This is a genomic window from Virgibacillus proomii, assembly GCF_018916875.1.
GTDB classification, from domain to species: Bacteria; Bacillota; Bacilli; order Bacillales; family Amphibacillaceae; genus Virgibacillus; species Virgibacillus proomii_B.
The window spans coordinates 1-57,671 of record NZ_JAHLNO010000013.1 but is presented as its reverse complement, the minus strand read 5'-3'; the positions used below and the strand labels follow the sequence as shown (position 1 = coordinate 57,671).

39 protein-coding genes, 1 tRNA gene and 1 other annotated feature (1 of these 41 running past the window's edge) are annotated in these 57,671 nt (G+C 35.8%); of the genes, 30 read left to right on the top strand and 10 right to left on the bottom strand.

The window, feature by feature from the left end; all coding sequences use genetic code 11:
• The 14 genes from KQI21_RS05710 to KQI21_RS05650 all read left to right on the top strand — a co-directional run.
• On the top strand, positions 1–250 hold the final stretch of the coding sequence (locus tag KQI21_RS05710) for a xanthine phosphoribosyltransferase (protein WP_216483135.1). The gene continues 329 nt to the left of window position 1, outside the view; the window shows 250 of its 579 coding nt (coding positions 330–579); its start codon lies off the left edge, out of view; its stop codon occupies positions 248–250.
• Position 251: 1 nt separating this feature from the next.
• Positions 252–1,544, top strand: a complete 1,293-nt coding sequence (locus tag KQI21_RS05705) for a nucleobase:cation symporter-2 family protein (RefSeq protein ID WP_216483134.1) — start codon at positions 252–254, stop codon at positions 1,542–1,544.
• 333 nt (positions 1,545–1,877) lie between these two features.
• A complete protein-coding gene (locus KQI21_RS16380) occupies positions 1,878–2,012 on the top strand; it encodes a hypothetical protein (protein WP_301281731.1) in 135 nt (44 codons plus the stop codon).
• Positions 2,013–2,225 (top strand): hypothetical protein, encoded by a 213-nt coding sequence (locus tag KQI21_RS05700; protein WP_216483133.1) that lies wholly within the window; start codon positions 2,013–2,015, stop codon positions 2,223–2,225.
• Positions 2,226–2,508: 283 nt separating this feature from the next.
• Positions 2,509–2,913: a hypothetical protein gene (locus KQI21_RS05695; protein ID WP_216483132.1), complete on the top strand. Its 405-nt coding sequence runs from the start codon at positions 2,509–2,511 to the stop codon at positions 2,911–2,913.
• Between the two features lie 402 nt (positions 2,914–3,315).
• Positions 3,316–3,825 carry a DNA-deoxyinosine glycosylase gene (locus tag KQI21_RS05690; RefSeq protein ID WP_216483130.1) on the top strand — a complete coding sequence of 170 codons (510 nt, stop codon included), beginning with the start codon at positions 3,316–3,318 and terminating at the stop codon, positions 3,823–3,825.
• A 1,009-nt stretch (positions 3,826–4,834) separates the two neighbouring features.
• Positions 4,835–5,132, top strand: a binding site (T-box leader).
• 678 nt (positions 5,133–5,810) lie between these two features.
• Complete coding sequence (locus KQI21_RS05685; RefSeq protein WP_216483128.1) at positions 5,811–6,653, top strand: SAM hydrolase/SAM-dependent halogenase family protein; 843 nt, start codon at positions 5,811–5,813, stop codon at positions 6,651–6,653.
• A gap of 1,300 nt (positions 6,654–7,953) precedes the next feature.
• Complete coding sequence (locus tag KQI21_RS16495) at positions 7,954–9,069, top strand: sensor histidine kinase (protein ID WP_309245508.1); 1,116 nt, start codon at positions 7,954–7,956, stop codon at positions 9,067–9,069.
• Complete coding sequence (locus KQI21_RS05675) at positions 9,047–9,688, top strand: response regulator transcription factor (RefSeq protein ID WP_216483127.1); 642 nt, start codon at positions 9,047–9,049, stop codon at positions 9,686–9,688. Before KQI21_RS16495 ends, KQI21_RS05675 begins: the two co-directional genes overlap by 23 nt.
• Before the next feature lie 1,335 nt (positions 9,689–11,023).
• Entirely contained in the window at positions 11,024–11,956 is a 933-nt protein-coding gene (locus KQI21_RS05670; protein WP_216483126.1) for an ABC transporter ATP-binding protein, read from the top strand.
• An 11-nt stretch (positions 11,957–11,967) separates the two neighbouring features.
• Positions 11,968–13,224 (top strand): ABC transporter permease, encoded by a 1,257-nt coding sequence (locus KQI21_RS05665; RefSeq protein ID WP_216483124.1) that lies wholly within the window; start codon positions 11,968–11,970, stop codon positions 13,222–13,224.
• Positions 13,221–14,333, top strand: coding sequence for an ABC transporter permease (locus KQI21_RS05660; protein WP_216483122.1), 1,113 nt, complete (start codon positions 13,221–13,223; stop codon positions 14,331–14,333). The genes KQI21_RS05665 and KQI21_RS05660 overlap by 4 nt, the downstream gene beginning before the upstream one ends.
• Before the next feature lie 725 nt (positions 14,334–15,058).
• On the top strand, positions 15,059–17,263 hold the full coding sequence (locus tag KQI21_RS05655; RefSeq protein WP_216483121.1) for a YhgE/Pip domain-containing protein: 2,205 nt from the start codon (positions 15,059–15,061) through the stop codon (positions 17,261–17,263).
• Positions 17,264–17,698: 435 nt separating this feature from the next.
• Complete coding sequence (locus KQI21_RS05650; RefSeq protein ID WP_216483120.1) at positions 17,699–18,655, top strand: alpha/beta hydrolase; 957 nt, start codon at positions 17,699–17,701, stop codon at positions 18,653–18,655.
• A 637-nt stretch (positions 18,656–19,292) separates the two neighbouring features.
• Here the strand turns inward: KQI21_RS05650 and KQI21_RS05645 are convergent.
• Positions 19,293–20,141: a class I SAM-dependent methyltransferase gene (locus KQI21_RS05645; RefSeq protein ID WP_216483119.1), complete on the bottom strand. Its 849-nt coding sequence runs from the start codon at positions 20,139–20,141 to the stop codon at positions 19,293–19,295.
• Between the two features lie 549 nt (positions 20,142–20,690).
• On the opposite strand from KQI21_RS05645, the gene KQI21_RS05640 reads away from it, so the two are divergent.
• A complete protein-coding gene (locus tag KQI21_RS05640) occupies positions 20,691–21,785 on the top strand; it encodes a carbamoyl phosphate synthase small subunit (protein WP_216483117.1) in 1,095 nt (364 codons plus the stop codon).
• Complete coding sequence (gene carB, locus KQI21_RS05635) at positions 21,766–24,999, top strand: carbamoyl-phosphate synthase (glutamine-hydrolyzing) large subunit (protein ID WP_216483115.1); 3,234 nt, start codon at positions 21,766–21,768, stop codon at positions 24,997–24,999. Before KQI21_RS05640 ends, carB begins: the two co-directional genes overlap by 20 nt.
• A gap of 253 nt (positions 25,000–25,252) precedes the next feature.
• Here carB and KQI21_RS05630 read toward each other — a convergent pair whose 3' ends face one another.
• Positions 25,253–27,259 (bottom strand): S9 family peptidase, encoded by a 2,007-nt coding sequence (locus KQI21_RS05630; RefSeq protein WP_216483114.1) that lies wholly within the window; start codon positions 27,257–27,259, stop codon positions 25,253–25,255.
• 189 nt (positions 27,260–27,448) lie between these two features.
• Positions 27,449–27,952 carry a DNA topology modulation protein gene (locus tag KQI21_RS05625; RefSeq protein WP_216483112.1) on the bottom strand — a complete coding sequence of 168 codons (504 nt, stop codon included), beginning with the start codon at positions 27,950–27,952 and terminating at the stop codon, positions 27,449–27,451.
• A 536-nt stretch (positions 27,953–28,488) separates the two neighbouring features.
• Here KQI21_RS05625 and KQI21_RS05620 point away from each other — a divergent pair.
• Positions 28,489–28,920, top strand: coding sequence for a universal stress protein (locus tag KQI21_RS05620; RefSeq protein ID WP_216483110.1), 432 nt, complete (start codon positions 28,489–28,491; stop codon positions 28,918–28,920).
• A gap of 688 nt (positions 28,921–29,608) precedes the next feature.
• On the opposite strand, the gene dat is transcribed toward KQI21_RS05620, so the two are convergent.
• The gene (gene dat / locus KQI21_RS05615) at positions 29,609–30,484 is read right to left on the bottom strand and encodes a D-amino-acid transaminase (protein ID WP_216483108.1); all 876 of its coding nucleotides are present in this window, start codon (positions 30,482–30,484) and stop codon (positions 29,609–29,611) included.
• 714 nt (positions 30,485–31,198) lie between these two features.
• Here dat and KQI21_RS05610 point away from each other — a divergent pair.
• The 12 genes from KQI21_RS05610 to KQI21_RS05560 all read left to right on the top strand — a co-directional run bounded on the left by KQI21_RS05610 (position 31,199) and on the right by KQI21_RS05560 (position 45,991).
• Positions 31,199–31,272, top strand: a tRNA-Gly gene (locus tag KQI21_RS05610).
• A 369-nt stretch (positions 31,273–31,641) separates the two neighbouring features.
• Complete coding sequence (locus KQI21_RS05605) at positions 31,642–33,357, top strand: ABC-ATPase domain-containing protein (protein WP_216483107.1); 1,716 nt, start codon at positions 31,642–31,644, stop codon at positions 33,355–33,357.
• Positions 33,358–33,360: 3 nt separating this feature from the next.
• The gene (gene queG / locus KQI21_RS05600; RefSeq protein WP_216483105.1) at positions 33,361–34,506 is read left to right on the top strand and encodes a tRNA epoxyqueuosine(34) reductase QueG; all 1,146 of its coding nucleotides are present in this window, start codon (positions 33,361–33,363) and stop codon (positions 34,504–34,506) included.
• Between the two features lie 560 nt (positions 34,507–35,066).
• Positions 35,067–36,755 (top strand): T7SS effector LXG polymorphic toxin, encoded by a 1,689-nt coding sequence (locus tag KQI21_RS05595; protein ID WP_216483103.1) that lies wholly within the window; start codon positions 35,067–35,069, stop codon positions 36,753–36,755.
• A gap of 5 nt (positions 36,756–36,760) precedes the next feature.
• A complete protein-coding gene (locus tag KQI21_RS05590; protein WP_216483101.1) occupies positions 36,761–37,258 on the top strand; it encodes an SMI1/KNR4 family protein in 498 nt (165 codons plus the stop codon).
• 260 nt (positions 37,259–37,518) lie between these two features.
• The gene (locus tag KQI21_RS05585; protein WP_216483099.1) at positions 37,519–38,364 is read left to right on the top strand and encodes an amidase domain-containing protein; all 846 of its coding nucleotides are present in this window, start codon (positions 37,519–37,521) and stop codon (positions 38,362–38,364) included.
• 70 nt (positions 38,365–38,434) lie between these two features.
• Positions 38,435–38,908 (top strand): tRNA (uridine(34)/cytosine(34)/5-carboxymethylaminomethyluridine(34)-2'-O)-methyltransferase TrmL, encoded by a 474-nt coding sequence (trmL, locus tag KQI21_RS05580; RefSeq protein ID WP_216483097.1) that lies wholly within the window; start codon positions 38,435–38,437, stop codon positions 38,906–38,908.
• A gap of 486 nt (positions 38,909–39,394) precedes the next feature.
• Positions 39,395–39,532 carry a hypothetical protein gene (locus KQI21_RS05575; protein ID WP_216483088.1) on the top strand — a complete coding sequence of 46 codons (138 nt, stop codon included), beginning with the start codon at positions 39,395–39,397 and terminating at the stop codon, positions 39,530–39,532.
• 232 nt (positions 39,533–39,764) lie between these two features.
• Complete coding sequence (locus KQI21_RS05570) at positions 39,765–42,620, top strand: 2-oxoglutarate dehydrogenase E1 component (RefSeq protein ID WP_216483086.1); 2,856 nt, start codon at positions 39,765–39,767, stop codon at positions 42,618–42,620.
• Positions 42,613–43,881 (top strand): 2-oxoglutarate dehydrogenase complex dihydrolipoyllysine-residue succinyltransferase, encoded by a 1,269-nt coding sequence (gene odhB / locus KQI21_RS05565; RefSeq protein ID WP_216483084.1) that lies wholly within the window; start codon positions 42,613–42,615, stop codon positions 43,879–43,881. The genes KQI21_RS05570 and odhB overlap by 8 nt, the downstream gene beginning before the upstream one ends.
• 507 nt (positions 43,882–44,388) lie before the next feature.
• Positions 44,389–44,523, top strand: a complete 135-nt coding sequence (locus tag KQI21_RS16375; protein ID WP_301281730.1) for a hypothetical protein — start codon at positions 44,389–44,391, stop codon at positions 44,521–44,523.
• Between the two features lie 280 nt (positions 44,524–44,803).
• Positions 44,804–45,991, top strand: coding sequence for a NupC/NupG family nucleoside CNT transporter (locus tag KQI21_RS05560; RefSeq protein WP_216483082.1), 1,188 nt, complete (start codon positions 44,804–44,806; stop codon positions 45,989–45,991).
• A gap of 835 nt (positions 45,992–46,826) precedes the next feature.
• Here KQI21_RS05560 and KQI21_RS05555 read toward each other — a convergent pair.
• Complete coding sequence (locus KQI21_RS05555) at positions 46,827–48,194, bottom strand: MATE family efflux transporter (RefSeq protein WP_216483080.1); 1,368 nt, start codon at positions 48,192–48,194, stop codon at positions 46,827–46,829.
• A 107-nt stretch (positions 48,195–48,301) separates the two neighbouring features.
• Here KQI21_RS05555 and murG point away from each other — a divergent pair, with 107 nt between their 5' ends.
• A complete protein-coding gene (murG, locus tag KQI21_RS05550; protein WP_216483078.1) occupies positions 48,302–49,375 on the top strand; it encodes an undecaprenyldiphospho-muramoylpentapeptide beta-N-acetylglucosaminyltransferase in 1,074 nt (357 codons plus the stop codon).
• A 55-nt stretch (positions 49,376–49,430) separates the two neighbouring features.
• Here the strand turns inward: murG and KQI21_RS05545 are convergent, their stop codons facing one another.
• From KQI21_RS05545 to KQI21_RS05525, 5 genes are all read right to left on the bottom strand, one after another.
• Complete coding sequence (locus KQI21_RS05545; protein ID WP_216483076.1) at positions 49,431–52,598, bottom strand: MMPL family transporter; 3,168 nt, start codon at positions 52,596–52,598, stop codon at positions 49,431–49,433.
• A 46-nt stretch (positions 52,599–52,644) separates the two neighbouring features.
• The gene (locus KQI21_RS05540) at positions 52,645–53,076 is read right to left on the bottom strand and encodes a MarR family winged helix-turn-helix transcriptional regulator (protein ID WP_216483074.1); all 432 of its coding nucleotides are present in this window, start codon (positions 53,074–53,076) and stop codon (positions 52,645–52,647) included.
• Between the two features lie 271 nt (positions 53,077–53,347).
• The gene (locus tag KQI21_RS05535; RefSeq protein WP_309245509.1) at positions 53,348–54,454 is read right to left on the bottom strand and encodes a Ger(x)C family spore germination protein; all 1,107 of its coding nucleotides are present in this window, start codon (positions 54,452–54,454) and stop codon (positions 53,348–53,350) included.
• 212 nt (positions 54,455–54,666) lie between these two features.
• A complete protein-coding gene (locus KQI21_RS05530; RefSeq protein WP_253291317.1) occupies positions 54,667–55,605 on the bottom strand; it encodes a GerAB/ArcD/ProY family transporter in 939 nt (312 codons plus the stop codon).
• A gap of 8 nt (positions 55,606–55,613) precedes the next feature.
• Positions 55,614–56,498, bottom strand: coding sequence for a spore germination protein (locus KQI21_RS05525; protein WP_373687630.1), 885 nt, complete (start codon positions 56,496–56,498; stop codon positions 55,614–55,616).
• Between the last annotated feature and the right edge of the window lie 1,173 nt (positions 56,499–57,671).

Genomic DNA, 57,671 nt, shown 5'->3' with positions numbered 1-57,671 from the left:
CCAATCATTTATTTCAAGTGAGGATACCGTATTAATTGTGGATGATTTTTTAGCAAATGGACAAGCTGTATTCGGTTTAATTGATATCCTTGAACAGGCAAAAGCAACGATTGCTGGAATTGGAATTGTTATTGAAAAAGGATTTCAAAATGGCGGAGAAGCAATTCGCAAGGCTGGATACCGAGTGGAGTCTCTGGCAACGATTGCTGAATTATCAGAAGGAAACGTAGCTTTTAAGGAGGAGAACTAACATGAAAAATGCAGCCCTAGGTTTACAGCATCTTTTAGCTATGTATGCAGGAGCAATCTTAGTTCCCTTAATAGTTGGTGACGCACTCGGATTAACCACTGAACAGCTAACCTACCTTGTTGCTATTGATATTTTAATGTGTGGAGTCGCTACGATTTTACAGGTACTGCAAAATCGTTTTTTTGGTATCGGTCTTCCTGTTGTTCTCGGTTGTACTTTCACTGCTGTTGGTCCAATGATTGCAATTGGTGCGGAGTATGGGATAACAGCTATATACGGTGCAATTCTTGTATCTGGATTATTTGTTTTTCTTGTTGGACGATTTTTTGGTAAGTTAGTTCGCTTCTTTCCACCTGTAGTTACTGGATCTGTTGTTACCATCATTGGTATTACCTTAATACCTGTAGCTATAAATAATATGGGCGGTGGAGAGGGAGCAAGTGATTTTGGTTCTGTAGTTAATATCGCCTTATCATTTGGAACGCTTTTATTTATTATTTTTATGTATCGATTTACAAAAGGCTTTATAAAATCTATTTCGATTTTACTTGGTCTAATTGCAGGGACAATAGTAGCTGCTGTTATGGGAATGGTTAAATTTCAAGCTGTTACAGATGCTTCCTATTTACATTTACCTCATCCGTTTTATTTTGGGACACCAACATTTGAATGGTCTGCTATTGTTACAATGATTTTAGTAGCAATTGTTTCTTTAGTAGAATCAACAGGTGTGTATTTTGCATTAGGGGATATTACCGAGCGGAAATTAACTGAAAAAGACTTGGGAAACGGTTATCGTGCAGAGGGTTTAGCGATTATACTAGGTGGAATTTTTAATGCTTTCCCATATACTGCATTTTCACAAAATGTTGGACTAATTCAAATGACAGGTGTAAAAAAGAAACGAATTATTATGATAACAGGAGCAATGCTCATTACCTTAGGCTTTATTCCTAAAATTGCAGCTGTAACAACCATTATTCCAACACCTGTATTAGGCGGGGCTATGATTGCTATGTTCGGAATGGTTATTTCACAAGGGATAAAGATGCTAGGACCGGTAATTAAGGAATCATCAGAAAATGCGATGATTATTGCTTGTTCAGTAGGAATGGGCTTAGGTGTTACAGTTGTTCCAGAAATATTTGCTAAGTTGCCCAATAGTATACAAATTTTAACAAGTAATGGGATTGTTGCTGGTAGTGTAACAGCTATTCTCCTAAATATGCTGTTCCATATGCTTCCTCATAAAAAATCGAGTAGCTCTGTAGTTTTAAAAGAACAGGAAATATAATTGATTGTTTCGGTTAAGTGATTATTCATTTTATCACTTAGTACAACTAAAAAAGGATTATTAAAAACAGAAGTAAGCTAACTGATGTGATCCCCTTATAGTAGACAGAAAAAAGAAAGCATATTAATCTGTTTACTATGGAGGGGATTTTATATGGATTTAGTAGTGCTGGAAATACTGGGTGGATCAATAAAATAGTTGTTGGTTCACTTATTATTGGTATGATCTCCTTATATATATTTATTGTTCGGCAATTTAAATGAAAAGAACCGATTTTAGAGTTTCGAATATTTAAGAATACATGTTCACGATAACGATGAATTATCGGTATGATTGGGATTTATTAGTTTAATCGCAGCAGAAACCATTTTACTGATTTATATGCAAAATATGGCAGGTTTTTCTTCATTTGAGTCAGGATTAATGATTCTTCCGGGAGCATTATTAATGGGATTATGTCACCGTTAAATGGACGAATTTTTAACAGGTATGGTGCTAGATATTTTGTCATCATTGGATTATTTTTTATTAACGATTACGTCATTGTTATATACCAATTTAACGAAAGATTCGTCATTTGCATATTCAACGGTTATTTTTGCTATTCGTATGTTTGGGATTTCTATGATAATGATGCCTTTAATAACAGCCGGATTAAATTTCCCCATGGATCTGCTATGACCAATACAATGCGCCAGGTAGCAGCTTTTTTTGGCTTTCTCTGTTAAAGATAATACGCCACAAGATATAAGAGAACAAATAGTAAAGCGTAAACAGGCTTAAGACCTTGTACAATACCAATTGATAATATAAACCAGTCAACAATGAATAGTAAGCGGTAGTTTTTAACTATGATGATGCCGAATAAGCATTGAAATTAACTAAAGCATATCATTTAAACAATTTTTCATTTGTTCAATGAGGGAATCGAAAAAAGAAAAGAGAGGGATAAGGGGGGAGACATTTGGTATCCTTACCAACGAGCGTTTGGATAATGTATGTCGTTTTTATAGCGGGGACATTGTTATTAGCAATTGTAAGTAATGTACGAGACCGCTTGATCCCATTTGCTTATTTATCGATTATATTATCCATCACTACTCCGCTTATAGGTTTTTTATATTCTATTGATAGACCAGAAGATGTTAATGAACTGACTTATCTTTTTAGCCAAATGTGGAATGGTAGTTTAACTGCAATATTCATTTTTATGAGTCATCTTTATTTACTAGTTTCCTTGGGGTTGTTTATTAAAGGCAATACTAAAGCTAAACTTATTAGCAAATTGTATCCAATGATGAAAAAAATAAAAGCAATGCTACTTGTTGATAAAAGAGTTCGTCATAGAACAAAAAAGCGGGCAGAATAAATACACTTTAGATTGGAGTGGAGCTTGTATTTTATCCCACATTTAAGTTGCTTTATGATTTCCATTCAAGAGTTATAGAGAGAATATCGTACTAAGTGGGAGATAACAGCACTTTAAAATCGATTTATTTGTGTCGACAGATTAAGGAAGACTTTCTTAAATAGGCATCGCACACAGTAAAAGCGATTTTAGCATTGGTTCCATTTCAAGAAGAAAAGCGCTTACTTTATTAAATTTGAATATGCACTTAGTGATAATAGAGAAAAAATGTAAGATGTTTAGCGTAATACAGTTAGTTAAAAGTACGAAGGTTACTATTTGCTAAAATGAAAGACGATAGCTATAGGAATAGCTTCCCGTTTACCGTTTTATGTTGATATGATGAAGTAGGAGGTAGTTATTATGCAGAAGTTGACATCTTTTCCTCCTGTTCTGCCAAAGGAGCCAGCTGTTCTTATCTTAGGCTCAATGCCAGGCGTGAAATCGTTGGAAAAACAACAATATTATGGTAATCCAAGAAACCACTTTTGGAATATCTTATTTACGTTATTCAATGAGCCTTCAGTAGAAAACTACGAAAATAAGCTTGCGTTTTGCCAAAAGCATCGCATTGCTTTATGGGATACTATTGCTAGCTGTTATCGACAAGGGAGTCTTGATGCTAATATACGTGATGCAGTACCAAATGATATTCCTAGTTTATTAAAAAAATATCCTTCTATAAAATTGATAGTTTGTAATGGTAGCAAATCGTATCAGTTGTTTGTTAAATATTTTAAAATAGCTAAAATTTCACCTGTAAACGTAGTAAAACTTCCTTCTACCAGTCCTATTCCAGGCCGATATACAAAAACGTTTCATGAAAAAGTGGAAGAATGGAGGATTATTTTACGTTATATCGATAAAAAATAGGGATTTTTTATTAAAAGATAATGAAAATTGCATAATTTGTCGATTTTTTTAATGAAAATAAGGTATAATGAATATGCAAGATAATGAGCATTTTTTTAGAGAAGCATAGAAATATTCGTTTGATGCAGTGAGAAGTTTTTTTGCGCATGTAACAATCTGTAATTATCTCCCTTTAGATATCTCTTATTATTCTGACTCAATATGAGATAAATTGCTCCTAAATATCCGATTTGTTCGGGTCTAAGAACAAGAAAAGTTTCACCAGCGGTATATTATCGAGGATGCTGCGATTTTAGCTTTTGTTCAAAAATAGACGAATAATTGTTCAAATGGATTAATAGGATAAGATTGGTTGCTTTTAACTTTTTAACGAAGAAAATCTCTGGTAGATTCAGCGAAAGAGCAGGCATTCCATTTCCATTAAAAGCTCACTTGGATAAAGAAGATTTCCATTGCTTAAAGGAGGTTTGCCGTTGGAAGGGTAGGGAGAGTAAAAGAGTCGCAAGCGGCAACTTGCGACTCAGACAGTTATCCGCAAAGGGGCGGCGACTTTGTTACAGGACACAACAAGCTACAGTTCGTTATCCATGGTCAACACAGTCGGCAGGGTGGTTACTTGCTTTCGCGGCTATTGACAATCAACAGTACAAGCGTCGCAAACGAAAACATCAGCTCAAGCGTTTTGTCAATGGAAATCAAAAGTTTTCAGCCCCTTTCATTAGGGATTACCAGTCGCCAAGCACTTAGAAGCATCGCTACTTCCATATACACCCTGCATAAACCTGTCCCTACTATTATACTATATAGAGCTTGTCCATTGTGGAAATAATTAGGAAATGGTATAAAATTCTCATATTTCAATAAATTTAATATATATTCTTACCTAGATCATTTTTTTCAAATAGGCTGGTCGGCTTGTATGAAAGTTATTCACATTTATCATAAAAGTTGCTTTATTAAATAAAATAAGCTATATATAGATATAATACGTTTTAATGGAATAATACATAAAAAGGCAATGACAGAGGAAAAGTATGGTTGATTATTTTATACAGAGAGCTTCGGAAGCTGAAAAGAAGCAAAAATATCAATCCAGAAAAATGGCCTCAAGAGCCTCATGCTGAACATACTATTAGTAGGTTATGACGGAGATTGGTACCCGTTATCGTTACCAGAGTATAAAACGTTTTGAAATGATTTTTTAAAATTTTGATAACAATTTCAAAAACGGGAGTACTTTTCGAGGCTGCATATTAGATATACAGTAAAATAAGGTGGTACCACGTATATTGCATCACGTCCTTATCATTAAGATAAGGGCGTGATTTTTTTTACTGTTAGGAAATTATAAAATTTTTTTCATTGTGGATAATTTTTGTATGATAATTTATCCCGTATGTAAGGTGCCGTAAAATTACAACTTACGAGAATTCGGAGAAGTTAAAATTGTAGAAAACGGCCCTTAAATGCCCGATTCGTTCAAGGGCCTTTAGGTCATACCCTTCTAGGTACTAACATTCAGTAGGAGATGGAGGAAAACTCCTACTGAATGAAGTTTCACTTTATCCATATCCAGCGCCTAGTCCCTCAAGGTCGCTTCACTCTCTTATGAAGTGGGCAGCCTCTGCATCGAAGTTTCAGCGCTTGCAGGGCTGACCAAGGCACTTCTAGCTTTTGTTTTTTGGAAGTTAGTTGGCGTTAAAAAAGTTTCAAGTATTGAATAATAAGGCAACACTTGACTTTAAAAGCTAATTTTCTAATGAAAAGAGGAGCCAAACTGCATACGCTGCTCCATTCAAAACTATTCGGTATGAACTTGATTCATAGGATGTACTAATGGGGTTGCAGCAGGATATAAAACAACGTTGACAGTGATACGTCGTGATTTTAGCTTTTGTTCCGTTTTAAGGGAAAAGCCCCGTTGAGTAAAGATTCACTTTATAACGATTCAAGATTTAAAATAGAAATATAATTTGGAGGTAGAAATGATGAAACATTTAGTGTTGCAAACAGATTTTGGATTAAGTGATGGGGCGGTTAGTGCTATGTATGGTGTTGCCAACTCGGTGAATCCAAACATTCGAATCTTTGACTTAACCCATGATATTTCCCCATATAATATTTGGGAAGCCTCCTATCGGCTGTATCAAACAGTTCCATATTGGCCTGAGAAAACGGTATTCGTATCGGTTGTCGATCCAGGTGTTGGAACAGACAGATTGAGTGTCGTCGTAAAAACGAATGAAAATCAATATATTGTAACACCAAATAATGGAACACTTACTCATGTGAAAGTGCATATTGGAATAAAAGAAGCACGGATAATTGATGAAAAAATAAATCGTTTGCCTCGTTCAGGAGAGTCCCATACATTTCATGGGCGTGATGTTTATGCATATACCGCTGCAAGACTTGCATCTGATGTGATCTCTTATGAAGGAGTAGGACCGAAAGTGAATATGGATCATATCGTTTGTTTAACAAAAAAAACTGCTAGAAATAATCATGGAATAATTAAAGGATGTATTGATATATTAGATGTGCGATTTGGGAATTTGTGGACGAATATTGATCGCAGGTTATTTAGAGAAGCAGGATTCCGCTATGGAGATACATTACAAGTAACTATCGCTCACCATGATAAAGATGTGTACAAAAATAAAATGCTATTTGTACGTTCTTTCGCCCAAACTCATTTAGGAGAACCATTGATGTATGTAAACTCTTTAGATAAATTGGCTGTTGCATTAAATCAAGGGTCATTTTCTAAAGCCTACCATATAGGTACAGGGACAAGCTGGAAAATAACGATTCAAAAAGTTGGTTAAGTTTTTATTTAAAGGTATCTAAGGTACCAGAAGACTCCCGCTTCAAGAGTATAGACAAAGAAGTCTAAATGGGAGAAAACGCACCCCAAATACCCAATTCGTTTGGGTCGATGGGACAAGGAAAGCTACTTGAATTGGCATCACACACAGAAAAAGCGCTCTTCTTTTTCAAGGACAAGAAAAGCTACTTGAATTGACATCGCACGCAGAAAAAGTGCTCTTCTTTTTCCAGGACAAGGAAAGCTACTTGAATTGATATCGCACATAGAAAAAGTGCTCTTCTTTTTCCAGGACAAGGAAAGCTACTTGAATTGACATCGCACGCAGAAAAAGTGCTCTTCTTTTTCCAGGACAAGGAAAGCTACTTGAATTGACATCGCGCGCAGAAAAGCGCTTATCTTTTTCCAGGACAAGGAAAGCTACTTGAATTGACATCGCACGCAGAAAAGCGCTTATCTTTTTCAAGGACAAGAAAAGCTACTTGAATTGACATCGCACGCAGAAAAAGTGCTCTTCTTTTTCAAGGACAAGGAAAGCTACTTGAATTGACATCGCACGCAGAAAAAGTGCTCTTCTTTTTCCAGGACAAGGAAAGCTACTTGAATTGACATCGCACGCAGAAAAGCGCTTATCTTTTTCCAGGACAAGGAAAGCTACTTGAATTGACATCGCACGCAGAAAAGCGCTTATCTTTTTCAAGGACAAGAAAAGCTACTTGAATTGACATCGCACGCAGAAAAAGTGCTCTTCTTTTTCAAGGATAGAGAATCTTCTCCGCGAAGGAAAAGTGATTTCCTTTATAAAGGACAAGAAAGAGTTTCTGTATTAATACACCACTGTTTTTAAGGGCAAGGAAAGCTTCGTCAGTGATACGTCGCAGTTTTTTAAAGACATTCGCGATTTTTAGTCTTTGCTCTATTTTAAGAAGAAAAGCACTACTGAATGAAGTTTCACTTTACCGTAAAAAACACCTTACGTGAATAATACAAATTTCTATTCTCCAATCCATTAATTTTTGATAAGGTATTAATAAGTGTTTCACTTTTTCATGTAGCTTAGAGTAAGACTCACCCTAAGACTAATCGTAAAGCAGGTCCGCTAGATGATTAGTTCTGATCCACAGGACAAGAACAGCTTTTTGAATAGTCGCTTTTTTAAGGTATGTTCAAGGAGAGATTCAGTTATGAATAGTGGAAGTTAAAAAGTAATTTTTTTCTAGGTTGCTTGTAATCTTAGTCGGGATAATTGTCGAGTAAAAGAGGTTAAAGTTATAGCCTTATGCAGGAAGGTAGGAAATGTGGTGGCATTATTTTTTGGAAGAATTAGTCTATTCAGTTGTATATGGAGCTTCGTTATTTTATTTGCCAGCAAATCCACTCCATTTAGTATAAGTTTATTTGCAATTTCTTTTGCTTTGTTTTGTTTACTGTCGCTCGACAAACGGGTCATTTATATTTATATTTCTTTATCTGTCATAGCTGTTTTGCATATGTGGACGGTTGGTACAGATGCTTTCTTCATTAACTTATATTTTTACTTTTTATTAGTTGACGCAACTTTCCGGTTAAATGAACGACAGATAAACGGGTATTTGTATTTTAATCTGTTTATAACAATTTTTTATGCAATCATCAACGAGAAATTTCTAATAGAAGTTATTCTATTAAATATTTTCTTTTATATTTTTGTAATAGCGAGTAATCGTATAACTTCAGAACGAGAAGAACTGCGTGATATGTATGAACAACTTCTGAGGGAGTATAGAAAAAGTAAGCGAATGAACGTTTCAGCTGAACGAGAAGCGAGATTAGAAGAACGAACCAAAATTGCTCGAGATATTCATGATTCAGTTGGACACCGTTTAACAGCTCTTATTATGAAAATGGAGATATTATCCATTCAAAATAAGTATGATGATTATAAGGGATTAAAACAGATGGCGACAGAAGCGTTAGAGGAGACAAGGCAGGCTGTTACGGTATTACAAGAAGAGGAGACAGAAGGAATAGCTTCTGTAGTGCAACTGATTCGAAAATTAGAAGCTGAAAGTCAATTGATGGTGCAATTTACGATCAAGCAAGGTGTACTTTCGATTTCGCTTACAAATCAAAAGAATATTGTATTATATCGGGTTGTTCAGGAAGCTTTAACAAACGCTATGCGACATTCACCATATCGTGAGGTTAACGTAGTTTTAGGTAAGTCAGCAATCGGAGATGTTACGTTCGAAATAAGGAATGCCATCCATCGTGCTGATCAGTTTTATTACGGTTTCGGTTTGACAAACATGAAGAAACGTATCGAAGAAATAAATGGCAATGTAGAGATATATCAAACAAACCAGCAATTCGTTATTGCTGGAACAATTCCTTGTGGAGAAGGAGAAATGAACAATGTACCGAGTACTGGTGGTTGAGGATCAAATCATTGTACGACAAGGTTTAAAAATTATATTGGAGCAAGATGAGCACATTCAAGTTCCGTACGAAGCAGATAATGGTAGAGAAGCGATTGACATTGTACAAAAGCATATCGTTGATTTGGTAATGATGGATGTACGGATGCCGGTAATGAATGGGATTGAGGCAACACGAATAATTAAACGAACCTGGCCATCGATTAAAATTTTAATTTTAACAACGTTTAATGATGATGAATATGCTTTAGCTGCTTTAAAGGAGGGGGCAGATGGTTTTCTGTTAAAAACAACAGAATCATCCAAGCTAATTGAGGCTGTGCATAGCTGTATGCATGGTGGTATGACTATTCACGAAGAAGTAGCTGCTAAAGTGGTGCCAAGATTGTTACAAAGCTCTGAGCGTTCAACACCTGATCTAATCGTTGATTTATCAGAAAGAGAAGTAGCAATTACTAGATTAATAGGGGAAGGTAAAACAAATAAGGAAATAGCACAATCCTTACATTTATCGGTTGGAACAGTAAAGAACCATTTGACACAAATTTTACAAAAGACGAATTTACGAGATCGAACACAGCTTGCAATCTTTGCAGTAAAGCACAATATGACAGTGTAAAGCAAAAGAAATATTCCTTATTGAATTAGCATGGTTAAAGATAGTTAAAGGTTCAGAGAAGAAAGAGTTTATCCCACATCTAACTGGCAGTAAGCCCCCCCACCTCGGGGAGTAAGAGGGATCGAAGAAGTCTAGGTGGGGGATAACGGAAAGTCAAATGTCCGATTGGTTTAACTAACCATGAGTGGGGATGAAAGAAAACCCCCACTCATGGAAGTTTCACTTTATAAGAAAATAAATAGCGACATAATAAATCCAATTTTTTAAGGGAATTACGCTGTCGCTATTTTTTAAGTTTTTTAAAAAATAAACAACTTAAAGTCCCTAAAACACTTAATATAATAAGAATAAAAAGGGGAATACAATAATTGATATATAATATCTCCTACAAACATATCATGACCTTCACTGGTTTCTATACGATATCTTTCAACTATCTATTAAGCAATAATTTACCAGAAATCAACGAAATATAGAAGAAAACTCCTAATAACTAAAAAATCAACATAAATTATGTTCACATCAAACCAAATTTAACGTATTGATTTGAAAATGAATTATACGTAGTTGTAATTTTATTTTTAATATAAACCTCGTCCCAATTAACACTGGTGGGGTAGAGAATAGTCGATTCAACATCTGTGTGTTTGATGGGCCATTTCTAAAGATTAAACCTTAATAGACTTGCTGAGAAGTATAATGATATAGAAACACAATACATATTTAAGATTTTCAGTATTGTGCATGTTTCAAATAAGAAATTTAAAATAAGGTATATAATTTTTATGGTATGGGGGCGACTTAAAAGAACCTCCTAGAATTACCCAAAAAATAGCTCCGTATCAATATAAAAGTGGTACGGAGCTATTTAGTTTGTTTAAAAGTACTAGTAATGTAATGTGGAGCTTTGAATTTTATCCTGTATATAAGGTGCCGTAAGACTCCCACTTTAAGAGCCTGAGTTGGTACAAAAGGGTCTAAGTGGGAGAAAACGGCACCTAAATGCCCGATTTGTTCAGGGAGGTCATACCCTTCTAGGTACCAACATTCAGTAGGAGAAGGAAGAAAACTTCTACTGAATGAAGTTCACTTTATAAAATTACTTTTACATCAGCCTATTTTTATTTTAAAAAGTTTTATTCTGTAGAGAAATAGACATATTTTCAGTTTTACACAGTGCCAGATAAAATTTTTGTAGATATATTTAGTCTTCAATAAATTTCTTTAACTACCATATAAAATGACCTGCGTCATTTTGTTTTTTCATTTTAATGACTTTAGATAGTGTAAAGTTAATCGATTTCCATATAAACTAATCATACAGGAGGAGAAGCTATGCTTGAATTAGTAAACATTTCAAAGAAGTTTAAACAAAATTATGCGGTAAGGAATTTAAATATGTTTATTGAACGGGGAGAGATTGTTGGATTACTTGGACCAAATGGTGCAGGAAAGTCAACAGCAATTTCAATAATGTCATCATTGGTTGAACCAACACAAGGTGACATCTATTTTAACAATCATCGTATTCTTAAGAAACCAAAACCGCTGCGAAAAATAACAGGTATCGTACCACAAGAAATAGCCCTATACATCGATTTAACCGCTGAAGAAAATCTGCAATTTTTTGGGAGGATCTATCAATTAAAGGGGGCAAAATTAAAGGAGCGCGTCAATGATGTCTTACAGATTATTGGTTTAACTGATAGAAGAAAGGAAGTAGTGAAAAAATTTTCAGGTGGAATGAAACGACGTTTAAATATTGGAGTTGCTTTATTACATGAACCGGAATTAATTATTATGGATGAACCAACTGTTGGGATTGATGCTCAATCACGGAATTATATTCTTGAAACAGTTAAACGGTTAAATAAGGAAAAGAATGTCACCGTATTATATACCAGCCACTATATGGAGGAAGTGGAGTATTTATGTGATCGAATTTATATCATGGATAAAGGAAATCTCATTGCTTCCGGGACAAAGGAAGAAATTAGGAGGATTTTATCTGGTGAAAAAACGATTGTTATTAAAGCTAACCGATTAACCGAATTATTTATTAATGAACTAAAAACACATCCGCTCATAAACAGTATTAACGTAGAAGAAAAGCAAATTACAATTATGGTAGCAAAAGAGGTTAATATGTTCGCTGATTTAATTAAATTGGCTGAAAAAGCTTCCTTGGAACTAAGCTCTGTCAATATAAAAACGCCAACACTGGAAGATGTATTCTTACATCTTACTGGTAGAGCTTTACGAGATTAGGGGTGTTTTCCATGATTATGCAGATTATTAAAAAGCAATTTCTTTTGTTATGGAGAAATCCTATGCAACTTTTACTACTCATTGGCTTACCAATTATTCTTATTTTAATTTTAGGCTTTGCGCTAAGCAATTTTATGGATGGAGAGTCTCCTGAAATCCAGGCAAAAATCGCCATTATTGAACATAATTCGGAAATGGAACAATTTGACCAATTTATTCACGAGATGAATAAGGAAACAGGTTTTAATAAAAGAAATATTGCGAGTATGGAGAAGTCATTACCAATTCAAACACTGAAATCCCTCTTTCATTCGAAAAAGTTAGCAAAAATGATCGAGGTTAAAGAGACTTCGGTGAGTAAAAAAGATGAGATATTAAATGATAACACGTATACTGCGGTAATTGAAGTACCAGAGGATTTTACGTACAAGTATCTTTTTCATATTATGTTAAATGATGGAGAAATACCGCAATTACGTGTAATAGGGAATGAACAGCAGCAAATAGGTGTAGACGTTATTCAGAGTATCATAGAAAATTTTCAACAGCAGCTTACTTTAGGAGCTTTTATTAAGAAAAATGGAATTAATGAGCAGGCGTTGGTTATACCGGATTCATTGTTTACTAATACTCGCACAACCATTGATCAGAATAAAGCAGTTACTTCAAAAGATTATTATACAGTAGGAATGGCGGTTATGAATGCTCTATTTATTGCCTCAACAATAGGTACAATAGCGTTTAAGGAAAAGCAAACATTTGTATTTAATCGAATTATTCTAGCCAATATGTCAAGGTGGATATATTTTAGTGGTGTCTTGTTTTCTACGGTAATCTTTGCTTCAATTCAATTGCTAGTCATTTATGGATTTGCTTGGTTCGTCTTTGATGTAACCTGGTCAAATTTATTTGCATTTTTTATTATAACAGTTTCTCTTTCCATTGCTATTAGTGGAATTGCTGTATTATTAACAGCAATTAGTTATCAAATCCGCTCAGAGACGATTACTAATTTTTTCTCTAGTGCTATTGTATCTATTATGGCCTTAATTGGCGGAAGCTTTTTTCCGATCGGGGATAGTTCGGAGTTTGTTCGAGTTATTGGCAATTTTACACCGAATGGAGCAGGTATGTCTGCATATTTAAGTATATTAAGAGGAAATGCTTTAACTGATGTCATTACGCCTATTTTATATCTCTGCTTTTTTGGGGTGACAATGATTATAATCGCCGCTTTAACATTTCCAAAAAGGAGGGAGATGGTATGATTGGCATGTTAATCGCTAGATTTAAACATTTTTTACGTAATCCTTGGACATTTCTCAGTTTTACTGGAATTTCTATCGGTTTTGCTTTAATTACAGGTATAGCTGGGGATGGAAATATGATCCGTGTCCCTATAGTAATCATGGATGAGGAAGTAAATGAAACATCCATAAAATCAACGCTAGAACAAGAAACGGCAATTCAATTTCAAGAAATGAAAAAAGAAGATATGCTCCGTTTTATTAAAGACGGAAAAGCAGAAGTTGGTGTATTACTAACTAATGATTCCTACGAGTTAGTTGTAGGTGTGGAAACTGCTACGGTTACTATGGTGGAAAATACGATGCGTCAAGCATATATTCAACACTTTCAGAAACTGAATATTGCAGATCATGCAGATGTCTCAGGCAAAGCAAAAAAGTCACTCCTTAAGGAAATGGAGAAAGCCCTAAATGAACCCGTATTTTCAATTCGTGCAAGTAATTTTACCAGTGATGACGCTGTAATCTATAATCCGACCTATCAATTTTTATTTGGCTTTAGTTTATTCTTTGTTATTTATACGATTGGCTATAATGTGTTACCAATCCTTATGGAAAAAAGGGAGGGGATTTGGGATCGAATCATCTTATCACCGGTTAAAAAATGGGAAATGTATGCTAGTAATATGATTTACAGTTTTTTTGAAGGCTATTTGCAAGTACTGATCATTTTCTTATTCTTCTATTTGATTTTTGATATTGATTTTAATGGAATGTTTATCGAAGCATTATTACTACTAATTCCTTATGTTTTTACGATTGTTGCATTAGCTATTTTATTAATCTCAATCGTGAAAAATGTACAGCAATTTAATGCACTGATTACAATTGTAGCTGTTAGTATGGCAATGATTGGCGGTGCTTATTGGCCGCTTGAAATTGTTGAAGCGAAAATTTTAATCACCTTATCAAAAATAAATCCGATAACATATGGAATGGAATCATTAAAAGGACTAGTTAATTATGGATATTCATTGGAGCAGCTTTTTTATCCAATTAGTATACTGTTATTAATGGGGGTCGTAATGATTAGTGTCGGAATACACTTAATGGAAAGACGACATATTTAAGGATGTCTAAAGAATAAATGATTGAGACATTGGAAGAAAAGGGCATATTTAAAGCTCTTTTTTTCATACTATAGAAAAGTATAAAGTTTTAGGGTTTAGTATAAGAAAAACTACAGCTTTCGCTAAAGACTTGGCGACAAGCCAAGTTTTTCTAATGTTAAGGTGTAATAGAGAAGGGTTGAGCCGGTGGAATTTTCTCTTTAATAAATGAATATTTTTCCATATAAAAGGGGGAAAAAATCCCGGTAAGAATGACACATCCAATTTCACCGTACTTTAGAGAATGCTAAAGGAGTGCCTGAGTTACATCATCATATCAGTATTTTAAGAATCATATTTATCCCGCATGTAAGGTGCCGTAGACCTCGCTTCAAGAATTATGGAGAATACGAAGAAAGTCAAAGTGGGATAAACGGCACCTAAATGCCCGATTCGCTCAAGGGCCTTTAGGTCATACCCTTCTAGGTACTAACAGTAGGAGATGGAAGAAAACCCCTGCTGAATGAAGTTTCACTTTATTAAACGATTGATGTTTCATTAGGATAATTTTTGGCTATATAACATTTGTTTGGTTGGTGCTCATTATTTGTTTGAAAATTGTGAATTGCCTTACTTTTGTTCTTGACTGGCTTTAATTGCTTAACGTTGTTATAATCCATTATATTAGTTTTTTAAGCAAAAAAATGAACGAGTATTCATTTTTGGCAGAAGGTTGAGTGACATACATGAAAAACATATGGCGAATTTTTTCTACAGATATTAAAAATCTAAGTAAAAACTGGGTTGCTATAATTATCATCGGAGGGTTGATTGTTCTCCCATCTTTTTACGCTTGGTTTAACATTAAGGCAGCCTGGGATCCGTATGGTAAAACCGATCAACTTCCTATTGGCGTAGTTAATGAAGATAAAGGAGCGACCGTTCGTGATCAGGAGATTCATGTTGGAGATGAATTAGTAAAAACATTGAAAGAAAATAAGTCAATGGATTGGAAGTTTACCGATCGGAAAACAGCCTTAGAAGAAGTAGAATATGGTAATTACTTTGCCGTTATCATCATTCCAGAAAATTTTTCAAAAAATTTGGGTACAGTGATCGAGGATAATCCAAAAAAAGCGAACGTTGAGTATTACGTGAATGAAAAAATAAATGCAATTTCACCAAAAATTACGCAAAAAGGTGCTTCCGTCATTGTCGAAAAAATCAGCAGTAATTTTATCTCTACCGTTAACGGGGTTATTTTTGATATATTTAATGATTTAGGTATTGAATTAGAAAAAGACTTACCTGATATACAGCGATTTGAAAACTATGTGTTTCAAATGGAGGAGAACTTACCAGAAATAAATGATCTTTTAAACCAAGCGTTATCAGATGCAAATCGCGCTCAGGATATTATTGACGAAGCACAAGGTCTTATTCCTGATGCAAAAGATGTCACAAATAATGGGTTAACTACAATTGACAATACTACAGCATTTTTAAATAAAGCAGAGAATCGCTTAGAGAAGATGGCACCGAAGATTGATCAGGATTTGCAACAGGTGCAGGAAATTGCTAAGAAGGCTAATTCGTTTATTAAAGATATTCAAAACTTGGATCTTGATTTTGGTAATGGTAAAGAGCTAACGGATCAAATAAATCAAACTATTGATGAGGGAATTAACAAAATAGAGACGGTTCAACAAGCTCTGGAACAATTAAAGAAACAAACAGGGAATGCCCAAGATAAAAATCAGGAAAATAATCATTCCATTGACAGTCAAAAGATAGACCAACAGCAAATCGACCAAGCACTGGAGCAGTTAACGAACATTAAAGAAGAATTATTAAGTGTAAAACAGAAAAATAGTGATGTTGTGGAATTTATCAATAATAAAGAATCAGAAGTGTCAAGGGCAATTGATGACTTACAACAACTATCAGAAAGTACGTCAACAAATATTGATGCATTTTTAAAAGAATATAAAGAAACAATTGAGCCAACGGTGATGAATGAAATTAATCGTGCACAAGCAACACTGTCAAAAGCACGGAATATTTTAGTTGATATCCAAAAAATGATACCAGAAGTTGAAAATATTTTAGGGAATACGGAAAAGAACTTAGGAAAAGGAAAAGATGTCATTAAGCATGCATTAGGTGAATATCCTTATGTTAATAGTAAAATAAATCAATTAGCGGATAAAATTCGCAGCATTAAAGGGGAAGCAGATATTAATGAGATTATAAAACTGCTACAAAATGATCCGGATGCAGAAAGAAGTTTCTTTGAAGAGCCTGTTAAGCTAAATGAAAACAAAATTTTTCCAATTGAAAACTATGGAACCGGAATGACGCCGTTCTATACCGTTTTAGCTATTTGGGTAGGGGGGCTTCTACTAATTTCCCTCTTAGCAACAGATGTGCATGATAAAGTAGATTATACCGGAAGACAAATGTACTTTGGCCGAATGTTTACGTTTATGACAATTGGTATATTACAGACTATAATTGTGACAATCGGCGATCTTGCTATATTGAAGGTAAATGCGGCTCATCCATATTGGTTCCTCGTATTTGGATTATTCATTAGCATCATATTTATGTTAATTATTTATACGATTGTATCTGTTTTTGGTGATGTTGGAAAGGCAGTCGTTATTGTATTTTTAGTACTGCAAATAGCTGCATCTGGTGGAACGTATCCAGTTGTATTATTACCGGAGTTTTTCCAATTTATCAATCCATTTCTTCCGTTTACGTATGCTATTGATTTAATGAGGGAATCCATTGGTGGAATTGTTTGGGAACGAGCGATGAAGGATATTTTCTACCTTTGTTTATTTGGTGGAGCAGCGATTGTGCTTGGTGTGTTTTTAAAACCAATTATTTTCAATCAAATAATCAAGTTAAAGAAAAAATCGGAAGAATCCGGGTTATTTCATTAAGCCAAGTTCTATTTTCTGTAAAACCCTTATTTAAACGGTTTACATTATCGTTTAAATAGGGGTTTTTTATATAAGGAGGGGGATATCAAGCTATTTATTGTTACTTGTCTAAAATGTCATCGTTATAAGTAAACAATCTACAGTTTGCAGAAACAAATTGACCTAAATTATAAAGATAAGCTTTTTCTATAGTATAAAGTAAAGGTTTGACTTTTTTAATTTAAAGATGTTAAAAGCTGTATGTCAATAGTATATAATTGTCAACAAGTACCAGTGGAATGCTAGTTTCATACAAGCCTTTTTACCTATATAATAAAGAGACAAGGTTAGAAAAACTTGGCTTGTCGCCAAATCTTTAGCGAAAGCTGTAGTTTTTCTTATACTATAAACCATAAAGTTTTACTTTTCTATAGTGTAAAAAAGGTGGGAAATCGGTTGAAGAAAAAATGGTTTCGAATAGGAATAGGTTTCATTGTGACCCTATTACTAATTGATATAATTGTTAGTTTTTATTTTTATCATTTAGCTATTGCCCGTAATGAAAAAGATTTCCTTCAAGGGAATGATGATCTTGAAGTTTCTGCCGAAGCACTGGATGAAATGCTTAAAGGCAATTGGCGTGATTGGGTGCGAAAGCAGAATTTTACTCGATGGGAAATAATGTCTTTTGATGGTCTGCAATTACAAGGTTATTATTTAAAGGCAAAAGAGGAAACCAACAAAACGGTTATTTTTGCGCATGGATACTTGGGAAGAGCTACGGATATGGGCATGTTTGGGCAATATTATTATGAAAATTTAGGCTATAATGTGTTTACGGCTGACTTAAGAGGACATGGCGAAAGTGAAGGAGATTATATTGGATTTGGCTGGCATGATCGTAAGGATTATGTCGATTGGATTAATAAAGTTATTAAAGAGCAGGGCGAGAATACTGAAATTGTTTTACACGGTGTTTCAATGGGAGCAGCAACGGTTTTAATGACAAGTGGTGAGAAGCTTCCTGATAATGTAAAAGCGATTGTAGCAGATAGTCCCTACACTAGTGTATACGATATGTTCGGCTATCAGATGGAGCGAATGTTTCACTTGCCTGCGTTTCCTCTTTTACCAAGTACCAGCATTGTTTCTAAAATTCGTGCGGGGTATGGTTTGCAGGAAGCATCGGCCGTTAAACAAGTGGAAAAAGCAAAGGTGCCTATATTGTATATTCATGGTAATGCCGATACATTTGTGCCAACACGAATGAGTAAGGAATTATATGAACATACGAACAGTCCGAAAGAAATCGTTACTTTTGACGGAGCAGGTCATGGCGAAGCTTTTGTAACGCATAAAGACGAGTATATCAAACGGTTAAATCACTTTTTAAATCAATATATATCACAATAAAGTGAAACCTCGGCTTTTACCTCATCTTTACTTAAAAAAACAAAGCGCAACTGCTTAGGTTTGTGACGTACAAATTGGAGAACTTCTAACAAGATAGAGAAAATAGCTTTTTTGTATTTAGAGGCTATTCAAGAATTTTTACTTGTCCTTGAAAAGAAGAGCGCTTTTTCTGCGAGCGATGTATCGTGGTTTATTCTATGAATTGGATAACTTAGATACGGACTAAAGGAGAGTTCTTACTTTACGTTATGAAAGGCAAGAGGAAAATTAACAATTATCTTTCATAACGCATATAGATATTGTTGAACGAGGCTGGGACATAAGTAAATACTAAATATCAAAAACCGAACAATTCATTTATAATTGTTCGGTTTGTTTGTGTTAAAAAAATTCCTATCATCGCTACGTCAAACTATTTCACTTTCCGCGGGCACGGCCTCAGCTTCCTCGGAAAGCAAAGATCGCTTTCCTGCGGGATCTTCAGCTCGAGCTATTCCCGAGAGAAGTCTACATATGTTGACTACGCTAAAAACTTGCGTATATACAAGGACGATTTATTGTTCGTTTTTTAATCAGCTGTTTTAGTTATGTCCCAGCCTCTTTTCCTAATTTAGCTTAGAAACGTATATACCGAAAATTATTTTTTTACAGCATGAATGTAATGGATCGTTTCAAATGCGGATAAATAGTCTGTACGATGACGAAAAAATTGCTTTTGAATAGCAAGAGGCGATAAATGCTCATAGATGAGTAAATCCGCTTTTTCTAACATTTTCTCCATTTCATCGTAAGTATAACATGATTTCATAGGCTCACCACCAGCAGAGGCCATTCGGACCATATTTTGAACACGATTATACATTCCTTTTTCTTCAAAAAGACGATCATCTGCATAATCAAAAACAAGAGAACTTCCTGATGGGACCCTGGCAAATAGTTTATTCAATAAAGTGACATTTTCTTGTTTCGTTAAATAATAGGAAACACCTAAAAAGCTAAAAAAAGTTTTTTTGCTAGGTATAAAACCTCCTTCAACCATACGTTGAACAGAAAATTCTTTGATGAAATCCATAGAAACAAAACGAAGATTGCTTGGAATTGGATAATTAACATTAGCTAATCTTTTCTGTTTAAAGTTGTGTGTATCTGGATGATCTATCTCAAATATCTCTAAGCTGTCTTTTAATTCTGGATGTCGAAAACAAAACGTATCTAATCCAGCTCCTAAAATAACATACTGTCTCACACCTAACAAAATTTCATGAGCCAATTTATCTTCGCAATAAGCAGCTCGTGCTAAAGGAGTTGGAGAAAGCTGAACTTGTGTAATCCATTTTAAAATTTTATCAGGTTGATCATGAAATCTGTTTGCAACTTCCGGGTTAAAGAAGGAAATTCCTCGAATCATATGATTAGATATTTCGGTAAACTCTCTTGGAGTTATTAAATCCTTTGCAATAAAATCATCAAAGATTTTATCCCGCATGTAAGGTGCCGTAAGACTCCCACTTCAAGACCTGAGTTGATACCAAAGGGTCTAAGTGGGAGAAAACGGCACCTAAATGCCCGATTCGTTCAACTAACATTCAGTAGGAGATAGAAGAAAACTCCTACTGAATGAAGTTTCACTTTATTGGAGTCATATTTACTATGGTATGCTCGGCTAAAGGCGGATACTAAGGAAGTTATGCTTGCTTTGTTATTTTCCATCCATAATTTCCTCCTATATAAAAAATAAGATTCCCCTGGCCAGGAGAATCTTATTATATACCCAGTTAATATAAATGTAAATTATAGCACAAAAAAATATTTTTGTCAAGAAAATAGAATTTCACTTGTAAATAAGCTACTCAAATACAAATGATAACAGAAAATAAATGTTAAACAATATCTCAACCCACCTGACTAATAATTACAAAAAGTAATTATAAGAATGCATAAATATTAATTAAAATTTATAAATATACTTGAATATACAATGAAGTATTACTATAATAATGAATAATTACAATTCGAATCGAAGAGGTGGAGGAGAATGACGAAGGGGCAACTGGTGTTAGAAACAGGAGAAGTATTCACAGGAGATTGGCTGGGCTATGAAAGTGAAGAAACTGGTGAAGTTGTTTTTAATACAAGCATGACGGGTTACCAAGAAATATTAACAGATCCTTCTTATGCTGGACAAATCGTTACCTTGACATATCCAATTGTAGGGAACTACGGAATGAATTCCATTGATATAGAAAGTGATCACCTTCAAATTGCAGGTGTTATTATCAATGATCTATGTGATGATCCCAGTCATTTTCAGGCGAAAACAACGTTATCTGAAGAGTTGAAGCGGAATCGTATTTCAGGGTTAAAAAATGTAGATACACGAGCGCTTGTTACTGTGATAAGAAAGCAGCGCACGGTAAAAGGGAGAATTGTATTGGAAAAAGCCTTTCCAGATTATAAATATTCATTTTCGGTACCTAATACGAAACATCTAGTACAAAAAGTAAGTGTTAAGCAGCCAATTCAGCTCGGAAAGGGAGATTGTCATATTGTTGTCCTAGATTTTGGTTATAAAAAATCTATTGTAGAGGCATTATTAAACCATCATTGTAAAGTAACGATTATGCCTTTTAGTGAAAAATTTGCAACGATTCAAGCACTAAATCCAGATGGAATTATTATTAGTAACGGTCCTGGCAACCCGAAAGAATTACAGCTATACTTTCCAGTTGTAAAAAAGTTAACGGAAAACTATCCAACACTAGGAATTTGTTTAGGTCATCAATTAATTGCTTTAGCGTATGGAGCGGATACAGAAAAACTGCCATTTGGACATCGTGGTTCCAATTATCCGGTAAAAGATTTACTAACGGGAAAGGTGAAAATAACATCACAGAATCATGGCTATGTAGTAAGAAAAGACAGTGTCGATCCTACGATATTTCTACCGCTTTTTCAAAATGTTAATGATGGAACGATCGAAGGAATGAGGCACCGATTGTTGCCGGTTACCACAGTCCAATTTCATCCAGAGGCTCACCCTGGTCCGGGTGATACTGCATATATGATGACAGAATTTGTGGAACAGGTAAGATATCTGGGGGGAATCGCTGATGCGCAAAACATTAAATAAAGTACTTGTTATTGGCTCGGGACCAATTGTTATCGGTCAAGCAGCGGAATTTGATTATGCCGGCACGCAGGCCTGTTTAGCTCTTAAAGAGGAAGGGATTGAAGTTATTTTAATTAACAATAACCCGGCAACGATGATGACCGATAAGCGTATTGCCGATAGAGTATATATGGAGCCATTGACTGTGGAAAATGTCGAGGCAATTATTGCTGGTGAACAGCCGGATGGTTTAATTGGTACTTTGGGGGGACAAACAGGATTAAATTTAACCATTGCTCTTCACAAGAGGGGAATACTTAAAAAACATCAAGTAAAGGTGTTGGGGACTTCCGTAGACTCAATTCAAAAAGGAGAAAATAGAGAGCAATTTCGGCAGTTAATGCATGATATTAATGAACCTGTTTGCCAATCAAAGGTTGTCAAAACATTGGATGCAGGACTCTCATTTGCAAAGCAAACCGGATTTCCTGTTATATTACGCCCAGCATATACATTAGGCGGAGAGGGTGGAGGGTTTGCCGATAATGAAGCAGAGCTTTTAGAGCAGTTACCATCAGCTTTAGAGTTAAGCCCCATTCATCAAGTGCTTGTAGAAAAAAGTATTAAGGGCTGGAAAGAGATAGAATATGAAGTGATGCGAGATGAAAATGATACGTGCATCATTATTTGTAATATGGAGAATATGGATCCGGTTGGTGTGCACACAGGGGATTCCACCGTGACTGCTCCTTCACAAACTTTATCTGATACACAATATCAAATGCTTCGTTCTGCATCATTAAAGGTCATTCGAGCATTAAAAGTTGTTGGCGGATGTAATATTCAATTTGCTTTGGATCCAAATTCGAATCATTATTATATCATTGAAGTTAATCCGCGAGTTAGCCGTTCGTCTGCGCTTGCCTCAAAAGCGACAGGTTATCCAATCGCTCGTATTGCTACGAAATGCGCTATTGGTTATCACTTAGATGAAATCGCAAATCCGATCACCGGAAATACGTATGCGTCATTTGAACCGGCACTTGATTATGTCACTGTCAAATTGCCGCGATTTGCTTTTGATAAGTTTACGGAAGCAGATCGTACATTGGGAACGCAAATGAAGGCAACCGGAGAAGTAATGGCGATTGATCGCACATTTGAAGGTGCGCTGCAAAAAGCAATTCGCTCCCTAGAAATGAATGTTGATAGTTTACATTTATCAAGTCTAAAGAAAAAATCAGATGCAGAATTACAATGTTTGATACAAGAGCCGAATGATTTATGGCTGTTTGCAATTACTGAAGCTATGCAACGTGGTTACAGTGTAAAAGCTTTACATGCTATTACTCACATAGATACCTGGTTTTTAACAAAAATAGAGCGAATTTTAGTTTTAGAAAATGAATTGAAAAAACATTCTATTTTCCGTATATCTAAGTCGTTACTGTTGCAAGCGAAGCGATTTAATTTAAGTGATCGACACCTTGCTAAGTTGATGAACACAAAGCCTGAATTGGTAAGAAAACGATTGAACGATTTGCAAATAAAACCAGCATATAAATTGGTCGATACATGTGCTGGAGAATTCAACGCGATTACTCCATACTACTATTCTACTTGGCATGGACATGATGAAGTAAAAGTTAGAAATAATCGCAAAAAAATTTTAATACTTGGCTCTGGACCAATTCGAATCGGGCAAGGGGTAGAATTTGATTACTGTTCTGTCCATGCTGTGTTAGCAGTGAAAAAACTAGGTTATGAAGCTATTGTGATTAATAATAACCCAGAAACAGTAAGTACCGATTATTCCGTTGCGGATAAACTCTATTTCGAGCCACTTGAATTTGAGGATGTAACCCGTGTAATTGAAAAAGAAAGAGTAGACGGTGTGCTTGTTCAGTTTGGGGGACAAACGGCAGTTAATTTAGCAAACGCATTAGAAGAAGCTGGCATTCCTATATTAGGAACAGCTCCCAAGCATATTGATCAAATGGAGGACCGGGAGCAATTTTATCAACTATTAGACGAATGCTCCATTTTGCATATGAAAGGCAGTATCGTACAAAACAAACAGCAGTTAACGGAGTCAACAAAAGAGCTCGGATTTCCTGTATTAATTCGCCCATCGTATGTAATTGGTGGGCAGTCGATGTTTATTTGCTATAATCATGCAGAATTAGAGCAGTATGTTAATAGAATTAAAGAAGATACACATGACCGCTGCTGGCCGTTATTAATCGATCCCTACCTTCCGGGAAAAGAGTGTGAAGTTGATGTTATTAGTGATGGCACAGATATTGTTATTCCAGGCATCGTTGAGCATGTAGAAAGAGCAGGAGTCCATTCTGGTGACAGTTTGGCCGTATTTCCACCAATGTCACTTCGCTCGTCAGAAAAGCAGCAAATTACTGCTATTACTCGTAAAATTGCCCAGACGGTACCAATTATCGGTATGATGAATATTCAATTCATCCTTCATGCTGGCAAAGTTTATGTATTAGAGGTCAACCCGCGTTCTTCTCGTACCGTGCCCATCTTGAGTAAAGTAACCGATATTCCTATGGTAGAATGGGCTGTACAGGTGCAGTTAGGGAAGAAGTTAACAGATCTAGCTAATCAATTAGGTTTATGTATGGAGCCACCTTTTATAACAATAAAATCACCAGTATTTTCAGCAGCAAAGCTAAAAGGAGTCGATCATTTATTGGGGCCGGAGATGAAATCGACTGGAGAAATTATCGCTATATCTAAAAACAAACAGCAGGCCTTTAGCAAACTGTTCCCGTTTTATGTTAATCAATTTCCGGATAAACAAGCACTAACTATCTTCGTATCTATAGCAGACCGAATGAAAGCACATAGCCTTAAAATGATCTACGCATGTAGAGAGGCTGGTGCATCTGTGTTGGCTACAGAAGGAACAGCTACTTATTTGCAAGAGAACGGAATTCCGGTAGAAGCCATAAAAAAACAACGGAGTGAGTTGGAAAAGTTACGAAATGAAAAGAAACCCGATCTCATTTTAAATCTTCCTGAACAGGGAAGAGAACCAAATAAGTTTGGCTTTTATCTGAGAGAATGGGCAATTCGTCATCAGATCCCTTGTTTTACAAACCTGGAAACATTTGAATGGCTTGTAATTCAAAATAAAAACCGATTTCTAACAGAAACGACAGTAATGGCATTACAAGATTATCATGCTATAAATCAAAATCCAACTGTTTACTAATAAAATGGATTTCAGTCAAAAGGAGCTACCCGAAAAGAGATATTTCAAAGGTGAAAAACTCCCCAAGAATGTTGTCAATCAGCACTCTTGGGGATAATTTAGGTGCTAATCAGTTAAAATTGAACTCTTTAGGCTCTCTCTTTTTATTGTTCTTATTTGAATTCGGTTTGAAAATGGTGGTGTAAAAACATATATAACAAGGGAAAAACATAATAGAATGGTGGAATCATCTTAACCAACTTTTGAACGAACTCTATGCGAGATATTTTTCAAACCATCTGCAAATATGATTCAAACGTTCGATCCGCATATAAGGCTTTCCACTACGGCTAAGCTCATGATTAGCTTTAGGGAAGCGAATAAATTCTACTTCTTTCTTTAAATGCTTTAACGTGATAAACAGCTGCTCGCCTTGCTCAATAGGACAGCGATAATCTAATTCACCATGCAAGATTAATAATGGTGTTTCTATTTTTTCTGCATATTTTAATGGAGACAATGCCCAAAGCTTAGCAGGATCATCTAATAAATTTACTCCATGCTCCCACTCTGTAAAAAAGTAACCAATGTCACTTACTCCATAAAAGCTAAGCCAATTAGAAATAGAACGTTGTGTAACAGCTACTTTGAAACGATTGGTATGACCAATGATCCAATTTGTCATAAATCCCCCGTAACTGCCACCAGTAACACCAAGACGTTGATCATCGATAAAACTATATTTTTTAACAGCATAATCGACAGCTGCCATTAAGTCCCGATAATCGCCGCTTCCATAATCTTCACGACATGCATTAACAAATTTTTGCCCATACCCATGGCTGCCTCGTGGATTTGTGTATAGCACGACATACCCTTTTGCTGCTAACAGCTGCATTTCAAAGAAAAAAGTTTGACCATACATGGCATGCGGACCACCGTGAATTTCTAAAATCGTCGGATATTTTTTTTCTTCCGTAAATCCATAAGGACGTAATAGCCAGCCTTGAACTATCCAATCGTCTTCTGTTTTAACACTCAATACTTCTGGTTCTTGAAATTCAACTTCATCCAGTAATGCTTTATTACTATTAGTAAGAGGAATAAGAGTTTCATCCTCTTTTAATAAATAAAAATCACATGGAGTGGTTGGGTTGCTTATTCCGAGAAGAAATGATTTTGTAGAACCATCGTATGCAAAACCAAAGACGTGATTATCATTTTTATAAAGAACTTGACGCTTCCCCTCTAATGAAACTTGATAAAGTTCGGTAGCGCCTTCGCTTGTTGCAATAAAAAAAATACATGTACTATCTTCGTTCCACACAGGGCCTGATTCTGATTCTCCAAGACGGGTGTCCCCAATCATGGAATCACCAAGCTGAATATCCCAATCCTTGCTTAGCCATCTTCTTTTCGCTGTTTCATAATCAAATACATGTAATTCTGTCAGAGAAGCTCCTTTATAAGCAAACTCATGACCAAACGAAGCAATCTTCGTTCCGTCTGGGGAAAACGATGCCTTGAAATAAATCCCTTCACCATTTGTTAGTTTCTTTTTTTCCTCTGTTTGAATATGGAGACAGTATAGGTCATTGGTCAGTTCGTAGTCAGCATCATCATTTAAGGTAGCGGTAAATAATATAGCGTTGCCGTCCGGTGAAATATCTTGAAATTCATGGTCTGCACCATTGTTAGTTAATTGTTTCAATGTTCCTTCATCCACATTCATCATAATGATTTGTTTCCTTGTATGATCATGAAGTCCTCTTGCATCAGACTTATAATCTAAACGATTAACAATCATTGGTTTTTGTTGTTTCGTTTTCTGTTCCTCTTTTTTTTCTTCTTTTGTAGGTTCTTTTTGATGATGAATATCGTCATTAAGAGCTAAATAAGCAGAGAAGAAAATGTGTTTTCCGTCTGGAGCCCAAACCGGATTAGTTGCACCACGGTGAAAAGTAGTTAATTGTTTTGGTTCACCGCCATCCATATGAATTAACCAAATTTGGGAAAGGCCACTTCTTGTTGATTGAAACACAGCTCTTTTACCATCTGGGGAAAAGCGCAGTTGATTATTTTTGCTGGCATTAAATGTCCATGGATTTGCTTCTTTCTCATTTAGCTTTTGGAAAAAAAGGTGAGATTCGTATTCTTTTTCCTCATTGATCGTAGTAGATGTAAACGTAAATGCTGTACCATCTGGGGTGAACTGCGGATCACTAAACACTTCTAATCTAGTAATATCGGTAGTAGTAAGAGCGCGTTTGGAACTTCTCATTATTTTCCTCCTCTTTATTAAAAAAGATTTACTTTTTGATAGTTTAAACTAATTCGAAACCCGAATCAATTGGAATAGAGGAAAAAAATAACTTTTTTATACATTTAGAAAGATGAAATTTTTATGCTAAATCTAAAGCAACGCAAGCAAAAAAAATGTTATAAGCACAACTAGGTGTCAGATGCAATGTTAGCCAATTTTTCTAAGGAAGTTTGTAAGTTCTTTTCTGTTTCTAAAGATAAGGATATCCTTACTAGTGTATGCTGATAGGAGTTCGTAAATATAAGATGTTTTTTTCTTGTTAAAAGTTCTTACATAATTAAAAAATTCCCAATCCAGTTTTTCGCGGCATCCAGTCCCTAAATCCGGTCTTGTTTTATTATGATAGGTAATTCGTCGCTTTATAATTCCATAAAGGCACGTCATTGTTCGGTAATGTAAAAAGATGATTGGGTCAGCTTCTTTCATACGCATCTCCATCGTTGCACTATAATTCCCATCTATGATCCACGTTTCTTTTTTAAAAATTTTTTGTGTCTCAGCAATTAATTCTTTACGACTTATCTGTTTCCAGCCTGATTTCCAAAAGATTTTATCCATGTGGTAAACAGGAATTTGTAGAAATTTATTTAATTGTTTTGCTAACGTGGACTTCCCTGCACCAGGGATACCAATAATCATTATTTTTTTCATATGCATGTATTCCCTTCTTTTCATATTGTAAAAAAAGTATCTTTATGATTCCAAACCACTTAAAAAGAATATAAGTATTATTTTAAAAGGACGTACTCCTCATCTTGTATAATGAAATTCTATCAAAGAGACTAAAATAGCGAAAGAAATACGGAAGTGATTACACTTTTACCTCGTTAGAAGCTTTCAAGTTTGTACACCGTAAACAGAGCACTTTTAGCTTTTTCTTATATGAAGTTAATTGAATTCAAATGGGGAAAAGGAAGAAAAAATATTTAAAATCTGAAACAGATCTATCCATAAATCGTAAAAATTCGTCGAGAGCTCCATATGTATCTCTAATTATCACATTATGAAGTGGAGACGCCATCATCTGAAATTTGATGTAGATGAACGTTCAATTTTAATAACAGAAAAATTTTCTTATCTTTTTAAAAAAGAATTATCTATGACGTTTTACAAATGATATAAAACGCTTTCAATAATTATGCTATGATAGTTTTAAGACATACAAGCTGATAAGAGGGGGAGCTATAATGGGTGAGAACATTCTAGTAGCCTACGACGGGTCAGAATTAAGTAAAAAAGCCATTGGAGAAGCAAAAAAACAAGCAAGATTTTCAAATGCAAATGTACATGCGGTGACAGTAGTTACTCATGCTGGTCCAACTACAAATGCAGTACTTGCACGAAGTTTTATGAGTGACATGGCTGAAAACTTACGCCCTATTATGGAACGGATCAGACAGGAATTTGATAAAGAGGGAATTAATTGTAAGGTAGAAGTATTAGTAGATTATTCATTCCGTAATCCAAGTGTCCAATTACTCGAATATGCAAAAGAAAATAAAATTGACTTAATTGTTTTAGGTAGTCGCGGACTAGGAAATGTAGGACGATTTTTTCTTGGAAGCGTAAGTAATCAAATTGTTCAACGTGCACAATGTCGAGTGTTAATTGTTAAATAGATGGAATGCATTAGAATAAACTGTGCTAGCAAATATAGAATTGTAACTACTGCCCATAGTTAACCTAATTATGGCAAAAACCTAAGTACCGGGTAAAGCAGTAGAATAGCTTTACGGCTAAGAGTCATCTCAGAATCCATGATAAATCTAACTATTTGAAAATAATTGTAGTCTCAGAAGCAATATTTGCTGATACATTGTGTATATCTTTTTTGAAGAGCGATGTCCCAGCATAAGCACGAAACTTAGGTAAAAGGCTAGTTCGCTATTAAAAGCACAGTAATAATAAAAACTATTAACAAGATTATAAAAAATGGGGCTGGGACAAAACTAAAAAGATCAACTCTAAATACGAATTTTTACTGGAATAAGTAAGCTTACAAAAAGAGAAATCCGAACTAATTCGAATTCTAACTGAAGAATTTTGAATCATCGTTCGGTTTTTTCTTTGACTAAAACGCTTTTGTCCCAGCTCCATTATGTTAAGAGGATAAAGGTATGTTGCAAGTAACTCCTAAAAAGGATATCAAAAAGTTAAAATTGAGTTTCAAAGTTTAATGGATAAGTTTTCATACGGAAGTTATGCTAATTTTAAATCTGATAAAACTTTGCTTTAAGAGTTATAAAAAACTTCGAAAGACACATAACTGGATTACTAAAGCGTATATTGCCGTTCTTCCAATCTTTTTTAAGTGCTAGAAGCAATTTTGTTGTCAATAATTTCTGCATCTTTTTCGTATGCTTGCTGCAATTTACGAGTAATTGGACCAGGGATACCATCTTTTATTTGTTTGCCATCCACACTTACAATCGGCATTACTTCAGATGTACTGCTGGATAAAAACATTTCATCTGCATCATAAATATTCTCTTTATGGAACCCTTCTTCGTAAAATGGAATAGAAAGTGCTTTAGCAAATGCTTCTACCCGCAACCGTACACAGCCGTACAGAATCCGATTTGTAGCGGGGTGGGTATGGATTTCACCATCTTTAACAAGATAAATATTTGATGAACTACATTCCGTAACAAGCTCCCCGCGATGCAGAATTGCTTCGTAGCAACCTTGCTCTTTTGCCTCTTGCTTAGCAAGTACATTTGGTAATAAGTTTAAGCTTTTAATATAACAGTTTTCCCAACGTACATCTGGTGTTGTAATTGCTGAAACACCATGCTTTAGCTTATCTAATTGTCGTGGCAAGTCCTGTACATAGGCATACATATTCGCAGGAACATCTTTTGGAAAAGCATGATCACGTGGAGCAGACCCTCGTGTTGCTTGCAGATAAACTTTTCCATCCTTTTCCATGTTGTTTTTTTCTAATAGTTTCAATAATAATTGAGATAATTTCTCCTTTGATATAGCCAAGTCGATTTTAATTGCTTCTGCAGATCGGAATAATCGATCCAGATGTTCTGTTAGAAGATAATATTTCCCCCCATATATACGGATAACTTCGTAAATTCCGTCTCCAAACTGAAGCCCGCGTTCTTCAAATGGATATCGCAAGCTGTCTTGATGTGTAAATTTCTGTTGTGCAATCACAATTGGATATACAGCCATTCTTTTTCTCCTCCCTAAAACTTATGACTATTCTATAACTTCTTTATTAGATTGTAAATCTTTCTAAGCAAAATTTTTTCATTTTCACAGTTTAAATAAGGAGAATAATTGCACCGTGTGAAATTTAAATATAGGAACCAAGTTGCGTTCCCTTCTTATTCACTAGTGACGTTTTCTAACTGGCAGTAAAACCTGCTTTTCCATCTATGAAGTGAAGATAAGTAATGATCCAACTGCCAAGTCAAATACTTGATTCTGTTCACAACAGCGGAAATAAAAAACCCTCACCGATTGAATGATCTCCTTATAGTAGTCAGAAAAAAAGAAAGCACATTCTTCTTCTACTATAGAGAGGGATTTTATATGGGAAAAATGATAAGGACATACGATACTATATTTAAAAAAGGCGGTAGATCTTTATATTAAAGAAGGTATGGGATATAAAACAACAGCAAAGGAACTAGGCATTGACCATTCCAATGTAAGACGATGGGCTAACCGGCAGAAGCTAAAGGTATAAAGGGAATTAGAGGAGAAACGAGGTAAGGTAAAAGACCTGGTGAAGGCAGACAAAAAAATTGCCCTGAGAATTCATCAAAATTTATTTTTTGTCGAAAAAATAAAAAAACATCTTGATCTAACTCCGAATGATTGCTATAATAGTTTCTGCATTCAAAAATTGATTTTTTAAATCATTACATAAGTTCAATGAATGCGGGTGTAGTTTAATGGTAAAACCTCAGCCTTCCAAGCTGATGACGAGGGTTCGATTCCCTTCATCCGCTCCATACATATGTCTTAACGCAGTATTTCGTAATGCAAAGGGTACGAAGTATTGCGTTTTTAGTTTTGAAAAAAAGTGTATCCTGTTAAATTTGCTCTCATAAACCTGTCGTCTAGCGAACGTTCTAGCTCCTGTTATCCCTTGCTTACCGAAATACTTATTCCTCTTGTTAGTAGAATACCTCATGTTACCACTCTCCAGCCCTTGTTAGAATAAACAAGTCGTTTTGTGTTCTTTTACTTTTCAAAAAACTGACATATGCTTTTAAAAAGGTTTGTTTTACTTTCTTATTGAGAACATGTAAAATCTGAAGCAGAAAAGAAGAAAAAAGTATTTCATTTCTAATGAAATCTAAAGCAATAGAGGTGTCTGGATGAATAGTCTAGTAAAGCTTTTAAAGGAAATTGATAATAAGGGCTATAAAGCATATAAACGAATCCAAGGAGTTTATCACCATGCAGATTATAAACTTATGATTGATCATGTTCAAGGAGATCCGTTTGCAGCTCCTTCTAAACTTAGAATCGTTATTCCTGCAAGTAAGCGGCAAATTAAAGCTGAGTGGCTACAAACATTTGCTAGAAAGGTTGCTGCTGAAGATACATTCGCTCGTTCAATAAGTAAGGCTGTAACTTGTCAGGATACTTACATAAAAGGCTCAGGTAAGAGTGGCTCCATCTTTTTTGATCATCCAGGACAAGAGAAGTTGGAGCGGAGCGCTGTACAAATTACCCCCAAAAAAATAACAGTTTGCATTTCGGTTGGACTTCCGGCGAACGGTCGGAAAATAAACAGTAGAGAAGCGAACAAGTTATTTTTTCAAGCACTCCCAGCGATTATCAATAGGTCTATTTTTACAATTACTGATGAAACCATCGAGCAGGCAGTCAATTTAGCTGATCAGCAAGAAGCTATTCGCGAAACTATGAAAAAAAATGATTGGGTCGCATTTTTAGCAAATGGCTCTGTTTTGCCACGAGAAAGCGGAATTAGTAACCGCCCTTTAAAGCAGGCCGTACCGTTTCAAAGTCCCCCTGAAAACGAAGTCGAAATTCAGATTCCTCATTCAGATATACCAATGAAAGGAATGGCAATTAAAAAAGGAATCACATTAATTGTTGGAGGGGGATATCACGGTAAAAGTACATTGCTTAAAGCGATAGAACGAGGAGTATATTCACATGTAAGCGGTGATGGAAGAGAGTTCGTTTTAACGGATCTTGCTGCAGTAAAAATTCGAGCTGAAGATGGTCGGAAAATCACAGGAGTTGACATTTCTTCGTTTATCAATAATTTGCCACATGGTCAGGATACAACATTTTTTTCCACCGATAATGCAAGTGGCAGTACATCACAAGCAGCTAATGTAATGGAGGCATTAGAAGCGGGGGCTTCCACATTATTAATCGATGAAGATACAAGTGCAACTAATTTTATGATTCGTGATCACAGAATGCAATTACTCGTGCACGCAGATAAAGAACCGATTACCCCATTTATTGATAAAGTCAGACAACTTCGTGATGAGTTATCTGTTTCAACAATTATCGTAATGGGAGGCTCAGGTGATTATTTTGCTTTAGCGGATACAGTTATTCGCTTAGAAAACTATTTACCAGATAATGCAACAAATGAAGCAAAAAGAATAATGGAAAAATATCCTTTAGAACGAAATAATGACAAGAATGCACGATTTGGTAAGTTAACGAAACGTTATTTTCAACAGAGCTCGTTACAAACAAGAAAAGGAAAAAGAGCAAAAGTTCAAGCAAAAGGCTTAACACATATACAAATGGGAAAAACAGATATTACATTTCCAGAGGTGGAACAGCTTGTTGACGCCTCACAGACAAGGATGATTGCAGAAATCCTTTATTACTTGAATCGAGAAAATCAATTAAATAACGTTGCTTTACCTGACTTATTGGACCGTATTGAGCAGCAAATGGACCAACAAGGCTTAGCTTCATTTATATCACATCCAAAAGAACACCCGGGAGATTTAGCTAGACCTCGACGATTTGAAATTGCAGCAGTGTTAAATCGAATGCGTACAGCAGTTGTAAAAAAGTACTGGCAAGGAGAATAAATGATGCAAACGGAACAGTTGAAGCAAGACATTATTAATTATAGTAAAAAGATTGGCATTGATAAAATTGGCTTTGCTTCAGCAGATGTGTTTACGGAATTAAAAGAACGTCTGCGCAGACAGCAAGAATTAGGTTATCAATCTGGTTTTGAAAAAGGGACGATTAAAGAACGAACAGAACCAGAGCGTTTACTATCCGGAGCCAAATCAATTATTGCAATTGCTTTAGCCTACCCTACTCGCATGAAAGGAGCTCCAAGAAGTACGAAGCAGGAACGGAGAGGGTTATTTGCGAGGGCCTCCTGGGGAGTGGATTATCATATTGTCTTACGGGAAAGACTTGAAAAGCTTGCTAAATTTATCGAAGAGAGAGTGCCAGATGGAAAAAGTAGGGTGATGGTCGATACAGGAGAATTATCTGACCGCGCGGTTGCAGAACGAGCAGGGATTGGATTTAGTGGTAAAAATACTTCTATTATTACTCCGGAATTTGGTTCTTTTGTATATTTAGGCGAACTCATTACCAATATACCATTTACTCCTGATAAGCCCATTGAAGATAGTTGTGGATCTTGTACCAAATGTATCGATGCTTGTCCCACAGGCGCTATCGTTCAGGCTGGTCAATTAAATGCAAAACGTTGTATAGCGTTTTTAACGCAAACAAAAGATTTTTTACCTGATGAATTCCGCTCGAAAATTGGTAACCGTGTTTATGGCTGTGATACATGCCAAATGGTTTGTCCGAAGAATCAAAAGGTGGACTTCCATATACACCCTGAATTTGAGCCAGAGCATGATGTAGCTAAACCAAAATTAATTCCTATGTTGAAAATATCTAATCGCGAATTTAAAGAAAAGTTTGGGCATATTTCGGGATCATGGCGGGGGAAAAAGCCAATTCAGCGCAATACTTTGATAGCGTTAGGGCATTATAAAGATACGACAGCTGTTGCTGAAATCATTGATGTCATGCGTAATGATCCCCGTCCGGTAATTCGGGGAACGGCGGCATGGTCGCTGGGGAAAATTGGAACAGATGAAGCATTTCAAGCTATTAAAGAAGCAAAGGAAACAGAGGAAGATGAACAGGTCCTATATGAGATGGAAAAAGGATTGGCATTTCAACACCAGCCTACTAAAAAATAATCGGTAAGCTGATCGAAATCTTCAATCTGCTTATTTTACTCAGGCTAAAAACCATAAATTATTAATCTTACATGCGGAAAAATATAAAAACTAGATGTTTCACAAGCCTACTCTCCATATACTTTTTATGGAGGAAGGCGATAAACATTGCCGGCACTGGGGTTGTTAAGTGCGGGGGGAAAACCTATATATGTATTACAGAACTGAATATTGATGCAGCTTGTTTGTCTGCTTGATCATCAGAATAGTCATAAGTTCTGTAAATCTCTTCAGGAGTATCTCCCAATCGTTTAGCTACTGTTACTCCATTTGGAAGGAATACGAAAGGAACTCAAAAATTAGACCATCGGGACTTGGTAAATCTGCTCTTATAGTTAAAACAGAGCGCTCCTAATCGAAACGGAGCGCTTTTAAATATTTTTATAGAATTTACATCTAAAGGAGTTAATATGCACAAAACAACTTAATGCTTTTCCACCTATAAACAATTCAATAAATTTTGCACTTTTAGTATAATGCAACTAAAGGGGGGAATTAAGTTTCAACTAAGATGGGAGGAGATGTCAATCAAGGCGCTTTATGTAGGGGAATGTCATAGCTTTATCGACAAAACATTAGCGCAACTAGAACAAATACATATACAAATCAAAAACATCCAGAAAAGCATAGAAGGAATTATAGCCTTAGAGGAAGCTTTTAAAGGGAAAACAGCTAATTCTATACGAACTTTTTATCAGGAAGTACACATGCCGTTTCTGTTGTTCCTAGAGGGGTTCATTGATAATTATTCGAATACGTTACGTGAAATAAAACATTCCATTGATGAACTGGAACCGGACAGGAATGGAGTTATTCGAGAGGACTTTCTTGCGGGTGGTGTTCAACGAGGACTTAAACGGGCGGAACATGTTGCAATGGTGCTAACCGATGAAGCAAATGCTATTCTTCAATCGGTTAGAGACATTATTAATATTCGGGATATAGACGATGGAGAGTTCCTGGATAAAGTACAACATGCAAAGAAAATGACACACAAGACCATTGAAAAGCTGTATTTATTTGATCGGCACAATACAGCTAAGCTAGAGCCTGTGGAGCAAGATCTCCATACAATGAAAAACTATGTAAGTCGAATTAGAGAGCTGGGAAACAATGGTCAGATAAATATTGCAACGTACCAGGCAAGAAAGATAGCTGATCAAAAGGTCCATCAGCAGTTAATACAAGGTCTCATGAAAAAGGCTGGAAAGAATGCCATGGATTTAGAAGTAATCATGGGGGAGCTTGGCAAACGGTTATTTTCAAAGTTTATTCCACTAGCAGCGATTCCGATTAACTATATGCAGAAACATTTTGGACAAAAAACGATGGATTACAGCTATCGGGCTATACACGCTACTCTAGCAGCAACGGGAGATAGTTTAATTGCAAGTGAGTTTGCAACCATCGAGCATCTTGTTGTTTCAAAAGTAAAGGTTTCTGATTACAAGGGAATAAGGCAAGGAATTTATTATACCTTAGCTGATGGCAGGAAAGTGCGGAAGTTCAAATCAGAAACAGGTATAAACTATGAATCGGTTAGTAAGATTCCAGCCAATCGACATAAGCCAAAAGAGTCGGAAAAAAGCTGGTTAGAAAAGGCTGCCGATGGTGTGAAAAATACATTTGTAAAAGCAGGAGAATTTGGTGCAACGGCTGTAAAAGAAACAGCGGACTTTCTTATTTTAGATGATGTGAAAACGGTAATGGATCCAAAGGCTTCTACAATTGATAGAGTAATTTCTGGAGCTTCTATTATTCCAGCAGGAAAAGTGTTAAAGTTGGTTAAAACTGGCGGAACAATTAAATTTGCGAATAAGGGTAAACGTACAGCGAAGAAGGTTAAAAATAGAGATACTGTAAAACCTAATGATGTCGTTCCTTATAGACCAAGTAACTCACCTTTAGAAAACCATCATGGGGTAATGGATGTTTGGGCAAAACATAATGTTCCAAACTATGTGAGTAGAGGAGCTAATACACCAACATTAGCTTTAACTAAAGAACAACATAACGCTACAAAAGTAGTATATAGACAATGGTTATATGAAAAAACAGGAAGAAAAGTTGGGGGTAAAATCAATTGGCAATCGGTCTCACCCAAGGAAATGCAAGAACTTACTGAAAAAATGTTTGATGCAGCAAAAGTTCCTAAATCAGCTAGACAGGAATATTATAATGCATTTAATTTATATAACTATAGGGAGTGAACAAAATGACAAAAATAGAACAACTACTTACGCAAGTTAAGACATTACCTCACTGTCGTATTTTTGAGTCAAATGGTTTACCAAGTATTGATGAAACAAAACATATTTTACCTGAAGATATCAAGGATTTTTATAGACTCTGTGGAGGTTTAGCTTTATACGAAAACGAAGAATACCCTGTTTATTTTGTATCTCCTGAGGAATTTATGTTGGCAAACCCGGTAATTGTAGGGGAATTGTGTGAAGAAGATATTTCATCAAGTTGGTATATCGTTTGTAATGATGGTAAAGATGAATATTTAACAATTGATCTAAGTAGAAAAAGATTAGGCAGATGTTATGATAGTTTTTTTGACCGTCATGCTCTTGTTGGAGAATCACAAATTATTGCAACCTCTTTTACAGATTTGCTTGAAAGACTAATAAAAAATAAAGGTCGACATTGGTATTGGTTAAAAGATGATTTTAATTATTTAGGTGATGCATACGATGACTTTAATTAAAAATTAACTTTGATCGCCTACTCTTACGGGTAGGCTTTTTCTATGGCAACACTTTAAGCTACTCACCTGTTAGCTATTAGGTTAAGCCTGTCCACGCTAATTTATAAACCTCCCCCAAAGAATAGTTTTATATACTTAATTTTAAATAACATAAATTCCTTCAATTGCTCCTAAATCCTTATGAATACTGACTTTATCATTAAAAGAATAGTACTATTTAAAAGCCATTTTCCATATACTTTTTATGGAGGGGATTTTTTATGGAGAAGCTAAAAAGCTACTGGTTAGATTTTTTTGCTTCAGATCAAAATAAAGAAAATTGGTGGTCAAGAAAACGAAAGTTATTTACTGAAAGAAATGCTAAAATAGTACAAATTAAAGGAAATGGTCAGTTGTACAGAAAACTACGCTACATTGATGAACGATCCTACAGTTATCTGTTACATTTACGGTTTTTAGTAAAACAGCGAGAAAAGCTGTATATGGAAGAAGTAATTTCACCATATACATTTAGCATGGTTAATGGGGAGATAATAGACCATCAACAGCATCATGTATGGATACAAAATTTTAAAGGAAAAGTGGTACCAGATATGGATACTGAAACTTCATGCAAGCGAGCCGTTTATGATCGCCAACGAGCAGTTCAATATGCAGAACGATGGTGGAATAGCTATAATCCAGCCTATCGAACCTTCGAAGTCGATTGTACAAACTATGTATCGCAATGCTTGTTTGCTGGTGGTGCACCAATGCGGGGGGCACCAATTAGAGAACGCGGTTGGTGGTACGGAAAGGATAGCTGGAGCTTTAGCTGGGCAGTTGCTCACTCAATGCGATGGTATTTATCGGGCTCAACGCAAGGTTTACGTGGAGAAGAGAAAGAATCGCCAGAGGAGCTTATTCCTGGTGATGTTATTTGCTATGACTTTTCAGGAGATGGCAGGTGGGATCATAATACAATTGTTGTAGCAAAAGACGCATACGGCATGCCACTCGTTAATGCACATACCGATAATAGTCGAAATCGTTATTGGTCTTATGAAGATTCCTCTGCTTGGACGCCACAGATTCAATATAAATTTTTTCGAATTCATACGGAATAACACAGCGCTTTTGGGATAAAGAAAATAGTGCTATACTTGTAACGTAGATAGATGTAAGGAGAATGAAAAAGTGAGTTTACATGTCGTATTATATCAACCAGAAATTCCAGCTAACACTGGTAATATAGCCAGAACATGTTTAGCAACAAATGCAACGTTACATTTAATTCATCCACTTGGGTTTTCAACAGATGATAAGATGTTGAAAAGAGCAGGACTTGATTACTGGTATCATGTAGATATTCGTGAATATAAGTCGATCCAATCCTTGTATGAAACTTATCCGAGAGCAAGCTATTATTATATTGAGAATTTTGGTACAAAGCATTATACCGATTTTGATTTTAGTGATCCAGATGAGGAATTGTTTTTTGTGTTTGGTAGAGAAACAAATGGGATTCCACGTGACTTATTAACGGGAAAAGAAGACAGGTGTTTACGTATTCATATGTGTGATAAGGTTAGATCATTAAATTTATCGAATACTGCTGCAATTATTGTATACGAAGCATTAAGACAGCAAGGCTTTCCAAACTTGACATAATATTTAAAAATCTTGATTAAATGCTAAGCTTTTAAGCAGAGAAACTGTAGTCTAGCTGTGTTTATAGGTTAGATATTAATATCCTCAACGCGAGAACTGCATTTCACCCTGATGTTTTACTTTCTTTAAGAAAAAACGCAAACGGTAAAGGGTAAAGCTTTACTACCGTTTGCGTTTCCTTTATTGTTGCTTTTTTGGCATTCCTGGTTTTGATTCGTATCCTGAAGTAAAAAAAGACACCATAAATACAGCAATTACCCCCATTAATAAAGCTAACTTCATCTTTCCATCCTCCCTTTAAATAGTGCCCATAATAAGAGTTAATTCTATTATAACGAAACATGCCTAAAAATGAAACAATCGTCCATATTGTTGATTATATTCTCAGTTGGAACAAATCCTCCTTCATAAATATAGGTTTTATCTCACACTTAAGTTGCAGTAAGACTTTCACTCAAGAGTTATAGGGAATACGAAGATGTCTAAGTGGGAGATAACACACCTATATGCCCAATCCGTTTGAAATTCAAGGACAAGAAAAGCCTCGAAAGCGATACATCGCACGCAGAAAAAGCGTCTTTCTTTTTCAAGGACAAGAAAAGCCTCGAAAGCGATACATCGTGATTTTCAAGGAAGCCCGAGATTTTTGCTAAATTAAAGAGGATATACCATGCTTTAAAAGCAGGTTAAAACATTTGAAAATTCTGTTTATAATTACAATTAGAACATGATATTGTCTACCAAAATAAAATGAGGTATATTAGTTGAAGTAATCTATAGTCAGTTCTATAATGTAGATTGAATAATGTATACCGTTTCAGAACGGATTACGTAACTTCTAATGGGGGTATAAAAGTTGGCACAGAATGAAGAATCTAATGAGAGATTCTGGTCCGAATTTCATGGTCCAAACTTGGGGTATGTAGAAGAGCAATACGATTTGTACAAAGAGGATCCAGAGGCAGTAGATCCATCCATTAAAAAAATGTTCGATGGGCATGGAGCCCCTCAATGGTTATCCCAAACAAACGTTGCGGCTGGAGCAGCAGCTCAAGCTACATCAATAGACGATGTAAAGAAACTTACCTCAGCAATGAAACTTGTTGAGGCTATTCGTCGTTTTGGGCATCTGGAGGCAGATATCTATCCAGTCGGCATGAAGAAACGTAAGTCTGAATTAGTTGATCCAGTAACATACGGGTTAACGAAAGAAGACTTAGCAAGTATTCCAGCTTCCTGGTTATGGGAAAACGCTCCAAACAAGGTAGAAAATGGATTAGATGTTGTAAAAGAATTGAAAAAGTATTATTCTGGCACGATTACATTCGAATTTGATCATGTCAATAATGATGACGAACGTAAGTGGTTACTAGATTTGATTGAGTCTGGTAAAGCGAGGCTCAGCTTATCCGACGATGAGAAAACGAAGTTGCTAGAAAGACTTATACAGGTCGAAGGATTTGAAGAATTTTTACAAAAGACGTTTGTAGGTCAAAAGCGGTTTTCTATTGAAGGATTAGAAATTATGGTACCCATGTTAGATCAAATTGTAAAAAATGCGAGTGCTGACAAAGTTGAAAACATTATGATGGGTATGGCTCACCGTGGTCGACTTGCGGTATTAGCCCATGTGCTTGGCAAGCCATACGATAGGATTTTTTCTGAATTTCACCACTCTCCGAATAAAGAGTTAATTCCTTCTGAAGGATCAATGGGAATTAATTATGGTTGGACGGGTGATGTAAAATATCATTTTGGTGCAACAAAAGAACCAGATGGAAAAGAAAGTGTAACGCGAATTCGTCTAGCGCACAATCCATCTCACTTGGAATTCGTTAATCCAGTTGTCGAAGGATTTGCTCGTGCTGCACAGGATGATCGTTATGAAAAAGGGTATGCCAAACAAGATAAGAATAAAGCGATTCCAGTTCTTATCCATGGTGATGCAGCATTTATCGGTGAAGGAATTGTCGCTGAAACCTTTAACCTTAGTAATCTTCCAGGATATTCTACTGGCGGTTCATTGCATATTATTGCAAACAACTTATTAGGCTATACAACAGAGCAAAAGGATGGTCGTTCAACACGCTATGCAAGTGATCTTGCTAAAGGGTTTGAAGTTCCAATTATCCATGTAAATGCAGATGATCCAATTGCTTGTATTTCTGCAGTTCAAATTGCTTATGAGTATCGTCAAAAGTTTAACAAGGACTTTCTCATTGATTTAGTTGGCTACCGACGTTATGGTCATAACGAAATGGACGAACCACGAATGACACAGCCGGTTCTATACAAAATGATCGATGAGCATCCTACTGTAGCGCATATATTTGCTAAGAATTTACAAGAAAAAGAGATTATTAGAGAAGAGCAATTTAAAGAGATGAAGCAGCGTGCTCTCGATAAATTGCAAGATATTTACAATAATATGAAAGAAAACGAAACTGGTGAAGCAGAGTCTATGTTTATGCCGGAAGCATTAAAAAATGGATTAGATAAATATGAGACTGCTGTTGACTTAGAAACTTTACGTTCATTGAATAAAGGATTATTAGAACGTCCTGAAGGTTTTAACAGTAATAAAAAGCTGGAGAGAATTTTGAAGCGACGTGAAAATGCATTAGAGAATGGGGGAAAGGCAGATTGGGGTACTGGAGAAGCATTAGCTTATGCTTCCATTTTACGTGATGGAATTCCAATTCGTCTTACCGGACAAGATACCGAAAGAGGCACGTTTGCACATCGCCATTTAGTGTTACACGATGTTGAAACAAGTGAAAAATTCTGCCCAATGCATATGCTTGAAGAAGCAAAAACTTCCTTTGACATCCGCAACAGTCCTTTATCTGAAACGGGTGTGTTAGGTTTTGAATACGGTTATAGCGTAGAAGCGACGAATACTTTAGTAATCTGGGAGGCACAGTTTGGAGATTTTGCCAATGTAGCGCAAGTTATCTTTGACCAATTTATTTCTTCGGCACGGGCAAAATGGGGAGATAAATCGAATATGGTGATGCTTCTTCCTCATGGTTATGAAGGACAGGGACCGGAACATTCCAGTGCAAGACTAGAGCGCTTTCTCCAAATGGCTGCAGAGAATAACTGGATTGTAGCATACGTTACATCATCTGCACAATTCTTTCATTTAATTCGTAGACAGGCAGCTTTACGTAATAAAGAAGAAGCTAGACCATTAGTCGTTATGACACCGAAAAGCAGCTTAATTCGAAATCAACGAATTGCTTCAAAAGCAGAAGAGTTTACCAAAGGTAAGTTCCTTGCTATCCGCGATCAGCCTAACTTAAAGGTAAGTAAGAAAAATGCTAAACGCTTACTGATTGGAAGCGGTAAAATTATGGTAGATATTGAAGAAGCGATTGAGCAGGCGGATGACAATTTTAATTGGCTACGAGCAATACGTTTAGAACAAATATATCCATTCCCTAAAAAACTATTGAAAAAAGAGATAAACGCTTTGCCGAACTTAGAAGAAATTGTCTGGGTGCAAGAAGAACCACAAAATATGGGATGCTGGGATTTCGTCGACGATTACTTGAGAGACTTGCTAAAAGATGGGCAAACATTACGTTATATTGGTCGTCCAGATCGTTCTTCACCAGCAGTAGGTGTTCCGAATGTCCATAAGACAGAGCAAAAACAAATTGTTCAAAAGGCGATAACCCCAACAAAAGGAGGAGATTCTGATGAGTGAAATAAAAATACCAGAGCTGGCAGAATCAATTACAGAAGGAACTATTGCGGAGTGGTTGGTTAAAGAAGGAGACAAGGTGGAAAAAGGGGACCCAATTGTTGAATTAGAAACGGATAAAGTAAATGTAGAAGTGAACTCAGATTATTCCGGTGTGATTACAGAAATTATTCGAGTTGAAGGCGAAGATGTAGAAGTTGGCGATGTCATTGCAAAAATTGACGAAAATGCTGAGACAGGAAGCACTACACAAGCAGAATCAAAGCCAGCAGAAGATAAAGAAGAAAAAGTAGATCAGCAATCGGAATCTCCAAAGCAGGAACAGCCTAAGCAAGAAGATACTGAAGAACAGAGGGAAACGGGAGTTGCTGGAGTGATTGCTTCACCTGCTGCTAGAAAACGTGCCCGTGAACTAAATATTGATTTAAGCAAGATTAGTCCACGTGATCCATTAGGACGGATTCGCCCAGAAGATGTTGAGGAAGCAGCTAAAAGCGTAGATAAACCACAAAAGAAATCAGTAAAGCAAGAGGAGAAATCATCAGAGAAAACAGAATTCTCTAAGCCGGTAGAGCGAGTTAAAATGTCACGCCGCCGTCAAACAATCGCTAAACGCCTTGTTGAAGTTCAGCACGAAGCAGCAATGCTAACTACGTTTAATGAAGTAGATTTAACAAATGTTATGAAGTTGCGCAGTGAACGAAAAGAAAAATTCATTGAAAAGCATGGTGTGAAATTAGGATTTATGTCCTTCTTTACAAAAGCTGTAGTTGGGGCATTGAAGGATTTCCCACTATTAAATGCGGAGATTCAAGGAAATGAACTTATAATAAAGAAATTCTATGACATTGGTATTGCTGTTTCCACAGATGATGGTTTAGTCGTTCCAGTTGTACGAGATGCAGAACGTCTGGATTTTGCAGGAATAGAAAAGGAAATTAAAAGCCTCAGTCTAAAGGCTCGTGACAAGAAATTAGAAATGAGTGATTTACAAGGCGGTACGTTTACGATAACGAATGGCGGAACATTTGGTTCTATGTTATCAACACCGATCCTAAACGCACCACAAGTCGGTATTTTAGGTATGCATAACATCCAAAAGCGTGCGGTTGTTATGCCGGATGACAGTATTGAAGTGCGTCCAATGATGTATTTGGCATTATCTTATGATCATCGTATTGTTGATGGAAAAGAAGCAGTACAGTTTCTTGTTCGTGTTAAGCAATTACTTGAAGACCCATATGACCTGCTCTTAGAAGGTTAAATAAGCTATAGATAACCCCTTACTCTGTTTGTAGAGTAAGGGGTTTTTTATATTAGTCTACGAGATTATCTCCGCTTCTCGATGGTGGATATTTATTAATAAGCTTAAGTGTTTGTGCATATCGGCTCGAATCTAAAGGAAGGCCGCCTAAAAGGGGGCTTGCCGCCAACGTCGGCATACCTCTGTTTTAGAGGCATGTTTTCTTTATTCTGCATGTAAGGCGCTGTAAGACTCCTACTTCAAAGTGATTAGAATATGAAGAAGTCTAAGTAGGAAACACCGGCACCTAAATGCCCGATTCGTCCGCAGGTGACAGGACAGAGAAGCTACGGTAGCAATACACCGCACGCAGAAAAAGTGTATTTCTTTTTCAAGGACAAGTAAGACTTCTTGAATAACATCGCACGCAGAAAAAGCGTACTTCTTTTTCAAGGACAGAGAAGCTACGGCAGCAATACACCGCACGCAGAAAAAGTGTATTTCTTTTTCAAGGACAAGTAAGACTTCTTGAATAACATCGCACGCAGAAAAAGCGTACTTCTTTTTCAAGGACAGAGAAGCTACGGTAGCAATACACCGCGATTTTTCAAGGACAAGGAAAGCTTCGACAGCAATACATCGCGATTTTTTAAGGACAAGTAAAACACGTTATAAATATTTACATTCACACGAGATAATTTTCTGAAAACTCCTCCCTTGATAATTACAAACACGTAATGTGTATCTGTTAAAAAATGATTATGATCTTAAAACTAGAACATAGTAATTTCCAGATTATTGTACAAATTAGTAGGGAAATATAATTTATGTGGACAATAATTGACAGAAAAAACAATCACTTGCATGACGTCTGACAACTTGCTACAATAGCTATTGAAAGAACTATGAAAACAGTTACATTAATTAAGGGAGGAAATACATCGTGGGGATTCTTCTTGGGTTATTAGCCATTGCTGTTGTACTTGGAACAGCATATTTAATGTCAAATGACAAAAAGAATATTAATTACAAAGCGATTGGTATTATGCTAGTCTTTCAGCTTCTGATTACATTATTTATGTTTAAAACTGAAGTTGGACAAGCAGTTATTACGGGTATTTCAGCAGGTTTTAATAAATTGATTGAGTTTGGTTCAGAGGGTATAAACTTTGTTGTTGGAGGTTTTCAGCTAAAAGAAGGCGGCGTCTTCTTCTTTAATGTTCTTTTATTAATTGTCTTCTTTGCAACCTTATTATCTGTACTCACGTATTTGAAAATCTTGCCAACAATTATTAAATATATTGGAGCTTTAATTTCAAAAGTAACAGGCTTGCCAAAAGTGGAATCATTTAACGCTGTGAATAGTATCTTCTTTGGTCAATCGGAAGCATTGATTGCAATTCGCTCTCAATTTCATCATTTAAACGATAATCGTCTATATATTGTAAGTGCTTCCGCAATGGGATCTGTATCAGCTTCGATTGTTGGGGCATATTTGCAAATGCTTCCTGCTGAATACGTTTTAGTTGCATTACCGCTAAATATGTTCAGTGCACTTATGATCGCCTCTGTAATCGCACCGGTCAATGTACCGAAGGAAAAAGATATAGTAGATATAAAGGATGTTAGTAATGAAAAAAGCATTTTTGAGGCAATGGGTAATGGTGCACTAGAAGGTGGGAAAATTGCACTGATTGTTGCAGCCATGTTGATTGCATTTATTGCTTCACTAGAATTGGTTAACTGGCTCATTCAATTAATTTTCGTAGGTACTACGCTGCAACAAATATTAGGTTATGCTCTTGCACCAATTGGATTATTAATGGGAATTTCTCCTAGTGAGGTTATTCAGGCAGGTTCTATTATGGGTACTAAAATTGTAACCAACGAATTTGTTGCAATGTTAGAATTTCAACCATTGTTAGGTCAAATGTCAGAAAAAACGATCGGAATTGTGACAGTCTTTCTAACAAGTTTTGCTAACTTCTCATCTATCGGTATTATTGCCGGTACCGTAAAAGGAATAGATGCGGAAAAAGCGGTAAGCGTATCCGGCTTTGGAATGAAGCTATTAATCGGGGCAACATTAGCGTCTATTTTATCCGCATCTGTTGTTGGAATTTTCCTATAGTTAAAAAGTTACTAGCTGCCTTACAGTTAGCGGATTTATCTAAGGAAATTAAGGTGTATATGATAAAGTTCCTCCATACCGCATCTAAGGCGCCGTTCTCTTAATTGAAAAATCTGCTTATAATTTTTCGAGCTTTGAGAGAAATGGCTCCTTTGTTCGGTTCGACGGGACAAGGAAAGATTCGGTAGAAATACATCGCATAAAAGAAAAATATTTTTTAAGGACAAGTATTCGATAGCGACACTTCGCATGTTTTTTAGGATGCCCGACTTTTTCTCCTTTTGTTCCATTTCAAGGAGAAAAGCAATCCTTGAATGAAGTTTTTCTTTATTGAAGCAAGCGTTATCAATAGTAAAGAGACTGTTCACATTTATAAAATGGACAGTCTTTATTTATACTATAGGAAAGTATAGAACTTTATGGTTTATAGTATAAGAAAAACTATAGCTTTCGCCATAAAGACTTGGCGATAAGCCAAGTTTTTCTAATAAACTAGAAAGGATAAAATGATAGCACAGAACTTGATTCAAGGTGTAATGAAGGCTAAGATTAACTAGTAGATCACAAGTGCCATGGTAAAAACGCTGGAACTACGCTGCCTTTTATCCCACATGTAAGGTGCCGTAAGACTCCCACTTTAAGAGCCTCGAGTTGATACTAAAGGGTCTAAGTGGGAGAAAACAGCACCTAAATGCCCGATTCGTTCAACTAACATTCAGTAGGAGATGGAAGAAAACTCCTACTGAATGAAGTTTCACTTTATTCGTAAATAGATGATTTTTTAGTGTGCCTATCTAAATGAGTTGTATATACTTTCAAAGAATTCCTGATTTGATTATCCTTTAACATATGCATCTTTTTTGCTGAATTTGTGCTGTAAGTATAGGAGACGAGCTAACAATGCAATAGCGCCACAAGATAATCCAGTAATGATTCCTACCCAATATCCAAACGGCTCTAATGATGTAAAGTTAGCGAGAACCCAACCGACAGGCAGACCAATGATCCAATAGGAAACTAAAGCCATAATTAATGTAACATGCACATCCTTATAGCCACGCAATGCTCCTTGAAGAGGCGCACCGAAAGCATCTGCGAATTGAAAGAAAATTGCATAGATAAGAAATTGCTTCGTTAATGCTATTACTTCTGGATTAGAATTATATAATCCAGCAACGATATCCCTGGAGAAATATATAACTAACCCGGCAAATGTAGCAATGAAAATCCCACCGCTTATACCGATATATCCATACACTCTAGCATCGCGAAATCGCTTTGCTCCTACTTCAAATCCTATTGCAATCGTTAATGCCATGCCTACACTAAGTGGGATCATGTATAAAAGCGAGGCAAAATTCATTGCTGCTTGGTGTGCTGCGATCGTATATGTACTATAAGCACTCATAAATAAAGTTACAGCAGAAAAAATACTTGTTTCAAAAAACATGGCAGAGCCTATGGGTACTCCTATTTTTAATTGTTCCCACCAAATTTGTAAAGATGGTTTAATCCAGTGGATAAGAACATTAAATTTACGGAATGGAGATAATTTATGAACGACAATACAGGCGATTATGCATACGAGCCAATACGTGATAGACGTTGCTATTCCTGCACCAATTCCACCATAAGCTGGCACACCAAATTTACCAAAAATAAATACATAATTAAAAAACAGATTTAATGGTAATGATAGTAAAATAATGAACATCGATATACTGGTTTGTCCAAGTGCATCAATAAAGCAGCGTAATGTATTAAAAATAAATAAAGGAATAATTCCAGTTCCAAGGGCAATTAAATAAAATTTTGCGGTATGAGTTACACTGTTTTCTAAATGCATAAATTCAATCACAGGGTTAAGCAATAGTGCCCCTATAATAAAAACAAAGATTGCTAATAAAAAACAAAGATAGATTGCTTGTTGAACCATTTCAGTAATCTTTTCATTGGACTTTGCTCCTAATAACTGGGAAATAATTGGAGTGATCGCTAATAAAATGCCGTTAATTCCTGTGAAAATGGGAACCCATAAGCTTGAGCCAATAGCAACACCGGCAAGATCTACTGCACTAGCCTGCCCAGACATCATCGTATCGAAAATATTCATTAAATACATACTTATTTGTGTAATAAGGATGGGGATTAAAATAACACTAAACAGCTTTAATTTTTGACCTAAACTAGTTGTTACATACATAATAATTCTCTTCCTTTTTATTGTATTTTTTAATAGGATAGAAGAGGAGTATAAAAGATATTATACCGTTTTGTAAAGGAGTTTGAAAGGAAAGGAAGTTTTACGTTATGAATCATAAATGTATTTTATTTACCGGCGGTGGTACAGCGGGACATGTGATTGTTAATCTAGCATTAATTCCTTACTATCAACAGCATGGATGGCAAATTGAATATATTGGCTCTAAAAATGGAATTGAGCGTAGGTTGATTGAAGAACTGGACGGTGTCACATATCATCCGATCTCAACAGGAAAATTACGTCGTTATGCATCGATTGAGAATTTGAAGGATCCGTTTAAAGTAATAAAGGGGACTTTTCAGGCAGCTCGTATTATTAGAAACACGAAACCAAGTGTTATTTTTTCTAAGGGCGGGTTTGTATCGGTTCCTGTTCTATTAGCATCGAAATTAACTGGCGTACCAGCGGTTATACATGAATCAGACTATACTCCAGGTCTTGCGAATAAAATTGCCACTCCTTTTGCCAAAAAAGTGTTAGCAACATTTCCGGAAACAATGGATTATCTTCCAGCGAAAAAAAGCGAATATGTTGGTGCAGTAGTTCGTGACGAGCTGTTTCAAGGAAATAGAGAGGAAGGGCTAGCAATAGCAGGGTTAAATAAGGAAAAACCGGTTTTATTAGTGATGGGAGGCAGTGGAGGTTCACAGAAGATCAATGAAACCGTAAGGGAAAGCCTGCCCCAGCTACTTTCTACCTTTCAAATTATTCATATTTGCGGGACAGATAAAGTAGATCCTACAATTAAACAGGAGGGGTATGTACAGTTTGAATACATTCATAAAGAACTGAAGCATATTTTTGCAGCTAGCGATTATGTTCTTTCACGAGCGGGTGCAAATGCTATTTTTGAATTTTTGGCTTTACAAAAACCAATGCTACTTATTCCATTGTCACTTCAGGCAAGTCGAGGAGATCAAATTCTTAATGCGAAATCGTTTGCTAAAAAGCGCTATGCTAGAGTGCTGGAGGAAGAAGCATTAACCGCGGAGTCATTAATGAAGGAGTTAGCCCACTTGCGCGAATATGCCCCAATAATGATTGATATGATGAAACAGCATAAAACGGAAAGAGCAAAGGAACATGTAATTAATATTATTAAGCAAACACAAAAGAAATAAGGAATTGAAGAGCGGCTAGCCTTTTGGCAGCCGCTTTTTCCTTTTTCTTTTTGCGTTATTCCCTTTTTTGCTCTGCATGATGTTTAAATGGCCACCAGTTGTTTTTACCAAATAGTCTTACCATGACTGGGATAAATAATGGTAAAACGATAAATGCATATAGGAATAACCCTGTCAACACGACCGTTGCAATCTGTAATAACGATAGTACGCCAGATGGAAGCATAGCACCAAAGGTTCCGCCAAGTATAATGGCTGCCGATATAACAACCGTACCCATGTTTTTCATCGAGTGAATCAGTGCTTCTTTTACGGGTACTTCTTTATACTCATTAAAGCGATCCATTAAAAAGATACTGTAGTCGATACCTAAAGCCATCAACATAACAAAAGCAAAGAAAGGAATTGCCCAAGTTAATCCGTCATAGCCAAATAATTGTGTGAAAATAAGTTCAGCTACTCCCATCGATGTTACATAAGTTAAGATGAGTGATCCAATCAAGTAGATTGGCATAACAAAGGAACGTAGTAAAAAGATCAGCATGATAAACAGTCCACTTAGCATAATGATAACCGTTCTAGAATAGTCCTCATTAGATATATTCTGCAGGTCATTATTTGTGCTGCTAACGCCGCCGATGTATGGTTCACTATCGGCAAAGATCGTATTAGTTGCAGCATCATCTGCAACTTGTTTCACTTTATCTACCATTTGAATGGCTTCTGTGGAATACGGACTTTGTTCAATAAGTACTTCAAATTTTACGATCGATTTATCTTCGGAAAGATATTGATTAGCTCCTTCCATAAAATCTTCGTTTTCTAATGCTTGATCTGGAATCACGACGATCGGATTACTATCTTTTGTCTTGATTTCTCCGAGATAGTTTTTTACTTCTGATAAGCCCTTATCAATTTCCTGTAAACCATTTGACGCTTCTGTTAATCCACCAGCTAATTTATCAAGTTGTCCTTCTATATCACTAAATGCCGTTTTTAGCTGTTTCTGTCCGCCATAAAGCTGTGACAATCCTTGTTGTAATGAAGGAATATTACTGTTCACTTGGTTCTGTCCGTCGGCAGCTTGATTTAATCCGGTTTGTAATTGATCAATACCAATCAAAAGTTCCCCAATTCCTTTGGATAATTGCTCTTGACCCGAAATGGATTGCTGAAATCCTTCGTTAAGTTGATTTAAAGGTGTAATCACTTGTTGCTTAAGTTGATTCTGTGCTTGAGATAATTGGTTTAGATTTGTTTTCATATCATTAACGCCGTTGATGATCCCGTCAATTTGTCCTAATGCTCGTTGATGGCTTTCCATATATTTCATATTTGTTTGTAGTTCAGGATTTGCTTCAATCGCTATTTGATGCATCGTGGATATGCGTTGTTTCGAATCTTTTAATGTATTTATCATGGTGTTTAATTGTTCCGTATTGACTTTTCCAGAGCCAAATCCTTTTAGGCCGTCAGCAATTGCTTGATATCCTTTAAGAAGCTGTTTATTTGCAGCAATTGTTTCATCTAAATTATCTTTTATCATTTGCAGGTTCTGGCGAATTTCACCTGTGCCTTTTGATCCGGATTCAATCCCTTTTTGAATTTCTGTTAGAGCACTGCTAAGTTCTCCTACACCATTTTCAGCAGTTGAGGTTCCTTCTAATAACTGGTCAACACCAGATTGGGCTTCCTCAAGCTGAGGGGATGCATTCTTTATTTCTGATGCCGCGTCACGTAAACCTTTTTCAATTTCTTGGATACCATCTGTACTTTTGCCAATGCCATTTGCAAGCTGACTTGTTTGCTCATCGACGAGAAACTCTGGAATGACATTTCCAGCTGGCCTTGTCGCGCTTCGAACTTGATCAACCTCATCTTGCTTTGCGAGTTCCTCTGTGAGCATAGCGATGGTTTGAAAGTCCTCAGTTGTATCAATCTTTTCATCGTCAAGCTGATAGACAACCGTTAATGGCATTGTTTGACTTGGACCGAAGCTGTCAGCTATCCAGTTAAAGGCAATTTTTGAACCGTAATTGTCCCCCATCTCATCTAACGAATCATAAGATTTATCACCATTATAGGTAATGAGGAACGGAGCGGTTATAATTGCTACAATGAGCAGGGATAGTAATGGTCTGGTCCAGGAAAAATTACCTGCCATTTTCCACAGTTTACTTTCTTTATGTTCTACATTTTTATCAAATGGCCAAAATAATTTTTTTCCTAAAACGACTAAGAAAAAAGGTACTAAGGTTGCTAATGCTAATAATACAACTGCTACCCCAATTGCGACTGCTACAGCAGATTGATAGAGAGAAAAAGTAGATAAACCAATCGTAGAGAAACCAATTAATACGGCTAAGCCAGCAAATAATATGGTTTTTCCACCAGATTTATATGTCTTTACAACAGCTTCTTTAATCGAATCTTGATGCTGAATTTCTTCTTTAAATCTACTAATTAATAAAATACAGTAATCTGTACCAATACCAAACATGACAGCAACCATAAATATTTGTGTAAAGGTAGAGAGAGGAAAGCCAACTGTATCGGCAAGAATGGCTACAATTCCTTGTGCTGCTAAATAGCTGATCCCTATTGTTAAGAGCGGGATAAATGGGGCTACTAAAGATTTAAATACGACAAATAAAATAATTAAAATTAACGCAACGGTTATAATTTCTGTCTTTTTCAACCCTTCTTCAGAGTTTTTAATAATATCTTGTTCAATATATTGTTCCCCTGTTAAGTGGTGATCTACTTGAATGTCGTCAACAGCATTTAATATTTTTGTTCTTGATTCTAAAATTTTTTGATCCTCTAATGATACTTGAAAAGGTACAAGGATTGTTGTACCATCTTTGGATACTGTCTGGTCTTTAATTGCTGGGTCTTCTCTAAAGTCAAGTATATCTGATACCCCAAGCTCTTCTTTGTTTTCTTTTAAGGTAGAGATCCCTTTTTCAATGGCTTTACGATCATCTTTTGTCAATCCATCTTCTTCATGAAAGACAAGGACACCACTTGTAGCATCTTCGGCCTCTGGTGACATAGCATCAAGTAATTCTTGAGCTTTTTCTGAAGGAGCACCTTCAGGAACCGTAATTTGTCCCTTTTCTCGAACAAGCTCCTGTAAACTAGGCGCTAGAAAAAAAAGTGCCGTTGCTGCGATAAGCCATAGAGCTGCTATGTACCAACGGAGCTTAATGATCTGTTTCATGTAGAACATCCTTTCTTTGATGATGCTCATTAGAAAAGCATCATACCTATTTTTTCTCCATTAACGAAGCTAATTTCTCTAATAATTGAATAAATGAGTAGATTTCATCATCGTTAAAATGAGATAAGTAGTTTGCCAGCTCTTTTTGTATCTCTACTTCGGTATATTCTACTAATTGTTTACCCTGTTCCGTTATATATAAATATACAATTCGACGATCATTTTTATCTGGTACTTTTGCAATTAATCCTTTTATGAATAAACGATGAATTTGTGCAGATACAGCACTTTTACCAATTCCGAATGTAGCCGCTATTTCAGTACTGGTACAGGGCTGATGGCTTAAAATATGATCTAAAGTGATATATTGATCACTGGTAATATCAGAATGGCTTCGCTCTTTGAGCAGTGCATTAAAGCTGCGGTTAATTTTGTTATAAGCAGTTTGATAACGATCAATGATTTGTTTAAGATCCATGTTCCTCCCCCCAAGGTAGTATTAGTTCACTTCATAAATAGTTCACGTATAGAACTATTTTATCGTAACAATTTCTGATTAGGGATGCAAGTAAGATAGAGTATCTTTTTAAAAAAATTCAATTTACATGAAGGGAATCATCGTATTGTCTTGTCAACTTGTTTTTGACGGTTCTGTCATACTACAGTTTGATAGTTCGTAGCTTCCATCTTTTCGTGTCTTTTTATCCCTTTTTTCAATATCACTACAAAAGGATTGGGGGAGAAGTTATTTAGCGAATATCACCATATTCAACAATTTTTATATTGGCATTAAACTTTACTTTTATATCTGGATAGAGCTTATACCATTCTCCTTTTTTAAGTTTGCCGTTTTTCTTATGAATTCGATATATTTCGCCGTAACCAAAAGGATCTGCACCCATTTCCTGTGTTGTTTCTAATAATTTTGCATATTCCTTTTCCATCTGGTTTCCGATTTCTTCTTCCAGTTTTTCAACGACTTTCTTATTTTCTAACTCTAACTCTTTAGATAATTCAAGAATATTCATTTCAATGGTAATATCCGTTTGAAAAGTTAGTTGTTCTTTATCCAGTAATGTAGTCCTGTCTTTACCGGTAAGGATTTGACCATTGAGATAAATATCCTCATTTTCATTTTCTGATAACTCTTCTTGAATATATTTTTTCAATGGTTCTGTCGGCACCCCTAAATTAAATGAAGGTGCTTTGATTTTTTTTAGTATTAGATTAATATATAATGCTTGCCTTAATGATAATTTACCTACAAAAGTATCCCCTTTAAATAGGGCTACTCCCGTTAAAGCATGAACCCCATCATCCGTAGTAATAAAAGGCAAAACAGGATCTCTTCCCTTTTCATAAAAAGCATGGGTGAAATCATTTAGCTCGGCTTTTGGTATCATGTCATTTGTGATTTTTTGCTTAATCAAACCATTGATAAATAATCCAACATTGATATTCGTTGCTTCTTGTCCAGCGGTAAGAACCTCTTTAGCAGTTTTATCTGTAATTGCCAGCATCACTCTGTCGGTCGTTCGAGCATCACGATGTAAGGTATTTAAATAAGAATTAATGCCCGATTTTGCCGTATCCATGCCGTATAATTCCAGGCGAATTTGTCCGGGTGAAAGTGTAAAGCTTGTCTTCGAGTCAGCATTATGTCTAGCTTCTTTAATAGTTTTCCCGGTTCCTGTAGCAATTTCGGTAATATCATTTGTTTGCGTATCAAATTGAAAGATAACCAGCGTTGTTTCGATTAATTCTTCACCTGTTTGTTTTAATTGATCAACTCCGCGAGCATTAATAATAGCTAATTGCTCTATCTGTTTTGGTTCAACGCAAGCAGATGTAAAAATAATAATGGTATGAAGCTAAAGAGAGACCTATTTTTCATTCTTATCCACAACCTTTCTACGCCTTTTCAGTTTTCTTTTCAATAATACGAAAGGCAATAAAATAAATGGATAGACATAGACAATCCATATCCCCATCTGGGCAGTTATATTTATTATTGATTGGATAATAAAATGTTCATTTGTAAATATACTGGTAATTACCGTAACTGCGCCTAAAATATAAAGTGATTTTTTTGTGGAATGTGATATAACCGCTTTAATCCATAGGTTGCAGCCCAGCAAAAGAGCACCATATTTGGCAATGAAACCATCATCCACTCAGCTACAACAATATAGTCAAAACGCTCTAAAAAGGAAAAGGATTGACTTTTAAAGAGGCCAAGTACAGACCATTCACGGGCACCGATTCCCTCTGGCGTAAAATAACCGATGACAAGTACGGTGGCAATTAAAATTGTTAAGCAGGAGAATATAATGCCAAGAAATAAAGGAATTTTTACAGTTTTCTTAGATTGAATAAAGGGGTAAAGCAAAAATAACAGTTCCGTCCCGGTAAGAGTATAAGAAGTTTGCTTAGCGCCTTTTAATAATTCAGTGAATGAAGCCTGAAACATAGGCTGAAAATGCGTCCAATCAATATCCATAATTGGTTCAATTAACAGAACGACGAGCCAATGAGAGAAAATAAAAAAAAGAAAGCAAACACCAACAATAACTCTTATGCCGCCAAGCACAGTATAAATGGCCAAGCTTATTATTAATAAGGACATGACGGTTTTGTTTAATTCCGGGAAGATAAAAATGGTTAGTACTTCGACATACGTAATAAGGACGGTAAATAGATTAAACATAAAATAAACGATGTAAAACGTACCTAATAGTTTTCCAATAAACGTACCAAATATATCCGTTTGAATGCTGAATATATCCGCATTGTTATATTGCTTTAAAATTAAGAGCATAACGGCAAGTAAGAGACTTATATAACAAAAAGCGATTAGTACAGATAGCCAAGCATCTCTTCCTGCTTCTTCATATATAAGTCTCGGAACTCCCATAATTCCTACACCAATTTGGATCGATGCGATGATAAAAAACAAATAGAAAGATCTAATTTGCTGGTTCGGTTTAATATTTAGATTAACGTTCATACACACACCTACTCGTCAATATCTTTTTTCTTTTTAACTTTCTCTTTACTAAATCGATAAAGATCTTTTAAGCGGGAGGAGATAGACCGTTTGGAATCCATATGGTGCGGAAAGCGAAAGAGTGTTTTATTTAAATCTTGCCAATTAAATGGATAAATTGGAGTCAGATATGGCCTCCCTAGTGACGTTAATTTCAGTAAGTGAATGATAATAAAGCAGGAACCAAGCATGATTCCAATAATTCCTAATAATCCAGCTAATAAAATCATTGGAAAGCGGAGAATGCGAATGGTAGTTCCCATTAAATAACTAGGCACAGTAAGTGACGCAAGGGCGCTTAAGGTAATAAAGATAATTAAAATATTACTCGTTAAACCTGCTTGTACTGCTGCTGTACCAACAACTATACCACCAACAATTCCCATTGTTTGTCCAACCTTTGTAGGTAATCGTGCTCCAGCCTCTCGTAATAATTCGATCAACAATTCTAACAGAATCGCTTCAAAAATTGGAGGAAATGGAACATTTGCCCTCGATTGGCCGAGGGAAATAAGTAATGGTGTAGGAATGATTTCATAGTGATAGGTGACAACTGCAACATAGAAAGGTGTTAAGAAAACAGATATTAACATCGCTAAAAATCGCAACATCCGAAAAAAAGAACCAATATTCCAGCGCATATATAAATCTTCTGTTGACTCAAAAAAACTGAATAACGAAGTAGGAGCAACAATTCCCGTAGGACTATTATCGACGAGTACACCTATACGTCCTTTGCAGATTGAATACGAAAAGCGATCCGGTAATTCCGTTTCGTAAAATTGTGGGAATATGCTTAGTGAGTGATCTTCAATCAATTGAATTAATAAAGAACTATCCTCTACGGAATCCACTTCTAAATCCTTTAAGCGCTACCGCAACGTATTAATATCGTCTTGGTTGGCAATCGAACTTATATATGCTAGAAATCACGGTTATTAGTAAATCTTTTTTTAATCGCGTTTCCAATTGTGTGAGTTTTGTTGGGAAAATAGTTGTTTTACGGTTTTTTGTTATTGTTCTTCCCATAACTACCTCCTTATTTTCACACCTTCCACTAAATATATTGATAAAAACTGTTAAGTGTATCGATTTAGTATAGGGAAATGATTTCTTAGAAAAATTTCCAATAAAAGTTCAAAAGCATGAATAAATATAATGAAAACTAGCATTTTTCCCTTGAGGGAATTCAGTCAAATTTGGTAGTGAATACATTAAAGAACTAGGCCTGAGAACTTTATCCCGCATATAAGGTGCCGTAAGACTCCCACTATAAGATCCTGAGTTGGTACAAAAGAGTAAGTGGGAGAAAACGGCACCTAAATGCCCGATTCGTTCAAGGACCTTAGGTCATACCCTTGCAGTACTAACATTCAGTAGGAGATGGAAGAAAACTCCTACTGAATGAAGTTTCACTTTATTTTTTATTTAGTATGTGAGGAATATTTCTAATTTATCCGCTATCTAATTGATGTAAAGTTTGTCTTTATGTTGAAGCAATTAAAGGGTATGTTTGTATCTTTGAACAGAAGCCAAACAACATTTTTCTGCCATCCAAAAAGGTGAAAATAAATTTAGAAATATGTGAAAAATTTATTGACTTATTACATTCTCCCATCTATAATAAATTAGAATAAAATAGGAGGTCATTATCATGGTTAAAATGAACATTGCTCAAACAACAACTAAATATAGCTATTCGTGTGGCCTCAACTGGATCTTTTTAAACATAGACTTATCATGTTAATACACTAGGGTCACATCTGTCTGTGACTTTTCAAGTGTATTTTTTTGTTTTTTCTGCAAACACATATTCGTCATGGACGAATATGTGTTTTTGTATTTTATACTATAGGAAACACTAGCGTTGCATAAATAATATCTAAATTTTCTGTTTTAATTATTTAGCCAAGAGAGCCAAAAAAGTAAATGCCCAACTAAAGGTGGCTCCATCCATTTGGAATATATTTACAATTAGACTAAGGTGGCAGCGACGTTTTCGTTATTAAGAAGCACCTTTTCCTTCT

Excerpts from the sequence above, each read along its gene's own strand:
- KQI21_RS05705 (WP_216483134.1), top strand. The coding sequence starts at position 252 with ATGAAAAATGCAGCCCTAGGTTTACAGCATCTTTTAGCTATGTATGCA.
- KQI21_RS05700 (WP_216483133.1), top strand. The coding sequence starts at position 2,013 with ATGGACGAATTTTTAACAGGTATGGTGCTAGATATTTTGTCATCATTG.
- KQI21_RS05690 (WP_216483130.1), top strand. The coding sequence starts at position 3,316 with ATGCAGAAGTTGACATCTTTTCCTCCTGTTCTGCCAAAGGAGCCAGCT.
- KQI21_RS05685 (WP_216483128.1), top strand. The coding sequence starts at position 5,811 with ATGATGAAACATTTAGTGTTGCAAACAGATTTTGGATTAAGTGATGGG.
- KQI21_RS05675 (WP_216483127.1), top strand. The coding sequence starts at position 9,047 with ATGTACCGAGTACTGGTGGTTGAGGATCAAATCATTGTACGACAAGGT.
- KQI21_RS05670 (WP_216483126.1), top strand. The coding sequence starts at position 11,024 with ATGCTTGAATTAGTAAACATTTCAAAGAAGTTTAAACAAAATTATGCG.
- KQI21_RS05665 (WP_216483124.1), top strand. The coding sequence starts at position 11,968 with ATGATTATGCAGATTATTAAAAAGCAATTTCTTTTGTTATGGAGAAAT.
- KQI21_RS05660 (WP_216483122.1), top strand. The coding sequence starts at position 13,221 with ATGATTGGCATGTTAATCGCTAGATTTAAACATTTTTTACGTAATCCT.
- KQI21_RS05655 (WP_216483121.1), top strand. The coding sequence starts at position 15,059 with ATGAAAAACATATGGCGAATTTTTTCTACAGATATTAAAAATCTAAGT.
- KQI21_RS05645 (WP_216483119.1), bottom strand. The coding sequence starts at position 20,141 with ATGCGGGATAAAATCTTTGATGATTTTATTGCAAAGGATTTAATAACT.
- KQI21_RS05640 (WP_216483117.1), top strand. The coding sequence starts at position 20,691 with ATGACGAAGGGGCAACTGGTGTTAGAAACAGGAGAAGTATTCACAGGA.
- carB (WP_216483115.1), top strand. The coding sequence starts at position 21,766 with ATGCGCAAAACATTAAATAAAGTACTTGTTATTGGCTCGGGACCAATT.
- KQI21_RS05630 (WP_216483114.1), bottom strand. The coding sequence starts at position 27,259 with ATGAGAAGTTCCAAACGCGCTCTTACTACTACCGATATTACTAGATTA.
- KQI21_RS05625 (WP_216483112.1), bottom strand. The coding sequence starts at position 27,952 with ATGAAAAAAATAATGATTATTGGTATCCCTGGTGCAGGGAAGTCCACG.
- KQI21_RS05620 (WP_216483110.1), top strand. The coding sequence starts at position 28,489 with ATGGGTGAGAACATTCTAGTAGCCTACGACGGGTCAGAATTAAGTAAA.
- dat (WP_216483108.1), bottom strand. The coding sequence starts at position 30,484 with ATGGCTGTATATCCAATTGTGATTGCACAACAGAAATTTACACATCAA.
- KQI21_RS05605 (WP_216483107.1), top strand. The coding sequence starts at position 31,642 with ATGAATAGTCTAGTAAAGCTTTTAAAGGAAATTGATAATAAGGGCTAT.
- queG (WP_216483105.1), top strand. The coding sequence starts at position 33,361 with ATGCAAACGGAACAGTTGAAGCAAGACATTATTAATTATAGTAAAAAG.
- KQI21_RS05595 (WP_216483103.1), top strand. The coding sequence starts at position 35,067 with ATGTCAATCAAGGCGCTTTATGTAGGGGAATGTCATAGCTTTATCGAC.
- KQI21_RS05590 (WP_216483101.1), top strand. The coding sequence starts at position 36,761 with ATGACAAAAATAGAACAACTACTTACGCAAGTTAAGACATTACCTCAC.
- KQI21_RS05585 (WP_216483099.1), top strand. The coding sequence starts at position 37,519 with ATGGAGAAGCTAAAAAGCTACTGGTTAGATTTTTTTGCTTCAGATCAA.
- odhB (WP_216483084.1), top strand. The coding sequence starts at position 42,613 with ATGAGTGAAATAAAAATACCAGAGCTGGCAGAATCAATTACAGAAGGA.
- KQI21_RS05555 (WP_216483080.1), bottom strand. The coding sequence starts at position 48,194 with ATGTATGTAACAACTAGTTTAGGTCAAAAATTAAAGCTGTTTAGTGTT.
- murG (WP_216483078.1), top strand. The coding sequence starts at position 48,302 with ATGAATCATAAATGTATTTTATTTACCGGCGGTGGTACAGCGGGACAT.
- KQI21_RS05545 (WP_216483076.1), bottom strand. The coding sequence starts at position 52,598 with ATGAAACAGATCATTAAGCTCCGTTGGTACATAGCAGCTCTATGGCTT.
- KQI21_RS05540 (WP_216483074.1), bottom strand. The coding sequence starts at position 53,076 with ATGGATCTTAAACAAATCATTGATCGTTATCAAACTGCTTATAACAAA.
- KQI21_RS05530 (WP_253291317.1), bottom strand. The coding sequence starts at position 55,605 with ATGAACGTTAATCTAAATATTAAACCGAACCAGCAAATTAGATCTTTC.